The following is a 55,561-nucleotide window of genomic DNA, read 5'->3' on the forward strand; positions in this document are numbered from 1 at the left end:
CAGCTGAGCGACCTGCTATTTGAGCGCTATGACGTTACATCTGGTGAAACTCTGTGTTGGCGTGGAAAGCGTTGACCAGCTGCGGAATTACATTGAACAGCGACAGATTCTGGCGCTGTCCCACGGTTTGAGTGATGAGCAGATCCATACGACCCGTATGGTGCCGACTCGTATTGATGAGCTGCTGGATGGTGGGTCGCTGTACTGGGTGATCAAAGGCAATGTTCAGGTTCGCCAGAAACTGATCGATATCCGTGTTCACAAAGATGATTCCGGCAAGAAGCGTTGTGATCTTGTGATGGAGCCGTATCTGCATCAGACGCAGCTCCAGCCACGCCGCGCGTTTCAGGGTTGGCGCTATCTGAAAGCGTCAGATGCTCCGCCGGATGTGACCGGTCCTATGCTCGACAGCGATCAACTTGCCGAAATGCCAGAGGCCATGCGCCGCGAGCTGCAGGAACTCTGCCTGATTTAATCGTTCCCTTTTTGCGGATTGTATCTGTGAAGGCTGGATGAGATAAACTCTTCAGGCGGCTGTCTGTCTGGGGGGATCATGCTGTGACCGAGCTTATTGCGTCGATTGCCGGGCCATATCTTTTCGTGACAGGCCTTGGTTTCTTTGTTTCCAGCGGTTTTTACCAGCGGATGATTGCTGCCCAATCAGATGCAAATCCGATTCTACTCAATTTATTTGGTGCTGTGCATTTTGTGGTTGGAATGGTTGTGCTTGCCAATCATTTCACAGTGTCCAGCGTGGCTGGTGCGCTCGTAACTCTGGTTGGCGCCGCTGCTGCGCTGAAGGGGGCAAGCCTTATTGTCATTCCTGATTACATGACAAAATCGCAGCAAATGGGGAAGACGGGCGTTCTCGCCACTGGTGCTGTATTTACCGCTACAGGTGCTTATCTCAGCTATGTCGGGTATTTCTAGCAGAGCTCTGGGAGGTTTCAGAGTGGGTGGGCTTCCGGGCAAATGCGTTCACTTGCCCGGAAAGCAATTTTAAACTTCGATGTTATCGATCAGGCGGGTTTCGCCGACTTTGGCGGCGACCAGGATGCGGGAGCCTTTGGCGTCGACCGGGGTGCCCAGATGTTTTGCGTGGCGCAGCTCGAAGTAGTCTGTGGCAAAGCCTGAGAGCTTCAGAACTGCCAGAGCCTTCTTGCGTACTTCAATCCAGTTTTCACCGTTGTGAAGCGCGTTGCGTGCAGTGGTCAGCGTCTGGGAGATGGTGATCGCGGTTTCGCGTTCCTTGTCATCCAGATACTCGTTGCGCGAGGACATGGCGAGGCCGTCGTCTTCACGTATGGTAGGTGCCCCAACGATCTGAGTCGGCAGGTGCAGATCTCTTGCCAGCTGTTTGATCACGCGCAGTTGCTGATAATCTTTTTCACCGAAGACAGCCACATCCGGCAGGACAGCCAGTAGAAGCTTGGCGACCACGGTTGCTACGCCGTTGAAGAAGTGCGGACGGTGATCTGTTTCCAGTCCCAGAGCCGGACCTTCAATCTGAATGGATGTGGCAAAGCCGTTTGGATACATTTCCTTTGCGTTTGGAGCAAAGACGCCAAACACATCATGTTCCGCCAGTTTCTGAAGATCGGAGGCTTCCGTTCTTGGATAGCTTTCGAAATCTTCGCCCGGCGCGAACTGTTTTGGATTCACAAAGATTGAAACAATCACGATGTCTGCCAGTTCCCGGGCCTTTTCGACCAGTGACAGGTGACCTGCGTGCAGAGCCCCCATGGTTGGAACCAGAGCGATTGTTTTGCCTTCTCGTCTCAGAGGTAGTAGTGCAGCCCGCAGGTCGTCTACACCGCGGTATACGTCTGGGAGATTTCTCATAGGCGTCTCCATGTGGGAACACATCCCGTTATTTCTTGGCTTTGCAGCTGTTCTTATCTGTTGTTGGTAATGGGTTTGCCCAGAAACTGTTGAACCCAATTGCAAGCAGAAACTGATATAACCAGTTTTAGCAGATTTTGTGATTATTCTCACTGCACCAATAGTGGGTATTGGTCTTTAGCGAGCGAATTAAATAATCTGTCCCAAGATTTGTTAAGTTGTTGGAATAATATGCCTTCATAACCTTATGTGAAGCGAACACAGGTGTGCCTATGTCAGACAAGCTTTCCAAAAAGACCGGATTTCTGAATAAGCATGCGGAAGACAAAAGCGAACTTTCCAGTTTTCTTGCGGCTGCTAAAGGTGCCGCCGCGGCGCCTGAGGGTAGCGAAAGAGGGCGTTTGATCTTTGCTCTAGACGCCACAATGAGTCGCCAGCCGACCTGGGATCAGGCCTGTCATCTGCAGGAGGAGATGTTCATTGAAGCGGGGAGTGTTGGGTCGCTGGATGTGCAGCTGGTGTTTTTCCGGGGCTATGGAGAGTGCAAGTCTTCGCGCTGGGTGAGTAACTCCAAAGAGCTTGGCCGGATGATGCGCAAGATCCGCGTTCAGGCCGGGCGGACGCAGATTCGCAAAGTGCTGGACCATGCCTTGAGCGAAACGCGCAAGAAGCGGGTTCAGGCGGTGGTTTATATCGGCGACTGCATGGAGGAAAATCCCGATCTGATTTGCGACAAGGCCGGAGAGCTTGGGATGCTTGGGGTGCCGGTGTTCGTCTTTCAGGAAGGGCAGGACATTGTGGCGGAACGGGCCTATCGGGAGATCGCCCGGCTGAGCAATGGTGTCTATCTGAATTTCGATGAAGGATCGGCTGCGAACCTGCGCGGATTGCTGGCTGCGATTGCCACGTTTTCCGCAGGGGGCAGGGAGGCCCTTGAGCGACTTGAGCAATCGGGGCATAAAGGTGCTCAATTCTTGATAGAACACCTCAGGTAGTACATGGGCTATTTGGTCTTAGGAGGATTGGTGCTCGCCATCCTCTATTTCTTCGCAAAGTGGCTGACACAGTCCAACCCTGCGAAGCTTGCAGACACTTTGAAAAAACTGATTGGCGGTCTTTTGCTGCTGGTCTGTGCGTTTCTCGCGGTGACCGGCAAATACGTGGTGGCCGCGCCACTTGCCGTTTTTGCGCTCTCCCTTCTGGGATGGGGATCTGCGCAGAACCTCCGGTTTCCCGGGGGCTTTTCCCTTGGTGGGCTGGGAGGTGCCTCAAAGAGCGCCGGTCAGACTTCCACCATCTCTTCCAAGTTTCTCCATATGGAGCTGGATCATGACAGCAAGAAGCTGGAGGGCAAAGTGCTCGCCGGTACATTTGCTGGCCATGCCCTGAGTTCTCTGCAGGTTGCGGATCTCAGGCAGCTTTGGCGTGAAGTGCAGCCGGATGGGGACAGCGTTGCCCTACTCGAAGCTTACCTCGACAGCAGGCTCTCCAACTGGCGTGTAGACTTCCAGGCGGATTCCACAGCGGGGCAGAGAGACGCGTCGGGCTCGAGCGCTCTGACTGAGAAGGAGGCCTACGAGGTTCTTGGACTTGCGCCGGGAGCCTCCGTGGACGACATCCGCGCCGCTCACCGCCGACTGATTAAACGATTGCACCCCGATAGTGGAGGTTCTGCTTTCCTGGCTTCCAAACTCAACGAGGCGAAGGATAGGCTTCTCAACAGACATTAGACTCACCGTGACTGATACTAGTTACTGATAGACGGCATAGCAGGAGTACTTGGCCTTCTTGAGTTTGGCGCAAGCGTCCCAGGCTGCTGTTTTGGTTTCAAACCCGATGAACCGCGCGCGGTACAGGGTCTGTCTCTTGGATTTGACCGGTTCAGTGTAAATGCGCTTGTTACGCAGGGCGGAGCCTGCCGCAGCGCGCGCACTTTCCAGGATGCGGATTGCCTTATCCTGGCTGTCGGTCGCAGAAATCTGAATGTGCCAGCCAGATGTGTCGATGTCCTCTGGCTTCAGGCTTGCAATCTTGCTCGCAATTGGAGCGGAAGAGGGCGCAGGCGCTGTGGCTGGCTGCTGCAGTTTCGCAGATGCGGAGACTGCAGGGGCGGCCAGAGAGTTGGCAACCAGTTCCTTACGCGGTGCCGGAGCTGGGCTTGAGGCCTGGCTTTCCAGCATTCTTGCGATCGGATCGGTTGGTTTCGAGTTCGGTGTTGTGCCATTTGCGTTGGCATAGGCCAGCAAAGTTGGCTGCTGTGCAGGGCGACCAGTCGCTTTTGCAACAGGAATTGCCGGTGCCACCTTCGGGAACTGATAGCGTGTTGTTGTGCCTGCGTAGAGCATAGGCGCGGTGCGGCGACCACGGGATGCTTTTGGCAGGTACTGGTTGATCAGTTTCACCATCTGCGCATCACGGCTTTTGCCGGTGCGGCCACCCAGAACCACAGCAACGATCTGACGATTGTCGCGCTTTACGTTGGTGACGAGGTTGAAGCCGGAGGCATTGGTGTAGCCGGTTTTGATGCCGTCTACGCCGCGCACACGACCCAGCAGCTTGTTGTGGTTGCCCATACGGCGGCCAGCGTAAGTGTAGGAGCGGGTGTTGAAGTACTTATAATACTTCGGGAAGCGATCCTGAATGGCGCGGCCCAGCAGAGCAAGGTCAGCTGCTGTGGTGACCTGCTTGGAATTTGGCAGGCCATGCGGGTTTCTAAAGGTGGTGTTCCGCATACCAATGGCGCGCGCGGTCTGCGTCATGCGGCGCCCAAAGGCTTTTTCAGAACCAGAGATGTGCTCTGCAATCACAGTCGACGCATCGTTTGCGGACTTGGTGATGAGGGCGTAGATCGCATCCTTCACGCGCAAAGAACCGCCAACTCTCAAGCCAAGCTTGGTTGGTGGGCGACCTGCAGCGTAGCGGGACACTTTCATTTTGGTGTTGAGCGAAACGCGGCCTGCTTCCAACTCTTCAAAGAGCACGTAAAGTGTCATGATCTTTGTGGTGGATGCTGGATAGCGCCGTGCATTGGCGTTGTTGGCGTACAAAACCTTTCCGGTTTTAGCATCAACGACAATACCAGCATATTTGGAATTAGCCTCGGCAACGGATGGAGCTGTAGCGATTGCTACTGAAACGGCAATGATGCCGACAGCTTGTCCAAATGCCTTTTTTAGGCGCCCAAATGGCCCAAATTTACGCAGACCCATGTTCTTTTCGCCCCGTGAGCAATAATGGCGGTTACGCGCTCTGTACTAAAAAAATTCGCTGAGTGCTAGCGGAGGTGTGTTCTGAAAGCCTCAGCCGCTAAAAATGCAGCAGAGGTGGCTCCCCCCGTTCGCGTCATGCCCAGAATGATGCGATTACGGTTACAATTCTGTAAATGCGCAAAGGCAGATTGCAAAAATCTTGTTTTTATCCGTTTTTTGTTTGTGGCTACGCCCCTGTCTTTTCATAATATTGCAGTGCAAAATAAGAGTTGACAAATTTTGTGCAGCGCATAATATCCGTTGCGTAAGTTTTGGAATGTGGCGTTTGCTCCCCAAGAGACAAAACCTAATCATCGAATTACCGGCGCCGCCCAATTGATGAGGGAATTTTCATGGTCACAGGATTTGAGAATATTCAGAAGCTTGGAAAAGATAACATGGACGTAGCTATGCAGAGCTTCGGTGCCTTTTCCAAGGGAATGCAGGCGATCTCTGCTGAGGTTGCGGACTACTCCAAGAAGTCTATGGAAGATAGCAGTGCTGCGATCGAAAAAATGGTAAGCGCGAAGTCTCTCGATAAGGCTATGGAAGCTCAGGCAGATTTTGCCAAGGTGAGCTACGAAAGCATGGTTGGTCAGGCGACAAAGATCGGCGAAATGTACGCTGAAGTCGCTAAAGACGCTTATAAGCCATATGAGAACATGCTCTCTAAAGCTGCCAAGTAATCTACTGGCATAACCGAATATGAAGCCCGGGGCGGATCATCGCTTCGGGCTTTTTGGTTTTTGGGGCGCCTTTAATTTATTGCTCCGGTTGTTTTCATTTTCAGAAAACCTATCTCTCTTCTTCAAGGCCCTCTCAAAACATTGTGATTCAGCTTTGCTCAGTGCTGCGGAATGAATGCCGGTACCCTCAAGGGGCCGGAGATGTTCATCTTACGTTGGGAGCAGGGTTTAACCCTTCGGATAGTCTGGTCATTTTCTCAGCTTAATGGTTTGCTTTTTGCAGTTTGCTCAGGGAATAATCAGTACTAAAATCAATGAGAGACACGCGCTGCTTCTAAATACCCGCAATCCCTTGGATTAGCGGTAGAAATAGGAAAGAGCGCAGGCAGGTTTGAGGCTGGCCTTTGCGTGGGTCGCCTCATACTCTAGAGACAACAGACAGCGATGATGCTGCGGTGAGTGTGTGAATGAAAGACCAGCGACAGGCAATGAGTGTTCTCAGGGGAGATAAACTTATGCTTCCAGTATATAATGAAACACTGTTTGATTTTTCTGGAGTTGTTGGTGTGCCCTATGAAAATGCATATCCCTTGAATTCGCAGGGGGTACGTTTAAATACTATAAAGTCCTCTGCGTTATACATGGAGGGACAAAGAGAACGAATGAGCAGCGATTTCGACCTGGATAATGATGATGATGGCGGGACGATAACCGTTACCAAGCCGAAGCCAAAAACAAAAAGGCCGAGTTTGTATCGAGTTTTGCTGCTGAACGATGATTATACGCCGATGGAGTTTGTGATCCACGTGGTGGAACGGTTCTTTCATTTGGACCGTGAGAGCGCAACGCAGATCATGCTTCATGTCCATCATCATGGCGTAGGGGAGTGTGGAGTCTTCACCTATGAAGTGGCCGAGACAAAGGTCACACAAGTAATGGATTTCGCCCGAAAACACCAACATCCGTTGCAATGTGTAATGGAGAAAAAGTAATAGGGGGCGCCTGTGCCGTCATTTTCTCGCAGTCTGGAGAAAGCTCTCCATCAAGCTTTGGCGTTTGCTAATGAGCGCCATCAGGAATATGCGACCCTGGAGCATCTGCTGCTTTCATTGATTGATGATCAGGATGCTGCTGCGGTGATGCGTGCATGCAATGTGGACCTCGATCAACTGCGAAAAAGCATTGTCGAATATATTGATACTGAACTAGAGAACCTCGTTGTTGACGGGGATGATGATTCAAAACCAACCGCCGGTTTCCAGCGCGTCATTCAGCGTGCTGTTATTCATGTTCAATCTTCCGGACGTGAAGAAGTGACCGGTGCTAACGTTCTTGTTGCCATTTTTGCCGAGCGCGAAAGCCATGCTGCTTACTTCCTGCAAGAGCAGGAAATGACACGGTACGACGCTGTCAACTATATCTCCCATGGTATTGCCAAGCGGGCTGGCTTATCTGAACCACGTCGGGTGCGTGGTGTTGAGGAAGATTCCGATAGTGGCGCTGATCCAAATGTGAGCATGCCACAGCCTCCATCTGGAGGCTCCTCTGAACAAACCAAACGGAAAACAGAAGCTCTTGAAGCTTATTGTCAAAACCTCAATGACAAGGCGTTTTCCGGAAAGATCGATCCGCTGATCGGTCGTGAAAAAGAAATTTCGCGGACCATTCAGATCCTGTGCCGCCGCGCCAAGAACAATCCGCTTTATGTGGGTGATCCGGGCGTTGGTAAAACAGCAATCGCTGAAGGTCTCGCACGCCGCATTGTTGTTGGTGATGTGCCTGAAGTGCTGAAGAGTGCAACAATCTTCGCACTGGACATGGGCTCACTGCTTGCGGGTACCCGTTACCGCGGTGATTTTGAGGAACGTCTGAAACAGGTCGTGAAGGAAATCGAAGATTATCCGGGCGCGATCATGTTCATCGACGAGATCCACACCGTGATTGGTGCGGGTGCGACCTCTGGTGGTGCGATGGATGCATCGAACCTGCTGAAGCCTGCGCTGGCTTCCGGCACGATCCGTTGTATCGGTTCCACCACATATAAAGAATACCGCCAGTTCTTCGAGAAGGACCGTGCGCTGGTGCGTCGCTTCCAGAAAGTGGATGTGAACGAGCCTACCATTCCGGATGCGATTGAAATCCTTAAGGGTTTGAAGCCATACTTTGAGGACTTCCATAACATCAAGTACACCAATGATGCGATCAAGGCGGCTGTTGAGCTGTCCTCCCGCTATCTTGCTGACCGGAAGCTTCCGGATAAAGCGATTGATGTGATTGATGAATCCGGTGCATCGCAGATGTTGCTGCCAGAAGGTAAGCGTCGCAAGACCATTGGCCTGAAGGAAATTGAAGCAACCATCGCGACTATGGCCCGCATCCCGCCGAAGTCTGTTTCCAAGGATGATGCGGAAGTGCTGTCCAACCTGAAGGATAGTCTGAAGCGCGTTGTTTATGGTCAGGACCCTGCGATTGAAGCATTGTCTGCGTCCATCAAACTGGCCCGTGCTGGTTTGCGTGAGCCTGATAAGCCAATCGGTTCTTACCTGTTCTCCGGTCCGACCGGTGTTGGTAAGACAGAGGTTGCGCGTCAGTTGGCGTCTACGCTGGGTGTTGAGCTGGTTCGCTTTGATATGTCCGAGTACATGGAGCGCCATACGGTCTCTCGCCTGATTGGTGCGCCTCCGGGTTACGTGGGCTTTGATCAGGGTGGCTTGTTGACGGACGCTGTTGATCAGCATCCTCATTGCGTGCTGCTGCTGGATGAGATCGAGAAAGCCCATCCGGATCTGTTCAACATTCTGTTGCAGGTGATGGACCACGGTAAGCTGACTGACCACAATGGTAAGTCCGTCGACTTCCGCAATGTGATCCTGATCATGACCACCAATGCTGGTGCGGCTGATCTGGCGAAAGCTCCTATGGGCTTCAACCGCATTGACCGCGATGGCGATGACATGGAAGCGATCAACAAGATGTTCACTCCGGAATTCCGGAACCGTCTTGATGCGATCATTCCGTTCGCCAACCTGGACAACGACGTTATCCATCGTGTGGTCGAGAAGTTTGTTATGCAGCTGGAAGCTCAGCTTGCAGAGCGTAACGTGACCTTTGAACTGACACCTGAAGCCGTGGCCTGGCTCTCTGAGAAGGGCTACGACAGGTTGATGGGTGCACGTCCGCTGGGCCGTGTCATTCAGGAGCACATCAAGAAGCCGTTGGCTGATGAGGTTCTGTTCGGCAAGCTTCAGAAGGGCGGTACTGTTAAAGTCTCCGTTTCTGAGGATCTTGAAGGTCTGCTTCTGGAAAGCGTTGAGGATCGTCCAACACCTAAGGCAAAGGCTGCCAAGAAGAAGCCTGCTGCCAAGGGTAAAGGCAAGTCCGTTGTTCCGAAAACAGGCCGGGGTGCAGATGCCACCAAGCGTGGTGATGTACCGGGTATTCCGATTGCGGATTAAGACAAAGATACTTGAGAAAAAGCCGGAGCATTTGCTCCGGCTTTTTTGTATGGTGGGTCTACGTAGTCTTGTGTAGGCTCTTACCTGCTGCTGATAAGGCTGCGGTTCTACTTCCCCCAAGCTCTCCTGTTTTTGAGAGTGCTCGAGTTCTTAAATGACCAGTTCAGAGATGAATGTTGATGAAGGAGAGGATCCTTCTGAATTTGAGGGAGGTGCCTATTGGTTCCGCCAAGGGGCTAAAGGTGCGTTTTGCCTCCCGACACTTATTTTGATGATGGCCTTTGTTGGCTTCACATCGCTGGCCCGCGAAGTTGGGTTGACGCTTGTTGAAGTGTTGCTGATGAGCCTGCTGATGTGGGCTTTGCCGAGCATTGTTGTTTTGACCGGTGCTATGAGTGCCGGGGCGGGTTTAATACCTGCCGCGATTGCTGTTGCGCTTTCTGCTGTGCGCCTGATGCCGATGACCGTGGCGCTGATGCCTGTTCTGCGAGATGAGAAGCGGACGAAGACATGGCAGATGTTGTTTGTTTCTCACTTTGTGGCGGTGACCGCGTGGGTGTTTGCCATGCGCAATCTGCCAAGCTTGCCGCGTGCAGCGCGTCTGCCATTCTTTGCTGGCTTTGGCTCCACGGTGCATTTTGTGGTGCTGTGTTCGACGGCTCTGTCCTACATGGTGCTTCCCGCTCTTGAAGGGCCGATTGCAGCTGGGCTGGTTTTGCTGACGCCGATCTACTTCATGTTCTCCATGTATCAGGCGTCGCGCACCAGTGGTGATAAGGCAGCGCTGATCCTTGGGCTTATTCTGGGGCCGATCTTCTATCACTTCTTTCCCGGTGCAGATTTGCTGCTGACGGGCTTTGTGGGTGGGACGGTTGCCTTTGTGGGGTGGTTGTTTGCAACGCGGAGGGCTGAGCTGTGAGTGAGATTTACGGCAGCTGGTGGTGGCCTTATGTGATGATCCTTGTTGCAGGCTTTCTGGCGACAGAGTGCTGGCGTTGGATTGGTGTGTTTGCCTCTGGCAAGCTGCGGGAGGATAGTCTGCTGTTTGCGTGGGTGCGGGCCGTGGCAACGGCGCTTATAGCGGGAATTATTGCGCGGTTGGTTCTGTTCCCCGATGGGGTGCTGGGTGATGTGCCGATCTGGCTTCGTCTTGCAGCTGTTGCTGGCGGGGTGGTTGGCTACAAGCTGCTCAATGACCGGCTGATGGCAGGGATTGTCTCGGCTGAATTCGTTCTGATCGGTGGCTGGGCATTTTTGATTTAGCCATTCTTGCTAAGCTTGATCGCACGCATTGCTGGGCCTCGTTTCCCTCCCTAATCTATAGAGGAGAGTTGGGGGCTTGCTATGACCTATATTGCGCTGGGTGAACACAACCTTTGTGACGAGCATATCTGCTGTGCGATTTCGGATAAGAAATGCGCGCAAGGCTATCAGTTGAAGAAGGATTGGCTGGGACAGCAGTTCGCCTCGGGCTATCAGTTCATCAAGCTTGATGAGCGGGCAAAGGTGTTCATCGAGTTCGGGCCTGCAGAGGCTGGCTGGGCGCCTGTGGTCGCTCCACGGCACTTGCTGGTGAATTGCTTCTGGGTTTCCGGCAAGTACAAAGGGCAGGGGCACGGTAAGGCATTGCTTGCAAAGGCGGTGGAGGCTGCTGAGCAAGCTGGCGCTGATGGTTTGGTGACGATTGCCGGTGCTAAGAAGATGCCTTTCCTATCAGACGGCAAATGGTTCAAGCAACAAGGTTTTGAGGTTTGTGACAGCTCTCCTGATGGGATTGAGCTGCTGCGACTTGGTGTTGGTGATGCGGGTGGTTCTGCTTCATTCTCGGAGAATGTTCAGAAGAGTGCAGGGCTGAGCGGGGAGGGGCTTGTTGCTTACTACTCCAACCGCTGTCCGTTCACAGATTATCATGTGACACAGAGCCTGAAAGAGGCGGCTCAGCGACGTGGGTTGCCGCTCAAGATCGTTCATCTGGATACGCTTGAGAAGGCGCAGTCAGCGCCGACGCCTGCCACGATTTTCTCGCTTTACTGGAGTGGAAGATTTGTCACCACAGACCTGGGTGTCTGCATGGATTCACGCTTCGACAAGATCATGCAAAAGGCATTGAATGAGAAAGTGTCTATAGAGGCAGTTTGATTGTTTCAGGTGAATCGAATTTTTGCGAGGCATAAGGATCTGATTCAAGTGTGTGGGCTAGTGCGTTGAAAACAGATTCAAATTTGCTGGTCGGGGAAGGTGGTCATTTCAGGTGAATCGAAATTCCCTCGCGCAATCAGGTGTGAGTGCGCGAGGTTGTTTCAGGTGAAATGATCAGGAATGAGCTGCGACAGCTGCGCGGATTTTCTCCGCGTTTGCTTTGAGCTTCTCGCTGTCTTCCATCTCGCCGGTGTGTGGGCGCAGGGAGATGCCTTCGGTGCGTGGGATGACATGGAAGTGGGTGTGGAATACCATCTGTCCGCCAGCGCCTTCGTTGAACTGGTGAATGGTAATGCCATCTGCATCGAAAGCCTGCTTGAGCACACGTGCCATCTTCTGCGCTGTTTTAGCAACGGCAGTCAGTTCGGCTTCTTCGATATCGAGGATGTTGCGGGAGCCCTTCTTGGGAAGAACCAGCACGTGGCCATCTGCGCGTGGCATGATATCCATGATAACAATGGTGTTTTCGTCTTCATAGACCTTCTCGGAAGGCAGTTCGCCGCGCAAGATCTTAGCGAAGATGTTCTGGTCATCGTAGGACGGGCTAGTCATCTTGATATCCTCTGAAACTATCATTTTACCGGTGTATCCGTTGTGAGCGAAATGGCTCACGGGTCCTTGCCGGTAGTTAATCCGATTCATTGACCAAGATCACTGGAGAATCAATGTGTGGTTTGGGTGGAGTTGTTGAGAACCTGATCGTACTTAAGAAACTGATTCAAGTTTGGAGGGATTCGTGAGTCTCTTCAGAGTCTTGAATCGATGTCTTGAAGTGGGTTCTAGTTGCCCTGTTGGCGGAACGGGCCGTGTTCCGACAGGATTTTCTGTTCATGCAGAACGGCTTGGCGTTCCTGTTCCAGATAGTCTGCGACTGCATTCCTTAATGAAGGGTGTGCAATCCAATGGGCAGAGTAGGTGAGGCTCGGCATGTAGCCACGTGCCAGTTTGTGGCTGCCCTGCGCGCCAGCCTCAACTCGCTGTAAGCCGCGGGACAAGGCGAACTCAATGGCCTGATAATAGCAGATCTCAAAGTGCAGGCAGGGGTGGTTTTCAATGCAGCCCCAGTTGCGGCCATAGAGCGTGTTGCCGCCGATCATGTTGAGTGCGCCCGCAATATAGCGGCCTTCGCGCTTGGCCATGATCAGCAGGGTGTGGTCGGAGAGCCTTTCCCCCAATAACGAGAAGAATTTGCGGTTGAGGTAGGGAGAGCCCCACTTGCGGCTGCCAGTATCCAGATAGAACTCATAGAATGCGTCCCAGTGGCTTTCTGTCAGATCTGGTCCGGTGATCCACTCGACCTCTATATCGTTCTCCAGTGCGGTTTTACGCTCCTTACGGATGCTTTTGCGTTTGCGGGAGGAGAGTGCCACCAGAAACTGCGCAAAATCGCTGTAGCCGTTGTTCTCCCAGTGGAACTGTTGGTCTGTGCGCAGCAGGAAGCCTTCTTTGCCGAGCTCGGTCCATTCCTGCTCTGTGAGAAAGGTGAGATGGGCTGAGGAGCCTTCAATGCGGACCGTCAGTTCTTTCAGGCCCTGTGTGAGGATCTTGATGGTCTCCGGGCGATTGGCCTCCGGTGATATCAGGAGGCGTCGGCCCGGAACGGGTGTGAACGGGATGGAGCACTGCAGTTTGGGGTAGTAGTTTCCGCCTGCGCGATGGAAGGCGTCAGCCCATGCATAATCGAAGACGTACTCGCCCTGACTATGGCTTTTGGCATAGGTCGGGATCGCGGCAATGGGTTTGCCGTCTTGTTCCCACCAGATGTGTTGAGGGATCCAGCCTGCTTCCCACCCAACGCATTTGCTTTCTTCCAGTGCCTGTAAAAAGGCGTGTGAAAGCATAGGGTTAAACTCAGAAACTTGAGAGTTTGATTCAGTTTCCGGGTTTGGGTTGGATTGGATCGTTTCAGGTGAATCGATCCAATCCTGCTGATCATAAAGGATCGGCGATGTGCCGGGATTTGCCAGTGCGTCCCAATCCATGCTGGGGATCTCATCCAGAGAGGAGAGGACTTTCAGAACGGGTGATGGTGGTACTGACAAATCGATAGATCCTAGAGGGGCTCTTTGTCCGGATTGAAGCCTTCGAAAACAATCTGGTCCGCATGCTTGGCAGCATTGATACGGTCTTCTTTGGTTCTGACAGTCCATGTCATCACCGGCAGGCCATAGAACTCACGCAGGAAGCTTGGGCCGTCGGCTGGCAGATCTTTCACGAAGAACGAAACGAAATGCGGGTCAGTGCCAGCCATGTGCACCATCCAGGAAATCTTCTCGATCTCGTGCTCTGTCAGATTCAGGTGATCGTTTTCGCTCAGCGTGGTCATGGAGATGCAGCCACGCGGGATCTGCGGTGCAACATCCTTCATGGTCCGAAGCATTTTCGGGTCGAAGGATTTTATTGCTGCCGGGCCTTTATAATCGCTAAGGATTTTGGCGATGGTTTTAATGAACTCATCCTGACCTTCTGGAAGGTTCAGAGTTTTGATTTCAATAACCAGTGGCACTTTGCCGTCAACCAGCTCAAGCAGTTCCTGCAGGGTCCAGATTGGGTCGTCAGAACCACGCATGGACAGCTTGCGCAGGTCAGACAGGTCGAAGTCGATCACGTTGCCTTCGCCGTGGGTGAGGCGCTCAAGGTTTGGGTCGTGGAACACGATGACCTGACCGTCCTTGGTCTCCTGCAGATCAACCTCAATGGCGAAGTTGTTCTCTACAGCAGCTTTGACCGCGGACGGGGTGTTTTCAAGAATGCCTGCTTCTTTGTTATGGAAGCCGCGGTGAGCGATCGGACGGGCGGTGAGCCAGGAAAGATCTTGCATGGATTTTCGAAACTGCTTCTTCAATAAAAGGAGATGTGTTCTGCGGACAGAGCGGGATTAGTCGGCAATTTCGAAAATTGCTTCGATCTCAACAGCAGCGTTGAATGGCAAGGAGCCTGCGCTGACAGCGGAGCGTGCATGACGGCCAGCATCACCCATGGCTGCAACCATGAAGTCAGATGCGCCGTTGATGACTTTAGGCTGGTCACCGAAGTCGCCGTTGGAGTTGACGAAGCCAACAATTTTGACGAGGCGGACGACTTTGGACAGGTCGCCAGTTGCCGCTTTTGCCTGTGCCAGCAGATTGATTGCGCAAAGGCGTGCAGCTTCCACACCATCTTCAATGCTCAGATCCGCGCCAACCTTGCCGACTTTTGCGATCTTGCCGTCCTGCATTGGTAGCTGGCCAGAGATGAAAAGCTGGTTTACGGTTTTTACGAAAGGCACGTAATTGGCAGCAGGTGCAGCAGCTTCCGGCAGTGTGACGCCAAGCTTTTCTAGGTTTTGCTGGATTGTGTCAGACATTCGGCTTTCCCTCCGGTTCGGAATGTTCTTTTGCAATAAGTGATGCAATTCCACGAAAACTCAAGAGTTTATCTCTTCACGAAGCCGTGGTTTGCAAAGTGATGCGCAGACTCACATTAGAATCACCAGAGTTGCAAGGGTGCATGGAGCGTTGTCTACGTGGGAAACGTGTATCCAATTTGAAAGATTTACCCTAGCTCTGATTTCCTTGGCGGAATGTTTGCGTTGGTACCGGCGTTTATGCACTCTTTGGGAATGGAAGAGAGGCATGCCCACGTGTCTTTTGTTCCGACATGATCGGAGGTTTTATGCTGAAACTACGCTTCAGACACGGGTCGGGGAGGTTCGCTCTTCCCGCAATCGCTGGGTCTTCTCTCTCCCTCTGCTTACTTCTTACTCCCTCCAGTGGCAATGCTGCCGACCTCCAACCTCACCGCGCCGTTTATGATATGAGACTTTCCAGTGCCCAGAGTGGTGCGGATATCGCTGATGTGAACGGACGTATGGTCTATGAGCTTTCCGGCTCAGTCTGTGATGGCTTTAATGTGGATCTGCGATTTGTGGTGATGAGCATTGACGAGGAGGGGGAGGAAACGGTCACTGATCTTCGTAGTACCTACTTCGAGGCGCCGGATAATTCTCAGCTCTCCTTTGCTTATCAGACGTTCATTGGTGATTTTCTGGCGGAGCAGGCACAGGGTAAAGCGGAGCATCAAAGTTCTAAGGTGGATGTGGATCTGAGTGGTCCGGACGGCAAGTCATTGAGCTTTGACGGGGCTATCATGTTCCCTTTGCAACACCTTCACAGCGTGATTGATGGAGCCACTCTCGGAAAGCACTTCATGGTCTCCAAGCTGTATGATGGTAGTGTGACTGGGGAGCAGTTGTTTGAGGCGACCACTGTTGTGGGGCGCAAACTGGCTGATCCACTGGATCAGCGCTCTGATCAGATTTCGCTGCCCAAAGCATTAGGCGCAGCTGATGCGTGGCCGGTTTCCATTGCTTATTTCAACCTGAGTGATGGTGTGCGTGGCGAGCGTGCGCCTGACTATCAGATGCATACGGTTTTGCATGAGAATGGCGTTTCCAGAAGCATGAATCTGAACTACGGCGTGTTTGAGCTGGAAGGTGCCTTGGTAGAGCTTGAGCTGAAGCCGATGATACCTGCAAGCACCTGTGGCAGTTCTGTTGCTTTGGAAGAAGAGGTGAGTGTGCCGTTTGATGGTAGGCTCAAAAAAGAGCAGCTGCGCTGAGGCTATCTCTTGTCCGGCGTTTTGATGGATCTGCCGAGAGAGACGACTGAGCTGTCTTTGAACTTTCCGCGTAAAGCATCCATGGCGCGTTCAGCTTTGGCGCGTTTTCCTGCCTGTTCATCCAGCAGGTCTTCCGGGTCGGCCTGATCGGCAGGGCCCAGATCCCCAATCCCGACACCAATGAGACGGAAGCGCAACTTACCGTCGGCAACGTTATGGAGCAGGTCGTCTGCGGTGCGGAAGATCTTGTCAGCAAGCTGCGTCGGGTCGTGCAGCATACGGGAGCGGGTGATGGTTTTGAAGTCCGCTGTTTTAAGTTTGAGTGTGACGGATCTACCGGACTTCTCCGCTTTTTTTGTGCGGTACGAGACTTTCTCCGTCAGGGCCCACAGGCTCTTGGAGAGCTGGGTAACGTCTGAGATGTCTGTGTTGAACGTGGTCTCTCCGCTGATGCTTTTGGCTCCGCGGTTAGAGGAGACGTTCCGATCGTCCTCGCCTTGGCACAGCTTTGCCAGACGCAGGCCCATGGCGCCGTATTTACGGGCAAGGTCGGTTGGGTCTTTTTGCTGGAGCTGGCCGATGGTTCTGATGCCATCACGTTCCAGTTTTGCCTGAAACACCTTGCCAACGCCCCAAATGACGCTGGTGGGTTGCCTGGCCAGAAACTCTTTCTTCTCCACGTCTCCAATCACCGAGAAGCCGCGGGGCTTGTCGAGGTCTGAGGCGATTTTGGCGAGGAACTTGTTGGGCGCAAGGCCCACAGAGACGGACAGTCTCAGCTCTTTCTGGATCTTAATCGCGAACTGCACGAGCAGTTCTGCTGGTGTCGCGCCGTGGAGTTTTTGTGTGCCGGAGAGGTCTAGGAAGGCTTCGTCGATGGAAAGGGGCTCTACCAGAGGGGTGAGTTTTTCCATCTCTTCGCGGATTTGCCTGCCGACCTGTGAGTAGAGATCCATGCGCGGTTTGATGACGACTGCGTCCGGACAGAGCTCACGCGCTTTGAACATAGGCATGGCGGAGCGAACGCCGTAGATACGGGCAATGTAGCAGGCGGCGGAGACGACACCGCGGTGGCCGCCGCCAACGATGACGGGCCTGTCTGCAAGTTCAGGGTTCTCGCGCTTTTCGACGGAGGCGTAGAATGCATCACAGTCGATGTGGGCGATCTCAAGGCTGTCCAGTTCTGCATGGGCGAGGATGCGCGGGCTGCCGCATTTGGGGCATCGCGTCAGGTCTGCGCGGAATCTGTGTGAGCAGTCCCGGCAGAGTGCTTTGAGAGGTGTGGTGGCCTCAGTCGCCATGAAGTCAGAGCTCCGATCAATTGCAGCTTTCTCGTGGACAGGGCTTTAGCATGAACTACTCGTCAGTCTCCCATGAAATCCGTGCGCCAGCCACATAAAACACAGAGCTGCGCATCTGGTCTTTGTCCCATTCCTCAATGGTCCAGTCCTTTGAGTTCACTGGATCGAAGTTGAGGAAGAACTTGTCTTGCATAAACATGCCGACAATAGGGTGTTTGATGACGGTGTTGGAGATATCGCTTGGTTCTTTCAGATTGAACTCGACGCTCTCTTCCACCTTGATCCGCAATGTGCTGAGCGAGTCTTGCGGAGCTGCTGCCGGGCGCTGGCAGTCGTGGGCGGCAAACTCCAGCGTTACAGCGCCGGGGCCATCTGCTTTTCCTGAAGTGAACAGGGCGCTGCGCAATACGGCCCCGTTTAAATGTCCAAAACGCTCCAGAAAATACTGGAGCGACGTGCTTGAAAGGTGTTCCACGCTTGGGTTCTCTGGGTTGGTAAAAGGTTCACTTGCAGCCTGAGACCTTACTTTACAGCAGCGACCAACAAATTTTCAATAAAGTCGCCGGTTTCTTTCCAGCAATTGCTTTTGAGTGCCACGTTGGGCAGGTCGCTGGATGTTGCGTAGAAGCGTGGATCGGCAATGAAATGCACCAGCTGGACGTGCGGCGTGCTTTTGCCGACTGAAAGGATGTTGGTTGGGCTGTCATCTATAAAGATAACCGGATGATGAGCGCGCTCTGCGCACAGAGCTGCAACTGCACCGCCTTTTGGGCCGTCATTGGTCACAAGCGGGTAGCCCATGCCAAGGCTCTTTAAGAGGTTCTCGCGGGTAGGCTTGTTATGAGTGCCGGGCAGGTTGGTCAGGATGACGATGTCGCAGAGTTTCGATAGACGCTCCAGCTGTTCAGCCGCATGGGGTACTGCTTCCTGTCGGCCGACTTCGCTTTCAAAGAAGTCATGAATGACGGCCATGCAGGCATCATCAGAAAGTTTTTCGCCGGACTGGGTGTAGACCATGTTGGCTTTCAGGCGATAGGCGGTTTCCTTGAAGGATATGCCATTGTCAGCCATGAAGCGTTCAAGGTGTGGGATGAATTGCAGGAGCACTTCGTCCACGTCGCAGATGAGGAGAGGGTGGGCGCGCTTTTCGATCAGGCTGATCTGCTGCAATGTGCTCGCGCTTGCTGTGCTAATGGTGGGCAAAGTAATCAACGCCTCCGGCAAGTTTCAGGTGAGCGGCTGCAATCATCGTTGGGCGAATGCCAGCGCTTTCCGTATAGGCCAGCAAGAGCTGCTCGTCCTGCATTAAAAATTCCAGAACCCCTGCGAGGAAGCCCGGCTCGGCTGCCGCATCGCGAATCTCCTGAGGTCCAATCCCGGCCAAAGACAGGAAGCGGCCGAGCTGTTCCGGGTCGCTGCTGAGAAATGATAGGGCACCAATTGCAATTTCCTGTGCAGTATCTTCGGTCAAACTGCCGGTTTTGCCTAAATTCATTGGTGTTTGCCTTTCTGAAACGAATCCGAATTAACTATGTAGCAGGAAATTTAGTGTGGGACTTGTTCCAATGCCAGTCGCAGGGCGGCTGCACCACACCTTTATTTATGGCTAAACCATTTTTGGGGCAGCATTCTGTGCAGGACTGAACTGATGCAAAAGACCGTGCTGATTGTTGAAGACAACGAACTCAACATGAAGCTGTTTAACGATCTGCTTGAGGCTCATGGCTACGCGACCTTGCAATCTCGCAATGGGATGGAGGCGCTTGAGCTTGCTCGTGCACATAAACCGGATTTGATCCTGATGGATATTCAGTTGCCCGAAGTTTCGGGGCTTGAAGTGACCAAATGGATCAAAGAGGATGATGAGCTGAAGATCATTCCTGTGATCGCGGTAACGGCTTTTGCCATGAAGGGCGATGAGGAGCGCATCCGTCAGGGTGGGTGTGAGGCTTATATCTCCAAGCCAATCTCCGTGGGTAATTTCCTTGAGACCGTTTCAGGCTTCTTGCAGGACACATAAAACAACCGTGATTATTTTTGATTGTGGTTAATTGGTAAATTGTGTTCAGCTAGAAGTTGCAGGTTCGCAAATTATCGGGAAGCAACGCTTTAGTATTCTGCTTGAGATTGTCAGTTTTCACTGGATGAAAGACTCACATCAAAAGTCGTAGGTCTTTGAAACTAGATGAAATCACCGAGTGAGTCTTGCGGGAACTGCAGGGTTTCTGTGTGGTTGCCTCTTGAAAAACGGCGGTTTCTTTCCTTTTGTTGTGTATAGGTCAAGAATCCCCTCCATTTTCAGGAGCGCAATTACCTTAAAGCTTTACTAAAGTCGTAAATGTTGCGATGGTGATATACGATATCATCTGCTTCATGAAATTAATGACTGCAAGATCGCAGTATTGGCTCTTGGTTGATTGAACAAATCCCAGCAATACTGCCAGATAGACTCCCTACGGAGCGCTCAGGTCCGCCGCATCTCCTGGGTCCGTGGGGTTGGCCGGCGAGTAAACGGGTTCTGAGTGGCCTCCTCGTGTCATCCGGTTCTCGCCGGCCACCAATTTTCTTCCCTATCAGCAGAATGAGACATTGCTGTGCAAGCGCATGCTGTGCGCTGGGCTGTGTTCGCCTGCGCGGATGAGATGGTGTGTGGTGAGAGCAAGATGGGTTTTAAGGTGGTGTGATCCGTCATTCAGTCTGGGGCAGTTCGTTATGTGTCAAAGTTTTTGGTAAGGCCAATTCTCTTTGAAATTGAAGCGGAAATGACCGTGTTGACGGGACTATACTCAGTCAAAATCCTCTTGTGTGAGGAAATGTTGTCTACCCCTGACAATTGAGTGGGGTGGCGCACGAGCGCGCGAGCTAGTGGAGTGCTTTTACTTCTGAAAACCACAGTTTTAGGAAGGGTATTCCGCCTGATTATCGGTGCTGTGCATACAAAAAAGGCGCTTGCAAAATGCAAACGCCTTTTTTGAAAATTCAGCTGAAGCCAAGACTTACTTGATCTTGGTTTCTTTGAACTCAACGTGCTTCTTTACGACTGGGTCGTATTTACGCTTCACCATTTTTTCGGTCATGGTGCGGGAGTTCTTTTTGGTCACGTAGAAGTAGCCGGTGTCCGCAGTGGACTGCAGCTTGATCTTAATGGTGGTCGCCTTGGCCATCGCTAAGGATCCTGTCTGTTTTCGGCCTTTTAAAAGTGGCCGGTTGTTTTGTTTGTCCCGGTGGCACCCTCACACCTTCGCTTCGGGGTAGGGTGCGCTTCCGGTGAAACTTTGGGAATTCAGCGCGCACATTACTAATCACAGGGCTAAAGTCAAGATGCATTAGCGGGCTGCGCCCAGTCTTGTCCCCCTTATCAGGCATATAATTACGTATGCGCCCAAGAATCCTGCAAATACCAGTGGTAGTCCATCGGCTCCCCACGTGGAAAGAGCAAGGCCCGTAGAGGCAGGTCCGACTAACTGTCCAATGGAATACATGAGGACAAAGGCCGCATTTGCGGATGCTAGATTAGCGCCGTCAAAGCGTGCCCCCAGATGTGTGAGGCCAACGGTGTAGAGGCCCGCAACCACGCCGCCCCAAACGAAGAGAAGGGCGCAAATGCCATAGAAACTGCCGGATAGCGGGATCATGAGCAGCGCACCAATGACGCCAAACGCACCGCAATAGATGAGCAAGTGGCGGCGGTTCATACGGTCCGATAGCATGCCTAGAGGGATCTGCAGCACCATGTTGCCAGCGGCCATAGCGGAGACGAGCAGGGTGGCTGTTTCTGCTGTCAGGCCGATCTTGAGGCCGAACAGCGGGAGCAGGGAGATGCCGGATTGTTCCACAGCTCCAAAGACAAATCCGGCCAGGGTGGCTGCTGGAGCTATCCACAAAAAGGCGTAGAGCTTTGAAGTTGCTTTGCTTTCGATTCTCGGCGCAGCGTTGAAGCCGACGAGAACAGGCAGGGCAGCAATAATGATGCCGGCGCCTGCCAGAAGGAATGGAAGCGCGCCTGTCGTGCCAGCATAAGCGAGAACCAGAGGGCCTGAGGCGAAGCCGAGCGCAAGCACTGTTGCATAGACGCCCATCAGGAAGCCTCTGTGCTTTGACGGTGCTAATGCGTTGATCCAGAACTCTGAGAGAATGAAGGCGGAGGTGGTTGCGCCATGGAACAGCAGGCGCAGCGGGAACCATGCCCAGAAGTTTTCAAGCACAAAGAAGAAGGGCAGTGAGAAGCCTGCAACCAGTAAGCTGATCAGAAGGGCCTGAGGTGTGCCCAGCTTACGGGCGAGATACGGACCGACTGGGGTGGCGACAATGGAGGCAACGCCGGAGAAGGCGGTGTTGATGCCGATCCAAGTGTCACTGATGCCGCGATACTCAAGCGTGAGTGCCAGAAGAGGAAGGCTTGCGGACAGGGAGAGGCCAACAGCTGTAATCGCTGCGATGGCGGCAATGATGCCGCGGACCTGTCTGGGGGAGAGGGAGCTGGCTAGCGTGCCCGATAACTGAACCATTTACATAACTGCATTCTGAGCTCGATATGAGCAAGTGATTTGCAGCATAATGAGCTCATATGCACTCGCACATCATGCATCAAATCATTTTCATGCGCATATTCCCGAAATCCGAAATCTCTTTTCGGGAATATGCTGTAAATGCTTCTATCAGGAAAAGTGCAAGGCGCAACACATAGTATCACAGTGATATATGTTTGTTGCGCCTCGGGTATTCTGAATTAGATTTCTTCGCGCGCGAAGCCGTCGTTCTTCCAGTAGTAGTATGGAACCGGACCATTCGGGGAAAGCTCAGGGTCTTTCGCCAGTCGGTTCTCCAAGTCTGTCAGAACAGCCAGAGTGATGCGTGGCAGGTCCAGCTCTTTGCATTGCTCGATTGGCAGCCACTGGAGTTCTTCCAGCTCTTCTGTCGGGCCGATGCCTGTTTCCAGCTTGTGTGCGATCTGGTCTGCCCAGACCGCGAAGAAACGTGCGTCAAAGCGACGTGTTCTGCCCGGAGGGGTGATTGCACGTGCCACGAAGCGCAGTGGCTCCAGATCTGGTTGGATGCCCAGCTCGTCAAATGCCTCAAAACCCGGACCAGCAGGTTCGCTGTTGCCCTCGGTTTTGGTGCCAACGAAAAGGCCCGCTTCCTCATAGGTTTCGCGAATGGCGGCAATTGCCAGTGCGCGCAGGCGGCTTTCCGTTTTAATCTGCTTTTTGTCGTAGTTCAGTTTGGCCAGTACGTCTGGATGATAGTCGCGAACATATTTTACGCGGCTGTCTTCGGAATCAACGCGGCCACCTGGGAACACGAACTTACCCGGCATGAACTTGTGCGCCATGTGGCGTTTGCCCATGAGTAGGTGCAGGGAACCATCTTCCTTGCGATCCAGAATAAGCAGTGTGGAGGCGTCTTTCGGCCTCAATGGTTGAGCGCTCGGATCGTTGTTTTCTTCCGCTCGCTCAACTTTGACTTCTTTCGTCAGGTCTTCCGTGGACATTCCTTACCTCTGATTGGCGCGTGTTGGGCCAAAACTAGGTGCTTTGCCTGCAGTTGCAAAGCCATCCATACGTAGTGCCCATTGCAAACCAACCAGAGCGCCCTTGATAGGGCGTAAGAAGGCGAGAGACATGATGAGGGTCAAAGGTAGCCAGACAGCCATGTGAAGCCACATTGGCGGCACGTAGGCCATCTCTACCCACATGGCCAGCGCAACTACGACGTGGCCAACGATAAAGATTGTGAAATAGGGCGGGGCATCATCCGCGCGGTGGTGGTGAAGCTCCTCACCACAGTTGTCGCAGGATTGCTTCACACTCAGGTAGCCGTTGAAGATGGAGCCAACGCCGCAAGAAGGGCATTTGCAGCGCATACCGCGCAGCACCGCTTCTCCGGTATTCCGATCTTGATGGGTATTCATTTATACCTGCCTTTCCCGTCCCGTAAATGCAGGGGAGCGCACGTAAATTACCTACGCTTCCGCTTATTTCCGTCTTTTGACCGGCGTAAACCTTTTGGCTTGCTTTTGTTTCTTGCTTGCCAACCCTTGTGCTTAGCAACCCGTCCCGCTGCCTCGCCCTTGGATTTGCCTTTTGACAACATTTCAAACCGCAAAGCCCCCGCAAATGGGGCGGCTTCTACTAGTTTGACCTGCACAGCATCACCAAGTTGGTAGGTTTCACCAGTTGCTCTGCCCACAAGGGCATGAGCTGATTCTACATATTCGTAGTAATCCATACCAATGGTAGATGCAGGAATGAACCCGTCTGCGCCATTTTGTAGCAGCTTGACGAACATGCCTGATTTAGTCACTCCGGCAATTCGCCCGGAGAATTCCGCACCAATCCGTTCACACAGATAGAGAGCAATCAGGCGGTCTATGGTCTCGCGCTCGGCCAGCATTGCCCGGCGTTCTGCGGCAGAAATCTCAGCTGCGATGGCTGGTAGCTTCTCTTCGATGCCGTAGGGCAGGCCGTCATCTCCAAGGCCGAGGGCACGGATGAGAGCGCGGTGCACTATCAAATCTGCATAACGACGAATAGGAGATGTGAAGTGTGCATAACGTCGAAGGTTCAGGCCGAAGTGGCCGATATTGTCGGCGTTGTACTCTGCCTGTGCCTGTGAGCGCAGCACAACCTCGGACACCATGGTCGCGCTGGCCGTGTCCTTGAACTTGTCGAGGATGTTGTTGAACACCGATGCACGCAGGCCGCCGATGTGAGGTAGCTTGACGTCCAGTGTAGAGAGGAAGTCCCGCAGGTTCTCCAGCTTTTCCGGTGTTGATGCATCATGCACGCGGTAAAGCAGGGCAGACTTGCGTTTTTCCAGCTCTTCAGCGGCTGCCACGTTGGCCTGGATCATGCACTCTTCAATGAGTTTGTGCGCATCCAGACGATCCGGGACGACGATCTGGTCAACGGTGCCATCTTCTTTGAGCAATATGCGGCGTTCCGGGATGTCCAGTTCCAGCGGCTGGCGCTTGTCGCGGCCACGCTTCAGGATTTCATAGGCTGCCCAGAGCGGTTGGAGAACCGGCTCCAGAAGCGGTCCTGTGACGTCGTCTGTTACACCGTCAATGGCTTTTTGGGCCTGCTGATAGGATAGTTTGGCTGCGCTGCGCATGATGACGCGGTGGAACGAGTGAGAGATCTTCTTACCGTTCTTGTCGAAGACCATCCGTGTCGCCATGGAAGGACGGTCTTCTTTCTCGCGCAGGGAGCACAGGTTGTTGGAGATGCGCTCTGGCAGCATCGGGATAACGCGGTCCGGGAAATAGACCGAGTTACCGCGCAGCAGTGCTTCCTTGTCCATCGGAGAGCCCGGTGTCACGTAAGCTGCGACGTCTGCAATGGCGACGTAGACGATACAGCCGCCTTCGTTCTCTGGATTGTCGTCCAGCTGAGCGTAGACCGCATCGTCGTGGTCTTTTGCTGTTGCCGGGTCGATGGTGATCAGAGGGATCGCGCGCCAGTCTTCACGACCTTTGCTGCCGACAGGCTTGATGTTCTCAGATTCTGCGATCACCGCACCCGGGAACTCATTGCGAATGCCGTGTGTGTGGAGCGCAATTTCGGAGACAGCCATTTCCGAGGTGGTGGAGCCGAAGCGTTTGACGATGCGGCCACGCGGTGTGCCGTATCTGCCAACTTTGTGGACCTCCACTTTGACGAGGTCTCCGTCTTCAGAGTCCAGCAGCTCGCGTGGATCCACGTCGATCTCGCGTTGTTTGCGGTCGACTGGTTCCAGTGTCGCGGCTTTGGTTGCCTTGTTGATGCGCAGAATGCCGAGGATGTCGGTGTCGTGGTTTTCAAGGCGTTTCATCACGCGCACGACGTGCTGGGCTTCTGGTGATCCATCCAGATCATCCATCAGCTTTACAAGGGCGCGGTCACCAATACCCGGAACCGGGTTGAATTTGTTTTTGTTCTTTTGCGGCAAGACGAGGACGTTCGGCGGCTCACCATGCTCTTCATCCCAGTTCATCGGAATGCCGAGGAGCTCACCGTCGCCAGTTCTGCCAGTTACTTTTACTACGAAGACAGGAGGAAGGTCGCCTGGACGCAGCATGCGTTTCCGGCGTTTCTCGATGTGACCGCTTTCGGCCAGATCTTTCAGCATTCGCTTGAGGGGGATGCGCGCTGCGCCGACGATGCCAAAATGGCGGGCGATTTCGCGTTTGCCAGCTTTGCCGGGATTGTCGGCAATAAACTTCAGAATGTCTTCGCGGGATGGCATCTCTGCCGGTCCCTTGTGTCTTTTTTCAGCGGCCTTTTTTCGGCTCAATGTATCTCATCCAGTGCAGCTTATGCGCTGCGAAAAGGGGCTCCCGATGATCGGAAGCCCTCGTGTTTCGTTATCCGGAGAGTAACGGGGGGATCTTAACCCTTCTTCGCGTTGATCAGCTCAATTGCCTGTTCGCGGGTTACCGTCTCCGGGTCTGTTCCTTTTGGCAGGGAGACGAACTCCTTGCCCCATTTGATCCGGACACCGAGGCGGCCACTGTCACGCAGCTCCATCGCTCCACCATCCGGATGGTCGCCAAACTCTTTCAGTGCCCCTTTAGGCGCTGCTTTCTTGGCGGTTGTTTTCTTTGCAGCTGCCTTTTTGGCAGGCGCTTTTTTCTTTCCTTTGGTAGCTGCTTTCGCGTTGACAAGCTCAATGGCCTGTTCCAGCGTGACAGCTTCCGGTGCAACATCCTTTGGCAGGGTTGCGTTGATCTTTTCCCACTTCACGTATGGGCCGTAGCGACCGCTGTATACGTTGATGGCGCCGCCATCCGGGTGGTCGCCCAGCTCTTTGAGTGGTTTTGCGGCAGCTCCGCGGCCTCCACCCTTTGCGCGCTTTTCAGCAAGCAGGGTTACGGCGCGGTTGATGCCGACAGAGAAGACTTCGTCCGGGCTATCCAGATTGGCGTAGGTACCATCGTGCAGGACGAACGGACCGAAACGGCCCAAGCCTGCGGAGATGGTTTTGCCATCTTCCGGGTGCGTGCCGACTTCGCGTGGCAGGGAAAGAAGCTGAAGAGCTTTTTCCAGATCCAGATCGGCTGCACTCCAGCCGCGTGGCAAGGAAGAGCGCTTTGGTTTTGCTTCTTCACCCAGCTGTACATATGGGCCAAATCGGCCAGTACGCAAGGAGACTTCCAAACCCGTTTCCGGATCAATGCCCAGAACCTGAGGTCCATCCGCTGCTGCACCTGCATCAGAATCTCCACCAGAGGTGAGCTGACGGGTGTAATCGCAGTGTGGTGGGTTCTCGTTTGGCTCTTTGCCGTCTTTTTTGTCTTTGTTGTAGTTGGAGCAGCCAACAAACGCGCCAAAGCGGGAGACTTTCAAAGACAGGCGACCGGTATCACACTTCGGACACTTGCGTGGATCCGAACCATCTTCCTTATCCGGGAAGACGTGTGCTTTGAGGGTTTCGTTCAAGGCATCCAGCACTTCGGTGTTGGAGCGCTTGATCACCTCATCACAAATTTCGTGGAACGGGTTCCAGAAGTCACGCAAAACGGCTTTCCACTCCAGATCACCGGCTGAAATCTTGTCGAGCTGGTCTTCAAGGCTCGCGGTGAAGTCGTACTCCACATAGCGGTTGAAGAAGTCCTCAAGGAACGCAGTTACCAGACGGCCTTTGTCCTGAGGGATCAGGCGCTTTTTGTCCAGTTCCACGTAGCCGCGATCACGCAGGGTCTGCAGTGTTGCAGCATAGGTGGATGGGCGGCCAATGCCGAGCTCTTCCATCTTCTTCACCAATGTTGCTTCGGTGAAGCGTGGTGGAGGTTCAGTGAAGTGCTGGTTGGCTTCAATGCCTTTGCGACCAAGGCTGTCGCCTCGTGTCATTGGTGGCAGGCGCTTGCTTTCCTCGTCTTCCTCATCATCTTTACCTTCCTGATAAAGGGTGAGGAAGCCGTCGAAGCGAACAACAGAGCCAGATGCGCGCAGGGCAGCTTTCTTGGCGCCGTTTACAGCATCAATATCAACGGTGGTGCGTTCCAGAACGGCAGATTCCATCTGGGAGGCGATGGTACGCTTCCAGATCAGCTCGTAAAGACGTGCGCCGTCTTCGTCGAGGAACTTTGCCATGTCACGTGGGTGACGGGTCAGATCGGTCGGGCGGATCGCTTCGTGCGCTTCCTGAGCGTTTTTCGCTTTGGAAGAGTACATGCGCGGCTTTTCAGGCACATACTCATCGCCATAACGGGAAGCGATAACACCACGGGCGCTCGTAATAGCTTCCTGAGCGATCTGCACACCATCGGTACGCATATAGGTGATCAAGCCGGTTGTTTCACCGCCAATGTTGGCGCCTTCATAAAGCTTCTGCGCAACCTGCATGGTGCGAGCTGCTGCAAAGCCGAGCTTACGGGAAGCTTCCTGCTGAAGGGTAGAGGTGGTGAACGGCGCGTATGGATTGCGGCGCTGTGGCTTACTCTCAACGTTAGAAACCTGGAAGCTTGCCCCATCAAGCATCTGCTTGATTGTAGTGGCTTCCTGTTCGTTCTTAATGTCGAGACGTGTGATCTTCTGGCCGTCAAAGCCAGTCAGGCGTGCCTGAACCGGAGCGTTTTCCGGTGTGTTCAGGTTTGCCAGAATGGACCAGTATTCCTGTGACTGGAATGTTTCGATCTCGTTCTCACGCTGGCACACAAGGCGGAGTGCAACAGATTGCACACGACCTGCGGAGCGGGCGCCCGGCAGCTTGCGCCACAGAACAGGAGAGAGGGTGAAACCTACCAGATAATCCAGTGCGCGACGGGCCAGATAAGCATCGACAAGCGGCTCATCCAGTTCACGCGGATTTTTCATCGCTTCCAGAATGGAACTTTTGGTGATCGCGTTGAAAACCACGCGCTCAATCTTCTTGTCCTTCAGGACGCGTTTCTTTTTTAAAACTTCCAAGACGTGCCAGGAAATGGCTTCCCCTTCGCGGTCGGGGTCAGTTGCGAGAATAAGGCGGTCAGCCTCCTTCACCGCGCTGGCGATTTCCGACAGGCGCTTTTGAGATTTGGAATCCACAGACCAGGACATGGCAAAGTCGTCGTCCGGCAATACGGAGCCGTCCTTCGGAGGCAGATCGCGCACATGGCCGTAGGACGCCAGAACTGTATAGTCCTTGCCCAGATATTTGTTGATGGTCTTGGCTTTCGCCGGTGATTCCACAATGACTACGTTCATTGATTTCCTGGCTTTCGCGTAAATCTCGTCTTGGAATTGATAAATCAAAAACCGTTTTATGAGTCGAACCGACACAATCTCGGATGACTTCGCGGCTGTCAAATGGCCTTTTCAGATCAATTGGTCAAGAGCGGAAAAGCCACTCCCTTAATTTTCCTTGGGTCATATTTTGGTTGTGCTTGATAAAATATACAACCTAAGGTAATTGCATTAATTGCTATAACCCTCAGATAGCAAAGCGCTTTTTGCCATGTGAGGCTTGTGTCATGGTTGCATAAGAAGGTTAAAAAGCTTGCGTAAATACCCGTTGCCGAAAAATGACAGAACAATCGAAACTCACGATGTGGCCGAGTACTGCGCCAAAATGTGTCGTGAATTGAGTGACATGGCGCGAACACACAGGTTGGATCTGCTTGGGTACTTATTGCTGCTTGCGCAGAAGGAAGCTGAAGCGCGGTCTGGCAAAACTTCCGAGGAAGATGAGCCTTCTGAGCTGGCCGATGCAGCTTTAGACGCGGAGTGATCACCCACATTATTATGTGGTGCCTGTGTGGATCATAGAAAGCTTGTTGGGTTTGTGCCGTTCTAGTCGCCCAGCCAGTTCGATTTCCAACAGGATGAGCTGAAGCGTTTGCAAGGAAACGCCTGTGAAACGCAGCAGTTCGTCTTGATCTATGGGTGTTTCGCTTAAGGCATCGATGACTGCTTGCCTGTCCTGTTCGTTGGCGTTGAGCGGGGGAGACGGGCTGTTGGTGTCAGGGCTGTCCAGCTCGGGCCAGTTGATCGTTGGCTCCTCAATGCCTTGATGTAAGGGCAGAGACATGGAGATCTTAGGCTCCATGATATCCAGTACATCATCAACAGACTGAACTAGGGCGGCGCCTTGCTGGATCAGTTTATTTGCGCCCACAGAGCGTGGATCCAAAGGTGAACCGGGGACGGCAAGGATCTCGCGGTTTTGCTCCAAGGCGTAGCGAGCGGTGTGGAGAGAGCCGGATTTTTCAGCGGCTTCAATTAAGATGACACCCAATGACATTCCCGAGATAAGACGATTGCGGCGGGGGAAATCCCGTGCTCGCGGCTGCCAGCTGATGGGCATTTCGGAAATCGCGGCACCATTGGTGGCGATCATGGATGAAAAAAGTTCCAGATTTTCTTTGGGATAGACTGTGTCGATACCGCCAGCGAAGGCTGCGATGGTGCCGGATGACAGTGCGGCATGGTGTGCGGCGCTGTCGATACCGCGGGCGAGACCGGAGATGATCGTGAAGCCTTGAGTTGATAGTTCACCTGCCAGCTGGGTAGCAAACTTGGCTCCAGCGGCGGAGCAGTTGCGGGCGCCGATGATCGCAAGAGTTTTCTGCGTTCCGGTGAGTTCTTGCTGGAGCGGGTCTCGGGCCCGAACAGCCAACAAAGGCGGCGGCGCGTCTATATGTCTGAGGAGAGGTGGGTAGGCTGGCTCGCCTAAAGCAATGAGGCGAGCGCCTATCTTATAAAGAGCAGCCAGTTCTGTTTCGGCTTTGTCCTGTGAAAAAAGGCGATAAGATTTCTTACCACCTCTTCTTGAAAGCTCTGGCAGGGCATCGAGTGCTGCCTGTGCTGAACCGAAATGATTGAGGAGCTCGCGAAAGGTTCTTGGACCTACATTTTCGGAGCGTATGAGACGAAGCCACGCGAGCCGTTGGGTGTCACTTAAGTGTGGTGCCCGGCTTTTGGTGGCTGTCTCCATTCAACTCATCCCTTGGAACCGATCTTGCTTTCCTTGCCTTTCAGCAGGCGGGCAATGTTCTCGTGATGTTTTGCCCATAGCAATATGCTGAGTATTCCCATCATTTGCGCAATTTGCCATTGATCGAAAGCCAGCAGAATAAAGGGAGTGACAAGGCTTGCCACCAGTGCTGACAGGGATGAGAACTTGGTGATGTAGGCGGTGGCGATCCAAATGGCGATGAAGATAACGCCAACGGGCCAGAAGATGCCAAGCAGAATGCCGATATACGTTGCAACGCCTTTGCCACCTTTGAACTTCAGCCAAACTGGGAAAAGGTGGCCGAGAAATGCGCCGAGACCTGCGATCAGGGCTGCATCATTGCCCATGTAAAGGCTGATGAGAATAACGGCGAATGTGCCTTTGAGGGCGTCGCAAAGCAGGGTGAGGGCAGCCAGTTTTTTGCTGCCAGTGCGCAGCACGTTGGTGGTGCCGATGTTGCCGGAACCGATGTTCCGGATGTCGCCGTGACCTGCCATTTTTGTGAAGAGTAGGCCAAACGGAATGGAGCCTAGTAAATAGCCAAAGGCCAATGCAGCCAGATAGTAGGGTAAATCAAGGGACCAGCTGATTGGATCAGGCACGGGTGTTCTCCAGTTGTTGCATTAAAGCAGTGTGCCTTGCCGGTTGGCTGAGCACACTGCTTTAAACTTTCTTGCGTAACGCGGGATCTGTACTGGTGCCTTTGAGGCTGTTCAGAAGAGCGCGTTAAATTGCGTCATGATCTAGGATGCCGCCTGCAACAATGGTTGTCAAAACCCGGCCTGTTAAAGTTTCATCCTCGAAAGGCGTGTTCTTTGAACGGGACCGAATTTTCTCTTTTTCTACAATCCATGGCTTTTGCGGATCGAAGATGATCAGGTCCGCTGGTGTGCCTTTGGAAAGGCGACCGGCAGGAAGACCAAGACGGTCCGCTGGATTGCAGGTCATTGTTGCAAGCAGTTTGGAGAGTGAAATGTCACCGTTCAGGACGAGGCGCATTCCCGCTCCAAGCATTGTTTCCAGCCCTAAAGCACCATCTTCGGCTTCTGCAAAGGGGTGACGCTTAGTTTCCACATCTTGTGGGTTGTGATCGGACATAATGATGTCGATTGTGCCGTTTGCCAGCGCCTCGACCATGGCCTGACGATCATCTTCCGTACGCAGTGGCGGCGACATTTTATGGAAGGTCCGGTATGGGCCGATGTCGTTTTCGTTGAGCGTCAGGTGGTTGATGGAGATGCCTGCCGTTACGTTCAGGCCTTCGTTCTTGGCTTTCTGGATAGCTTCTGCACTTTGTGGGCAGGAGATCAGGCGGGCGTGATATTTGCCCTTAGCCATGGCAACGAGGCGCATGTCGCGTTCGATTGCGACGAACTCGGCCTCTCTTGGAATGCCGCCCAGACCTAGCCATGAAGCGCGCAAGCCTGCGTTCATGACGCCGGAGCCTGCCAGGTCCTTGTCCTGCGCCTGATGCACCACCAGCGCGTCAAAATCGCGGGCATAGGTCAGCAGGCGGACCAGAACAGAGGAGTTGGTGATTGGCAGTCTGTCGTTGGAAAAGGCGATGGCGCCTGCTTCCTTGAGCAGACCCAGCTCGCTCATGTCCTTGCCAGCCAGTCCCTTTGTGAGGGCGGCCATTGGGTGGACGTTGACGATGGCGGTGTCGCGGGCGCGGCGGAGCATGAAGTCCACCAGAGCCGGGTCATCAATCACCGGGTCCGTGTTTGGGCTGGTGAGGATTGTTGTTACACCACCAATGGCCGCGGCGCGGCTAGCGCTTTCCAGCGTTTCGCGGTGTTCTGCGCCGGGTTCACCAACGCTGACGCCCATGTCGATGAGACCGGGGGCAACGACGGCGCCGTTACAGTCAATGGTTTTTGCGCCTTCCGGAGCGCCCTGATTGAGGGCATCTGCACCGGCGGCGGCGATGTTCCCGTCCTGAACGAACACTGCACCGGCTTCGTCAACACCGTTGGCGGGGTCAATGATGCGGGCGTTTGTCAGGACCAGCGGGTTCACATTCTTGATCATGCGCTTGTCCTTCTTACACGTTGTCAGGGAGGTTTTGAGCGAGAGCTTCAAGCACTGCCATGCGTATGGCAACACCCATCTCCACCTGCTCGCGGATCAGGCTTTGCGGGCCATCTGCAATTTCGGCGGCGATCTCCACCCCGCGGTTCATTGGACCGGGGTGCATGACCAGAGCATCAGGCTTTGCATAGGAGAGCTTTTCTGCGTCCAGACCGTGGTAACGGAAATACTCACGAACAGATGGTACAAAGGCGCCGCTCATACGTTCGCGTTGCAAACGCAGCATCATGACGATGTCACAGCCCTTCAGTCCTTCGCGCATGTCTGTGAATACTTCTACGCCCATACTATGAATACCAGAGGGCAGTAGTGTAGAGGGAGCTATGACACGCACGCGGGCTCCCATATTGGAGAGAAGGATGATGTTGGAGCGCGCGACGCGGGAATGGCGGATGTCGCCGCAAATGGCTACTGTCAGACCACCGAGGGTTCCTTTGTGGCGGCGGATGGTCAAGGCATCCAGCAGAGCCTGAGTTGGGTGTTCGTGAGGGCCGTCACCGGCGTTGACGACCGCGCAACCGACTTTGCGGGCCAGCAGGTGAACTGCACCTGCGGCGTGGTGGCGAACAACCAGCAAGTCAGGACGCATTGCGTTCAGGGTTGCAGCCGTGTCGATCAGGGTTTCCCCTTTCTTCACCGATGAGGTGGAGACCGACATGTTCATCACATCCGCGCCCAGACGCTTGCCTGCAAGCTCAAAAGAAGATTGGGTGCGGGTGGAAGCCTCAAAGAAGAGGTTGATTTGCGTTCGCCCACGCAGAACAGCTTTCTGCTTTTCTACCTGTCTGGAGACTTCGACGGCTTCGTCGGCAAGGTCCAACAGGTAATTAATGTGGGGAGGCTGCAATCCCTCGATACCGAGGAGATGGCGATGCGGGAACGCTGAGGATCGATGTGTGATATTCTTGCTCATCGAAGACCCTTCTATAGGCAGAAACACCGAGTTCGTAAAGAGCTCAACGGATGTATAGTTTTTATTGTGCAAATCGCAGTTGCAACGTGCGCGGTAACCTATCAAAATCGCTGGGGCAACTCGCGGGAGGAAAAATGGATAAAGTTTCACAAGCCACTATGACGACAGGGGTGATCAATCAGGCCCCGCCATATTGTGGGTACAACCTTGCCGAGAGTGATCCAATTCTCCTTGCTGATTTGGGTGGTACAGGGTCCAACGATTCTGCACGCGAAGAGCTTATCAAGTTTGGTGAGCAGTGTGGAGCCGCAGATGCACTGGATCTGGGCAGATTGGCAAATGTTAATGAACCGGTGCTTAAAACACACGATCCATATGGCCGCCGCCTTGATGTTGTCGAGTTCCACCCATCCTACCATGCGCTGATGCGCCGCTCGTTTGAAGCTGGCCTGCACAGTGCGTCCGTCGAGTCCATGGAGCCCGGTGGAGACCGTGCGTTTTATAACCGCGCCCGCAAGTATTTCGTGATGAGCCAGGTGGAAGGCGGGCATCTTTGTCCGGTGACCATGACCAATGCCTCTGCTATGGCTCTGACACAGGCTCCTGAGCTTGCCAAAGTCTGGAATGAGCGCATATTAAGCCGCAAGTATGACCAGCGCTTCCGTCCTGCCAGCCAGAAGATGGGCGTCAGCCTTGGCATGGGCATGACCGAGAAGCAGGGTGGTTCTGACCTTCGCCAGATTATCACCCGCGCGGAAAAGGTTTCCGACGATACTTACGTGATCAACGGCCACAAATGGTTCTTCTCCGCACCTATGTGTGATGCGTTCCTCGTGCTGGCGAAGCTGGAAGAAGGGCCGTCCTGTTTCCTCGTACCGCGTATTCTTGAAAGCGGTGAAGTGAATGGGCTGGACTTCCAGCGTCTGAAGAACAAGCTTGGCAACAAGTCCAACGCGTCTTCTGAGGTTGAGTTCAATAATGCTGTTGGCTTCCTTGTTGGTGAAGCGGGTAAGGGCATCAAGACCATCCTTAAGATGGTGACGCCGACCCGTGTTGACTGCTGTATTGGTTCAGCTGCGCTTATGCGTGCGGCGATTTCCAGAGCGGTTCATCACACCTCCAACCGCAGTGCGTTTGGTGCGCGTTTGATTGAGAAGCCTTTGATGCAGCGTGTTCTGGCGGATATGTCTTTGGACATGGCGGCCAGTGAGGCACTTGCGCTCAAGCTGGCGCATTGCATGGATCAGGAAGGTGAGGACAGTCAGGCAGCTGACTTCCTGCGGATCATCACACCAGCGGCCAAGTACTGGATCTGTAAGAGCGCAGAGAACGTTGCTGCAGAGGCGATGGAATGTCTGGGTGGTAATGGCTACGTGGAAGACCACGATATGGCCCGTATCTACCGTGAAGCACCAGTGAACAGCATTTGGGAAGGTTCCGGAAACATCATGGCGCTGGATCTGCTGCGGGCAATGCACCGTACACCAGACAGCTTCATGAACGTTCTGGGTATGCTGGAAGCGGATCTTGGTCCTGCAGGCAAGGTTTCTGTTGAAGTGCTGCAGGCTGCTGCGCGGACTTGTCTGGAAGACGAAGGCGGTGCACGTTTGCTGACTGAACAGCTGGCGATTACGGCTGCTGCTGCTGCGCTGAAGGAGGTTGCTCCTGCAGCTATCGCCAATGCGTTTATCGAAACCCGCATGGCAGGCCAGTGGCGTTCAAGCTATGGCATGTTGGATGCGCGTTATGACGCGATGGGTATTCTGGAGTGGCTTTATCCAATCAAGTAAGCCACGACCAGTAACCACGCTGGAATAGTGATTGCGGCGGCGACTGTCTGAAGGGTCAGAATTTCGGCCATCAGTTTAGCATCGCCGCCCATTTTTTTTGCCAGAACATAACTCGCGCCCGCTGCTGGAACAGAGAAGACCAGCGTAACGATGGTTGCTGAGATTTCGTCCAGTCCAAGTGTGAGCGCAAAGCTTAAGGCAATGCCGGGGGCTAGTACGTTGCGCAGCAAGAGTGCGGATGTGAGCGCTGGGCCGGGACGACGCAGAGCGCCCAGATCCAATGCGGCGCCAACACACAGCACTGCAATCGGTAGAGCAGCACTTCCCAGAAATGTCAGGTAATTGGCGATCACTTCAGGGATCTGACCACCTGAGGCGTTGATCAATCCACCTGCTGCTACGCTGATGATGAAGGGGTTCTTGATCAGCTCTCTTGCCAGCAATTTTGGGGAGGGTGCAGAGCCACCTGCATAGATGGACAGGATCAGCACGCAGAGCAGGTTAGCAGCCGGGATCATAATCGCCATGATCACAGCGACCAGTGCCACACCTTCATCCCCAAAGCTGTTGGCCGCAATCGCCATGGCGACGAACCCGTTCCAACGCACGACGCCCTGAAAGATTGAGGTGAAGCGTGGACCTGAGATTTCGAACTTTTGCTTCAGGACTGGCTGCAGTACGAGGCAGAGCACTGCCAGTATTGAGAAGGTTCCCAGTACCGAGATGGTGATCTCGATGACCGGCATCGCTGAAAAGTCGGAGGTTCCCACGTTGATCAGGATGATGGCGGGGAACAGAACCCAGTAAGCCAGATCTTCCATGCCACTCCAGCGCTCTCTTGGAATGAGATTGCGATGGCGGAGGAACCATCCTGTGGCTGTGAGGAGCAGGACAGAGATGATGGCTGACAGGGCAGAAAACATGCGTGTGCTTTTCAGGCTGTTGCTCAGACGAAAACTGTCCTTGCAAGTGGATGGAGAAAAAGCGCGTTGATGCGCGTATCCGTCTATTCACGTAGCCTGAAAAAAGCAGAGTGGTAAAGCGCAGGGCGCCTTAAATTTTCTCAAGTGTTGTTGGCGCGGGAGCTCACTCTTCGTCGAAGAGCGAGGTGCCGCCATAGTTTACGCGGTCGAGGAAACCTTGCAGGATGTATGTGGCGGCCATCTTGTCGACGAGCTCGGCGCGGCGGGCGCGGGAGCGGTCGGCTTCGATGAGCGTTCGTGTAACGGCTGCTGTTGAGAGGCGCTCGTCCCAGTATGTGATTGGGATTTCTGTCTTCTGAGCGAGGTTGCGTACGAAGGCGCGGGTTGCCTGACAGCGTGGGCCTTCGGTGCCATCCATGTTGAGGGGGAGGCCGATGACAAGGCCGAATACACCGTGCTCATGACAAAGATCGAGCAGACGCTCCACGTCTTGCGTGAACTTCTTGCGCTTGATGGTTTCCAGCGGCGATGCGATCTGACGACCGGAATCGGTGAGGGCAAGGCCGATGGTTTTGGTGCCAAGGTCAATGCCGATCAGGCGATCATCGTCGTAAAGCGCGTCGCAGAAATCTTCGAGAGATAGTGAAGGATCATTTGCCATGGCGGCGGGTTAGCACGGCTTGCGAGCAACGCCAAGCGGGTAATCCATATTTTTCTCGGGGACATGCTGTTTCCAGAAGAACTGATGGGCAGCTGTTCTGGTAAAGGTATGGACACAAGAACATTGAGCAGGTGGAGACAGGAGTGATACAGGTGCAGTTTGAAGCAGGATGGCAGGGTATTTTAGCTCCAGAAATGGAGAAACCATACTTTCAGAAGCTTCAGGCCTTTCTAGATGCGGAAGCTGCTGCAGGCAAAACGATCTATCCTCCTGTTGCGGACTGTTATGCAGCCTTTGAGGCGGCTGCGCTGCGTGATGTGCGTGTCGTTATTCTTGGGCAAGATCCTTATCACGGAGAAGGGCAGGCGCATGGGCTTTCCTTTTCGGTTCGCAAAGGCGTTAAGCTGCCTCCGTCTCTTCGCAACATCTACAAGGAGCTGGAGAGCGATCTCGGGTTTGCTCCGGCCTCTCATGGCTGTCTGACCCATTGGGCAGAGCAAGGTGTGTTGTTGTTGAACACGTCTTTGAGTGTGGAGGAGGCTAAGGCTGGATCTCATGCCAAGAAAGGATGGGCGCCGTTCACAGATGCTGCGATCAAGGGCCTTTCAGAAACACGGGAGCATCTGGTGTTTATCCTGTGGGGGGCGCATGCGCAGAAGAAACTGGAGCTGATTGATGAGAGCAGGCATCTGGTTTTGATGAGTGCGCATCCATCTCCACTTTCTGCCCGACGCGGCTTCTTTGGTTCAGCTCCCTTTTCTAAAACCAATGCATATTTGCGGAAACATGGTCTTAAAGAGATCGACTGGCAGATCTCTTAGAGGCATTGGTCGGTGTTTTGCCTTTGATCAGTTACATTTAAGGGTTGTGTAACCAAATCCCTACTAGTCTAGATAATATTTTAGTCATCATGGAGGGCGCCGGTTTTTGGCGTACCGCATAGGGGGATTGGTAGTATGGATTTACAGTTTCTGGGCCATTCTGCTTTCAAGGTTCACATTCCCGGGGCAACATTGCTGATTGACCCGTTCTTGTCTGGCAATCCGAGTTTTCCTGAAGGGATGACCGTTGAGCAGGCCAGTGAAGGTGTGGACCACGTTCTCTTGACCCACGGCCATGATGACCATGTGGGCGATACCATCGATATTCTGAAAGCCACCGGTGCAACGCTGACTGCAAACTGGGAAATTTGCATGTGGGCGCAGGATAAGGGGATTGAGAAGATCAATCCCATGAACCACGGCGGCTGCGTGAACATGGGGCCATTCGGCGTTGCGCTGACCAATGCGGTGCACAGTTCGGCTTGCTCTTTTGACACTGAAGGCAGCATTGCGGATGTGTATCTGGGGAACCCAGCAGGTGTGGTGGTGATGGCTGAGGATGAGCCAACACTGTTACATATGGGGGATACGGATATCTTCTCCGATATGGAGCTGATCAACGAAATTTACCGGCCTCAGATCGGTATCGTGCCGATTGGCGATCGCTTCACCATGGGTGGCCGGACAGCTTCTATGGCCTGTCAGCGTTACTTTGAGTTCCAGACCATTATTCCTTGCCACTATGGCACTTTCCCAATCCTCGATCAGAGCGCGGATCAGTTTACCGAATGCATGGGAGATGATGCGTTTCGTGTGGCTGAGTTGAAGCCGGGTGAAACGGTGACGGTGAACAACAATGTGACAGCGTCCTGACCGGACACGCACTGCTTAAACAAGAAAAGGCCTCAGCGTGAACTGAGGCCTTTTGAGTTTGAAAGGGACACATTCCGCGTTTTTTTGCTTTCACCGCGGGGTCACGCTTTGTTGGGGGCACGCGTGACTGGAATGGGCCTTCAAGGGAGCTTGGGTTGGGTTCGCTTAAAGGTCAGCTTCTGGCGTGTGAATGATCGTTGGCCAGTTTTCATTTGCCCGGGCGATGGAAGCGTTCGGGTCTTTGAGGAAGTGACGCTGGGCACCTGCATGGGCATTCAGGTAAAGTTTGCCGTCAACGATCTTCCACTGCTCTGGCTGGATCGGAATTTTCACTCCGAAGCTCACACCAGTTGCACACCAGCCACCGTACTGAGGCGCGTACTTAGCCGGATCCTTTTTAAACTTGTCGAGGTTTTCTGCAGATGAGAACAGCCAGGTCACATCCTGGTACTGTGTGGAGTACTCTTTTTTGCCTGCAACTGGCTTGCCTTCAGTGAAGTAAGCAACAGGGTCTGTTCCCTTGATTGCATAACCTTCTTCGACGAAGTTGGTAATTTCATCGGCCATTGCCGTCATCGGAACAGTTACAATTGCTGACAGGGCAAGTCCAACTGCAAGAACTGAAGATTTGATCGGCATGGGCAACTCCTTCGGGCTGATATGTAAAGCCAAGTCTGGCCTGTTTGGTTTACCAGGTGCTTATGGGGAGGCACCTGTTTTTATCTATGTCTTGAATTCAATATGCGGGAATGGCGGGAGGAAGGCCAATAACGCTTCATCACCGTTTTGCGAACTGGTTGTGAGACCGTGGATTACTCGCTGCAAGGCATGTGCAGAACGGGATAACTTGCTGGAGGTGCTGAGTAATTTTGTGAGGTGGGCTTCTTTAGGGAGCCGCTTCCCAAAACGAAAGAAAGCCACAGAAGATCTGCGGCTTTCTCTAGGGCTCAACGCATATGCTGCCATGAGAATTGGGGAGATATCGGAATAGGCGCTAGGCATCGCCTACCTGCAGCATATGCGCTGATGGAAACTTAGAGTTTGTCTGCAGGAATGTCGCGGATATCAACCCAGTTCGCATCTGCATTGGTGATGGTTTCGATTGTGCGGGACTGCATGCGCTTCACAGCACCATCGTGAGCGTTGAGGTAGAGCTTGCCGTCAACGATGTCCCAGAGCTCTGGCTTGGTTTCAAGCTTGCTGCCGAAGGATGCGCCAACTGCACACCAGCCGCCGTACTGAGGAGCGAACTTAACCGGGTCAGCAACGAACTTGTCGCGGTTTTCAGCGCTGGAGAATTTCCAGGTTACGCCGTCGTACTGCGCGGTGAATTCTGCTTTACCCTGAACAGGCTTGTTTTCAGTGAAGTATGCAACTGGATCGGTGCCGCCAATTGCGTAGCCACCAGAGGTGTAAGTGGAGATTTCATCAGCGAATGCGCCGAATGTGCTTGCGGACAGGGCAGCGCCTGCAATGGCTGCTGCAACAGCGATGGATTTGATTTTCATTATATTACCCTCAATGAAACAATGAATTTCGCCGTACAAACAAAGCAAGGTCAGGAAGAATGCTGTGTTTGGTCGACAACCTCGGCCCGCGGAAATTGCCCGTTCTTGCGAGGTGCAATCTTATTGCCTCAGGAGGGTGTACAAGTGCCAATCAAGTGTCTTCACCAAGAGGAGAGCGGCTTTTACTTTTTATGATCGGCTTGTAACGCTCTGAATTAACTCTGTAATTTCACGTAGTGTTGGTTTTCTTCCACGGACGAGGCTGGTGAAAAACACAAAACCGAGCAGTTGGTCGATGCTCGTCTCCATAGATGCAGTGGTGTTCCAGTAGACAAATATCTGTCTGAAGTGGGTGCGCTGTTCGCCTTCAATCAGGGTAAGTTCCTCCGCTAACGAAGGTTCTGCCAATAAGGTGAGCCATGCGGTGCCCAAAGGTGTGTCATGGAGAGCTGTCAGCATGCCAGTGACTGCTTCCAGCAGATCGTTCTGAAACGAAGACATGCCCGGATAGACTGGCGGCACTTGCCGGAACCCGTAGCGCATGGCTTCAAGCGCTAATGCTGCCTTGTTGGGCCAGCGACGGTAGAGGGCCTGCTTTGATGTGCCGGTTAGCTCTGCAATCTGCTGTGTAGAGGTGCCGTGATAGCCGTTATCTGCCAGAGTGTTGAGGGTTGTGCTGAGGATCTGGCGTGTGAGCTCTGTATTTTGCGGTCGGCCTCGCTTGGTGGTTTGTTCTGGCATCAGGAGAACCTTTCCACGTATTCAGAGGGCGTAATGCCGAAGTTGCGTTGGAAGGCACGGCGCAGGTTTTGTATGTGACCGAAGCCGGAAAGGTGAGCTGCCTGTTTGATGGAGCTTCGTTTGAGCAAAGCTGTTCTGGCAAGGTCCAGGCGCAAGCGCTCCACAAACTGGGCCGGAGTTGCTCCTATATCTTCTTTCAGGCGGCGATGCAGGGTGCGGGTGGAGACGCCGGCAGATTGTGCCATTTTCTCGATCGTCCAGTCAGCTTCCGGTTCGGACAAGATGATTTCTGAGAGCTTAGCGATGTTGGACTGTCCGGCGGCTTGCAAGGAGAGGGCGGAAGAGAACTGAGCCTGTCCGCCATTGCGGCGCAGATAGACCACCAGTTCCTGTGCCGTTTTCAGTGAGATAGCTGAGCCGAGGTCTTGTTCTATAAGATGCAGAGTCAGGTCGATGCCCGCTGTGACACCTGCTGAGGTATAGATGTTGCCGGAGTTGACGAAGAGCTGATTGAGCTGCCAGTCCACATTCGGAAACTCAGATTGTGCCGTAGACGCACGGCTCCAATGGGTGCTGGCTTGTTTGCCTTCCAGAATGCCGGAGTCTGCCAGAATGAGTGCGCCCGAACAGATAGAGATGATGCGCTCTCCATTTGTTCTTGCTGCAGCTTTTTTAAGCAGTGGGCGGAGGGGGCCGCTGCCCAGCTCTTTATCAATGCGGCCACCGGGGATGAGGAGGTCTGCGTCTGGGTTCCAATCGGCAAACGTTCCATCAACTGCAATCTTGATCCCAGGCTGTGTTTCTATAGGCTGTCCGTCAGCGGAAAGAATCCTGAGTTTATAATTGGGTCGATAACTGTCCGCCGTCCAGAAAGCCTGCATAGGGCCCGCCAGATCCAGAAGGTTGATACCGTGATACACGAGTGCATCAATATGACGATGTTGCTCAAGTTGCGTGTTTGGCATGATTTGAAGCTTGAATGTCCTAACTGCCAATTGTTGTAGGCGGTATTGTCAAGGCCGTCAAAGTTTCTTCGAGGAATTACTATGGGACTTTCAGAGATGGCGGAGCAGGGGGAAACGTACAGAGCCCGCAATTTTCCGCTCATTTTGATTGCAACGGCAATCCTTTCCATGCAGATGCCAATTCTGATTGCGATCAGCGCGCTTGCTGGATCTTATCTTGCGCCGCATCCCACCATGGCGACTGTGCCGCTGGCGCTGCAGATGTTTGGCAACTTCCTGTTTGCCACACCAATTTCGCTGTTTATGGGGCGCTATGGTCGGCAGAAAGGCATCTTGCTGGGGGTAGGCTTGAGCATTGTTGGCTCGTTGCTATGTGTTTATGCGCTCTATGCCAATCAGTTCGTTGTTTTGCTGGCTGGGCATGTTCTGCTGGGTATTGCGACCGCGGCTTATACCTTCATGCGTTTTGCTGCCTCTGATAGTGCTAGCGAAAAATGGAAGCCCATGGCGATTTCCCTGAGCATGTCAATGGGGCTGCTCTCAGCTTTGTTGGGGCCAAGCCTAGTTGGTGTTGTGAAGGATGTCGGCGGCGTTATTCCGTTTGTTGGCAGTTATCTGGCCTTGGCGGGTGTTGCCGTGGTTGGTGCGTTGCCCGTTTTGGGTCTACGTTTGCCGCCGGTCTTGAAAAACTCTGGTCAAAGCAAAGGGTTTGTGGAGTCCCTGAAAGTGCTGCGCAGACCTGCGGTTTGGAGTGCTACGGCCTGCGCCGGGCTATCCTTTGGCTTTATGACCATGCAGATGTCTCCTACACCGCTTGCCATGGAGTACTGCGGTTTCTCCGTTGGGCAATCCAGTGATGTGATCCGCTGGCATCTGGTGGCCATGTTCGGGCCGAGTTTTGTGACTGGCTATATCATCCGCCGGATCGGAACGACCTCCGTGATGGTGTTAGGTCTGTTGATGTTGGCGGCAGCTGGCGTGATTGGTGCGCTCAGTGTTGAACTGTGGGCGTTCTATGTGGCCTTGATCTTGCTTGGTATTGGCTGGAACTTCGGGTTTATTGGGGCAACGTCTCGCCTGGTTGAAGTTGTGGCACCGGAAGATGCGCCGCTTGCGCAAGGAGCCAATGACTCTGTGGTGGCATTGGTCTCCGCGATCTCTGCGCTTTCAACGGGTATCTTGTACAGCACTGTTGGCTGGGCAGGCCTTTCACTCTCAGCCCTTCCGCTGTTATTGGCACTGGCCTTGTGGCTTGTGGTTGCTGGTGTTCGCGGCAGGCAGTTTGAGTATGCTTCCTGATAATCGGTACTAATTGGTTCCGTAATGATGAGAATATGAGGGATGAACAGCAGGGCAGTGATTGTTCTGCTGTTTTTTTGTGTTTATAGCTCTTTGCCAGAGTTCGAGGTGGGCAGTCTTTTGCCCCCGTAATTTCGGAGTGAAACATGTCGGTTGATCTGAACACCGTAAAACGTGTTGCCGGGCTGGCTCGCATCAAGGTTGATGACGAGCAGGCAGAGAAAATGACTGGTGAGCTGAATGCGATCCTTGGTTTCGTTGAGCAGCTGGACGAAGTGAACATTGAGGGCGTTGAGCCAATGACCTCTGTTGTTGAGCAGTCCATGAAAAAGCGCGCAGATGGCCAGACCGATGGCGGTTATGCGGACAAGGTTGTTTCCAACGCACCGGTACATGAAGACAACTTCTTCACCGTGCCTAAAGTTGTTGAATAAGCGCCCGATTTCACAAGGATAATGACTGTGACTGATCTTACCAAACTGACCATCGCAGAGGCGCGCGACAAGCTTGCTGCCCGTGATTTTACCGCAACTGAACTGACTGAGAGCTATCTCGGTGCTATCGAGTCCGGCAATGAGGCGCTGAATGCGTATGTTGCTGTGACTGGCGATATTGCCCGTGAGCAGGCTAAAGCGTCCGACGCAAAAATCGCTGCTGGCGAAGCGCGTCCGCTGGAAGGTATTCCTCTCGGCATTAAAGACCTTTACGCGACCAAAGGTGTTCACACTCAGGCGTGTTCTCATATTCTTGATGGCTTCAAGCCTGAGTATGAGTCCACTGTTACGCAGAACCTGTTTGATGACGGTGCTGTGATGCTGGGTAAGCTGAACATGGATGAGTTCGCGATGGGCTCTTCCAACGAGACCTCCTTTTACGGCAATGTTGTGAACCCTTGGCGCCGCAATGGCACTGAGACTGCTCTGGTTCCTGGTGGTTCTTCTGGTGGTTCCGCTTCTGCGGTTGCTGCGCACCTTTGTGCAGCGGCAACAGCTTCTGACACCGGTGGTTCCATTCGTCAGCCTGCAGCACTGACCGGTACTGTTGGCATCAAGCCAACCTATGGCCGTTGCTCACGCTGGGGCATGGTTGCGTTTGCGTCTTCCCTTGATCAGGCTGGTCCAATTGGCCGTACTGTGCGTGACAACGCGATCCTGCTGAAGTCCATGGCTTCTGTAGATGCAAAAGACACCACTTCTGTTGATGCGCCAGTGCCGAACTACGAAGAGTTCGTTGGCAAATCCATCAAGGGCATGAAGATCGGTATCCCTAAAGAGTACCACATGGATGGTATTCCAGCGGAGATTGAGGCGCTCTGGCAGCAGGGCATTGCATGGCTGAAAGAAGCTGGCGCTGAAATCGTCGAGATTTCTCTGCCGCACACCAAGTACGCTCTGCCTGCTTACTACATCGTGGCTCCAGCGGAAGCTTCTTCCAACCTAGCGCGTTACGATGGTGTTCGCTACGGTCTGCGTGTGCCGGGCAACGACATTGTAGAGATGTATGAGAACACTCGTGCAGCTGGCTTCGGTGATGAAGTGAAGCGCCGCGTGATGATCGGCACCTACGTTCTGTCCGCGGGTTACTACGACGCGTACTACCTGAAAGCGCAGAAGGTTCGTACCCTGATCAAGCAGGACTTTGACAATGCATGGGCGGACGGTGTGGATGCTATCCTGACACCAACCACCCCAGATGCAGCGTTTGCACCGGGCGAGATCACTGATCCAGTGACCATGTACATGAATGACGTGTTCACCGTGACTGCGAACATGGCTGGCGTACCAGGCATGTCCATCCCAGCTGGCCTCAACAAAGACGGTCTGCCACTGGGCCTGCAGCTGATCGGTAAACCATTCGACGAAGGCACCCTGTTCCAGGTTGGCGAAGTCATCGAACAGGCCGCTGGCCGCTTCGAGCCTTCCGCCAACTGGTGGAGCAAATAAGCCTCAACGACTTGCGGTTATGAAATGAGAAAGGCCTCGGAGAGATCCGGGGCCTTTTTTGTTGGTATTTGGAGACACAATTATGGATGCTAGATTAGTGGCTTGGTCTGATAAAGACACTCACTTTTAAACCGTCTTTAACCCCTGATAAGTCGCTCTCCAATCTTACTGCGTTGATAATCAAATCCTCAGGGTCGTAGACAAAGCAAATGAGGTGCTCGCAATCCTGATGAGTATTGTACCTTCCAATATCAACCAGTAGCTCTTCTCCAATTTTCTTATCTTTCAATGTGTCTCTTGTCTTTTTTACTTCAATGACGGTTTTTTCGTCCTTGAGAAGGAAGTCCATTCTTGCGGAGCCACCTGCATAACTAGGTGTCCATTCCTCTTTCCTTATATCTTTGTAAAAAAGCTTAAGGAGAGCGTATAGTGTATCTTGCACATCATATTCGTCATCGATTTTGATGGTTGCGCGACTGTTGTGCCGACGCCTTAATTGACGAGCGAACTTGTGGAAGCCGTTAAGCAGTATCTCAATCGGGTCTTGTACCGAATTTTTGGGAGTAGCTGTTGAGCTTAGAGACTCAGTATCTTCCCAAAATTCTACAATTTCATCAACGAATGCTGTAAGAGTGCTAGCCGTGTGTTCCAGCCCACTCTTTCTAGACTTTGTCCAATTAGATGAGTTATCTCCAGAGATTATCACCATTGGAGTGTAACTAATACTTTCAAACTGACTCAGATGACTATCGGTATCAGAAAATATCTTTTTGATGAGCACCTTAGTCGTATGTTGCCATGTTTTAAATTTGTCACTTTGATATGACTTGATCAAATTTTGTGCAGTGTCAATTTTTTCATTAAGTTTTGTGATCGCGAGCTGCTTGTCCATTCCAGTGCCTTGCGAGAAAATTTATTAGACTGCAACTTATAAATGTGTAGGGCTAATTGCAATCTCCGGCCTCGCAATCATCAGCCAAACAATCCCTAATATCGCAATGAATGCTGGGAAGCCGCAGGCGAACCAGATGCGGTAGAGGGTGTGATAGCGGGGCGGTAAGGCGGTGTCGGTCTCGACTGCTGCTGCGGCGAGGTTTCTGAGTTGGATTTGTATCCAGACCACAGGCAACCAGAATGCGCCGATAAAAATGTAAAGTGCCAGTGAGAGCATGATCCAGCCTTCGGTTAATGGCCAGCCAACGTCTCTTGCCAGCAGATATCCGGTGATGGGTTGAACGATCACAGCTGTGGCCGTGAAGAGCGTGTCGGCGATAACGACCGTTCCCGCCGTGTGCGCGATTGCGGCGGCGTTCAGCGTTCTGGCAGCGATTACCATGAAGAACGCAATGCCTGCTCCAGTTCCGATGAGGACACATGCGCCGATGATATGCAGGAACTTGAGGAACTCGTAGGTCATCTTTCCTCCAGCAGCAGAATGGGGAAGAGGGCAAGGATCATGGCGGGGATCGTTTTCACATAGGGGCCAAGCGGATCAGCCCAGAGGTCCGTTGCCCAGATAGTTCCAGCGCCCAGATAGCCGAGTGTCACAGCAATCATGCCGAGGCAGGCGAGGCGTGTGTGTTTGCGGAAGAGGATCAAGGTGCCGAGGGTGATATCAGCCAGGCTGCCGCCTAAGACAAAAAGCAGGCTGAGCGTTGGTGGGAAGCTTCTTTCAAGCAGGACACTTTGAGCTTCTTTGAGTTGGATGGCTCCGATAACTCCGGAGGCAAGCCAGAACAAAGAGAGGCAGGCGATGGTGAGTGGGAGCAGGAGATAGAGTCTTGCGAACCAGCGCTCCTGAGTGGTGTCGGGGAGATCGGCAAGTGTTTCCTTAAGTGATTTGCAAGTGAAGCCGCCTGCATTTTTCCAAATTGATGTGTCGGCGAGAATGCCTTCTCGTAGTGTTTCAATGGAGGTACTGCGCAGTGGAGAGCGCCAGCCAAGGTGGCCGAGTATGTCCGCCAGTTTGCTTGTTACTGTCAAAGGCCAGTTTGGGGTTGTTACGGCGTAGCGCCATTCCGGGAAGCCTTGCCAGCTTCTTATTGCTTTTGTGAGTTGCCAGAAGCTTTGTGGTGTTTCTTCTGCGAGGTCCGCCGTTGTGCCTTCGGGTATGTTGCCAAGGGCGCATTGGGTGACGGCTTTGGCCAGGTCATCCAATGAGATGCATTGGATCTGGCTATCGGGAAACACTTTAAAGCCAATCAGCGGCATTGCACTTGCGGCTCGCAGGAGGGCCGTGCCTCCGTAGGCTTGTGGGCCTATGACGAGAGCAGGGCGCAGAATGAATGCGTGGGAGAGATGCTTTCGGATAAAAGCATCCCCTTTTGCTTTGGTGCGAAAGAAATGAGTAGAGGCCTCAAGACTTACACCCGCAGCGGAGATTTGGATGAAGCGTTTATCCGTGTCTTTTAACGCCTCACAGATCCGCTTGATCGCCTGAACATGGATTGCCTCCAGATTGTCTTTCGCAGAATCCTGAAGAGCGCCGGAGGCGTTGATGATGATGTTTGCACTCTGGAAAATCTCTTGCCACTCTTCGGTGGTGGCTTTGGTGATGTCGAGGATGTGCCACGGGATGTCCGGGAAGGTTTGACGCGCCGCAGATCGTGAACGGCCAACGCCAGTGACGTGAAACCCTGCTGCTTGAAGGTGTTTGACGCAGGCTGCGCCGATGAAGCCGTAGGCGCCGAGGACGACTGCTGATTTTCGGGTGGTCATGAAAGAACTTTAAGTAAACGAAAAAGAGACTCACACACTACACGGTCAACCTAGCACGAGCATTTGCAGCGCGCTTACATCTAATTTGTCAACTGAGTTGACAGAATCAGTATTGGGTGGTTTGGTGAGGATATGGATGAGCAGGCGTTCGAGTGATGTCTTCGACTGGCTCAGCCGTAATTTGGAGGCGTGAATGAGTGTTTGGAGTGCGGTTGGGCTTGTGGTTCTGGTGCTTGTGGTGGGGCTTGGCTACACCGCGCAGCGTTTGATGCGTTTGCAGGGGCCGATCCAGGGTGAGGTGATTGATAAGGTGCAGCGGGATCAGGCGGCGTTGTTGGTGCTGGATATGCAGGAAGACTTCACCCAAAATACCAAGGCGCGGCAGTGGCCAGCCTCATTCGTTGAGGAGCGGATTGAGCGGATCAACAGGTTGGCGGCAGAGGCGCAGGCTCGGGGTGAGGCTGTGATCACCACGCGGCTTATTTATGAAGGGGGCTACACCAACTTCCTGATTGGTTTGCTTGGTGAAGGGCTGGGTACCAAAGGTTCAGATGGATTGGCGTTGGACGAGCGGCTTAGTTTTCAGCCGGATGCGGATACTGTGAAGAGTGTGGGGGATGCGTTTGCCAGTGAGGAGCTGGTTGCGTTTCTTGAAAAGCATAATGTGGGGAGACTGAAGATTGCCGGGCTTGATGGGTGTTACTGTGTGAAGAGCACGGCACTTGGGGCGCTGGGCCGTGGGTATGTTGTGGAGCTGGTGGAAGATGCTGTGCTTTCTATTGATCCGAAGGCCTGGGAAGGCTGCCGGACAGAGCTGGCTGAGAAGGGTGTGCAGCTGGTGAAGTCGGTGGAGCTTGCTGAGGTCCACTGACACAGTTTTCAGAGATATGCTGTAGGTCTCTGATTTATCTTCAGTGTGCCTGTTGCACATTATTAACATGCGCACTACATGTGCTCTGGAAAAGTCTGCGTCTCGCGCAGGCTTTTTTGTTTGCCTGTCCAAGCGGCAAGTCCGGTTGTGGATGAATGCGGATGGGCAGAATGCTGGTATATTATGCTGCCTACTAGATATTGGGTGTTTTGCCGTTTCAAGACATAGTGCCTCAAAATATACACATTTGCCTTGGGGATTAATGCGGGAAAGGCTGTGGGTATATTGTTTAGATTGCTGCGTAATGTGCTATGGGTCTGTCTCCCAACAATAAAAGAGCAAACAGGAATAGCATGGCAGACGTTGAGTGCATCGTAATCGGTGCAGGAGTTGTAGGCTTGAGCGCGGCATATGAACTTGCGCGCAGGGGACGGGAAGTTATTGTGCTGGAACAGCATGAGATCATCGGCTCCGAAATCAGTGCCCGTAACTCCGAAGTTGTCCATGCCGGGATTTACTATCCAAAAGATTCATTGAAATCAAAGGTTTGTGTGCAGGGTAAGGAGATGCTCTATTCCTTCTGTGAGGAATATGGCGTGCCTTATAAGCGCGTTGGCAAGCTGATTGTGGCGACTGATGAAAGTCAGGTTTCCATGTTGGATGGCATTCGCGCACGTGCTGCTGCCAATGGTGTTGAAGATCTTTTGATGCTCAATGAAGCGCAGGCGCGGGGCTTTGAGCCGCATCTTGCGTGTAAGGGCGCCCTGTTTTCTCCTTCCACAGGCATTGTGGATAGTCATGCGTACATGATGGCCCTTCAGGGTGGATTAGAAGCGCATGGCGGGCTTGTTGTTGTTGGGACAGAAGTCACTCAGATTGAAACTGGTATGCGTCCAAGTGAGCTGATGGGTGCTGACATTCTGGTGGAAGAAGATCTGGAAGCGGCTGGTGAGCATCTGGATGAGGACGACCACGAAGAGTTTGCTGCCAAGAACTTCAAAGGCGATGGCTTTACCGTTGTCATGAAGGATGGCTATGCGATCACCTGCCACGAGCTGGTTATTGCGGCGGGTCTACATTCCAACAAGATGCTCTCCAAGCTGGCGGGGCATATGCGCCGTGAAGTGCCAAAGCTCTACTACGCCAAAGGCAATTACTTCAGTCTGCCGGGCGATGCGCCGTTCTCTCATCTAATCTACCCAGTGCCGGAGCCGGGCGGACTTGGCGTCCATCTGACGCTCGATATGGGCAATCAGGCGCGGTTTGGGCCTGATGTGGAGTGGATCGATGAGATCGACTATGAGGTGAACGAAGCGCGCAGTGAGCGGTTCTATTCTGAAATCCGCAAGTACTACCCGGATCTGGCGGATGGCAGTTTGCAGGCAGACTATTCCGGCATTCGGCCAAAGCTGGTGCCAGCGGGTGCGGAAGCGGCTGACTTTGCGATCTGGGGTGAAGAGACCCACGGTATTCCGGGTCTGCTGGCTTACATGGGTATTGAAAGCCCGGGTCTGACCAGTTCTCTGGCTCTGGGTTCCATGGGCGCTGATCGTCTGATCGGCGCGTAATCCATTCCTTATAATCCTCTCGAAAATGCTAGGGAAATGTAGGCGTTCCCTGCCTTAAGCTGCTCTTTTGATGTGTGGAAGAGCAGGTGCCCCATGAAGCTGAGCCGTCGAGACTTTGTGAAAACCAGCGCGAGCGGCGGGCTTGCGGCCGGTGCGGCGACATTCATTGCGGGAAATGCCGGGGCGCAACAATCACAGCCCGTTCTCCCTCCTGCTTCCGTTCCTCCTGAAACCGGCTGCGCCAAGTCTCTGCTTGGGGCAGGTGTTGCCAAACCAGATTACACGCTGGTCGTGGATGAAAAGCCCTATTCGCAATATGGGGTTGATCTGCAGGGCATGCTGGTTGGGGGAATATGGCCGGGAACACCCATCCGCTACACAGAAGGGGACATGTTCCGGGTGCTCATCAACAACCGGATGACCCAGCCAACCTGCATTCATTGGCATGGTATTTTGCTGCCATCTCTACAGGATGGTGTGCCTGAGATTGCCCAATTGCCGATTGAGGCCGGAACCTCGCAGTACTATGAGTTCCCGTTGGTTCAGCAGGGCAGCTACTATTATCATTCTCACCTTGGTGTGCAGGAGCAGTATGGGCTTCTTGGTCCGCTTATCATTGATCCCAAGGACAATCCGTATTCCTATGATTATGATGAAGCTTTGATGTTCAGCGATATCCCTCCGGCAGAGGGGAAGGAGATCATTGAAGAGCTCCGAAGCGGACGACATCGGCCCGAGATCAAGGATGCCTATGAACCACCAAACACCAAAGACTTTGATATTGATGTTGTAAATGTTGGCTACACCTTGAATGGGCAGCCAAATTCCAATCCCTGGACGCTGACAGTCAAAAAAGGCTCACGGTTGCGGCTGCGATTGATCAACTCTTCCGGCAGCACGTTTTTCCGCATTTCCATTGATGGGTTGAAGTTTTCTGTCATCGAGGTGGATGGCAACCGGGTAAAGCCCATTGAAGGACAGAATGTGATTGTGCCTACCTCTGCGCGCTATGATGTGCTGGTTGATGTGCCAGACAGTGGCAGCTACACGATCCATGCCGCAGCTTTAGGTGATGATAAGCAGTGCCTTGGCGTCATTCACACTGATGATGCGCAGGTATCTGTGAATGACAAGCGACCCACATTTGATGGTGTGACGGTTGATTTCCGGAGTTTGCAATCGCTCAATCCATCCGGTTTCGGGCGCAAGGTGGACCGGGTTTATGATGTGCTTCTTTCCGGCAAGATGAAGAAGTACGAGTGGATGATGAACAACCATTACTGGCCGGAGCCTTTTGCAGGGCCTCATCCGGAAAAGACATATCTGGACATACAGCAGGGAGAAGTGGTTCAGCTGCGCATGATCAACCGCTCGCCGATGTCTCACCCGATGCATTTGCACGGCCATACCTTCCGCGTGCTTGGTAGCGCAGATGATGATTTTGCCCCGATTATGGATACGGTCTGGGTGCCGAAGGGCGAGACGGTGACTATTGAGTTTTTGGCCAACAATCCCGGCATGTGGGCGTACCACTGTCACAACATCTGGCACCTCGCCGTCGGCATGATGCAGCCGGTGCGCTACGTGGTGGATGAACGCGAGTTGCTGAGGCAATAGCCTGCGGTTTTTAATGGGCTAAAGCTTTGGATGTGTTCACGCTTTTACTGATTTCAGCCGCGCATCACCATGTTTGCTGCGTCTTCCTTTTGCCCGAAGTTTCGGGGAAAGGAAGAAATAATGAAAATCGGAAAGTTTATGAGTGTCTGTTTGCTGACTCTGGGAGTTGCTCTGCCGAGTGCGCAGGCTGATATTTATTGGGCCGCTGAACCTGATAAGCTTGTTGGCAATGCTACCTTGAACTCGCGATCAAGTTTTACCGGTCCAACCGTTCGGCAAGTGTTGAGCGAGTCCTACAATACCAACATTCAACGTGCTTATCGCAATGCGGAAGGAACTGACGGTTTGTACCTGCGCCTGCGTGATGAGAACGGCGTGTGGCATCCCGGCGGAACCCCATCTGCAACCCATATTACCGTCGAGCTGTGGGATCGGGGATGGTATCAAGCTACCTGTCATGTTTATCCATTTCGCGAAAAGAAGGATCGCAGGTTCTTTTTCACGACTTGCTGATGGCCAAGCTCATCTGTGGAAGTGAGTGCCAGCCCTTGTAGTGCGTAACTGCGGGGCCGGTTGGTTAGAATGGTGCAATCTCATCTCCCAGCCACTGTAGGAAGTCTTTGATCGCTGCTTCATCGCGTTTGCAGTAGGACCATTTCAGGTGCTTCTGGGCTGTGATGAAGCCAGCCTGCTTGAGGATGTCCAGATGCCTGCTGGCTGTGGGTTGGGCAACACCTAAAGCTTCGGCAATCAATGTCATGCACACGCCAAACTCAACCGGATCAGCAGATTGCTGATGGCTGAAGTGTTTTTGAGGCTCTGTGAGGAGGCGCAGAACTTTCAGTCTCGGCTCGCTGGAGATGGCCTTTATTTGTATTGCTCTTTCCATTTAGGTATTCATATAGTCATTTAGCTAAATGTCAATGTGAGTCGTGTTATGCTTGAACTTCCATATACCTCCATCATCAATGGGAATGCCGTGCGCTGGGGCAAAATGGGTGACGGGCCGCCGTTGGTGGCTGTTCACGGAACACCATTTTCATCTCAGGTCTGGCGCAGGATTGTGCCCCATATCATGGACCGCAGAACGGTCTACTATTTTGATCTGGTCGGTTACGGTCTTTCTGAAATGCGTGAAGGACAGGATGTTTCTCTGGGTGTGCAGAATAAGGTGTTGGCAGCTCTGTTTGACGAGTGGGAGCTGACACGCCCTGATGTGCTGGCGCATGATTTTGGCGGAGCAACGGTTTTGCGAGCCTATTATCTGGAGGGTTTGCGTTATGGTTCTTTGACAATTTTCGATGCTGTTGCGCTGGCTCCATGGGGCTCGCCGTTGGTTCAGCATGTTCGCAAGCATACAGCCGCCTTTGCCGAGATGCCGGAGTATATGCATAAGGCGATGTTGCGCGCTTACTTGCAAACTGCCGCACATAATGAGCTTTCTGAAGAGGCATTGGAGATCTATAGCGCGCCGTGGATTGGCCCGGTTGGGCAGCCCGCGTTTTACCGGCAGATTGCGCAGATGGATCAGGCCTATACGGATGAGGTTGAGCCGCTTTATGGGCCGCTGGATTGTCCGGTTTCAGTTCTCTGGGGTGCGTGTGATAAGTGGATTCCTCCTGAAAAAGGGGAGGTGCTTGCGCAGTCCTTATCTGGTCAAGCGTGTCAGTTGATCTCTGAGGCAGGGCATCTGGTTCAGGAAGATCGGCCTGAAGCAATTGTTGCTGCGGTTTTGAAGCAGATCTCTGATCATGCCAGATAGCGAGATGTGAAAGTTTACCCCGCAGCCTGATGCTGCGGGGTGGTTTTGTCAGCGATTGTCGAGCTGGCTGCGGACGCGGGAGAGGCCCAGTTTGGTGATCCGGTATGGACGGCCTCCTTTGGAGGAGATCAGGCGCCGGTACTTCAGTTTTCTGAAGATGTGTTCAGAAAGGCCGGCGTAATACCATCCGTCGCGGGTGATGCAGTTCATTTCTTCCAGAGTGCCGTCGTCGTCGCGGCGCAATTCAATGCAGCCGCCTTGTGCCAGCACATGCAAAATGCGCTGTTCAGCTTTCGAAATATCCATTGATGTCTTTGAGTTTTGAAGATGCACTTATCTCGTCTGCCCGCTCATGCGGTCAGTGAGGTTGGTTTCTTTGTGCATGCCCTGTCTATCTTCGACAGGGCTTTACCGGGACTCTTGTCGAGCTCGCATCAAAACTCCATTGATTGATGGCTGCCTTATAGGCAAGGGGGTGCAGTGATGCAAGAGAGGTGGCAGGGCATGCTGCGCAGAGTTGAGCGAGTGTTGCAGATTTGCGCATGTGTGGGTGTTATCGGGCGGTTTTGCCGGTCTGAAGCTATGCAGTGGTGCATTTTCGGGGATGCGCTCTAAGTCTATTGCGTAGTTCCTTGCAGAATGTGCTAGGGGAACTACGTAGCGCATATGTGGCGGTTCACAGATACCGCCGTCCTGATCTGAATGAGACTTAGATGACTGATGATATCTCCGTAATCCTGCTCTGGCCGGGGCTTTTAAATCCGTTTGCGATCCTGATCGCCGCTTATATGGGTTACTATTCCAATCAGAGAGCGAAGATCTTCATTGCCGGATTTGCTGCTGCTGCGCTGAGCCTGTTTTTGGAAGGTGCGATCAAATTGGTGGGGATTCCGATGCCGTGGAACCCGGAGGTTGGTCCGCTGGCGCTGTTTCCGTTCCGCTTTGCAACGGGCCTGATTGTAAGTGCTATTGCTATGAAAATCGGGGCACGCCGTCGCCGTGCAAAGTGATGGGCGAGGGCGCTGACTTCAGCGTGGGTCAAGCTTGGTGCGCCTGAAGATGTCTTTCTACAGGCTTCTCCCCGAAATTTAGGCACTCTGCGCAAAAAACGGGCGAAGATTCACTTGCCATTGCGGGGTTGATGGCCTACCCAACACCATTGAGAAATTAGGTGGTCTTCGTGGCCGTGCATTTGCGTGGCCGATTTTTTACGCGAAGACTTTAACGAACACAGGATATTGATCGCATGACGCTTGTCGATACGCGGACGCCAGACCCGAAGAAATTCATTAAGGGTGCAACAGGCGACTGGGAAATCGTAATCGGCATGGAGGTTCACGCTCAGGTGACCTCTGAGGCCAAGCTTTTCTCGGGCGCTTCCACCAGCTTTGGCAGCGATCCGAATAATAATGTGAGCTTGGTTGATGCAGCGATGCCGGGCATGCTGCCAGTGATCAACGAAGAGTGTGTGCGTCAGGCGATCCGTACCGGTCTTGGCCTGAAAGCAGAGATCAACCTGAAGTCCGTTTTTGACCGCAAAAACTACTTCTACCCGGATCTGCCACAGGGCTACCAGATCTCCCAGTTCAAACAGCCGATCGTTGGTGAAGGCACCATCCATCTGGACATGAAGGACGGGGAACAGGTTGAAGTGGGCGTTGAGCGTCTGCACTTGGAGCAGGATGCGGGTAAATCCCTGCATGACCAGCACCCAACCATGTCTTTCGTGGATCTGAACCGTTCGGGCGTGGCGCTGATGGAAATCGTTTCCAAGCCGGACATTCGCTCTGCTGACGAAGCAAAAGCGTACCTGACCAAGCTGCGCACCATTCTGCGTTACCTCGGCACTTGTGACGGCAACATGGACCAGGGTTCCATGCGTGCGGACGTGAACGTTTCTGTTCGCAAGCCGGGCGGTGAGTTCGGTACGCGCTGTGAGATCAAGAACGTGAACTCCATCCGTTTTGTTGGTCAGGCGATTGAATATGAAGCCCGTCGTCAGATCGGCATTCTGGAAGATGGTGGCGAGATCGATCAGGAAACACGCCTGTTTGATAGCGTGAAGGGTGAGACCCGCTCCATGCGTTCTAAAGAAGAAGCGCATGATTACCGCTACTTCCCAGATCCAGATCTGCTGCCGCTTGAGTTCTCTCAGGAGCTGGTTGATGAAATGGCTGCGAACCTGCCAGAGCTGCCGGATGAGAAGAAGGCGCGTTACATCAACGAGTTTGGTCTGACACCATACGACGCTG

General features: G+C 53.3%; 57 protein-coding genes (1 of these 57 only partly in view). 26 read left to right on the forward strand and 31 right to left on the reverse strand.

All coding sequences use genetic code 11. The features are described from left to right. Window positions 1-28 precede the first annotated feature (28 nt). Both AC3CB2_RS22425 and AC3CB2_RS22430 read left to right on the forward strand, forming a co-directional pair. A complete protein-coding gene (locus tag AC3CB2_RS22425; protein WP_054784793.1) occupies window positions 29-475 on the forward strand; it encodes a DUF1489 family protein in 447 nt (148 codons plus the stop codon). A gap of 83 nt (window positions 476-558) precedes the next feature. Next, complete coding sequence (locus tag AC3CB2_RS22430) at window positions 559-930, forward strand: hypothetical protein (RefSeq protein ID WP_352936531.1); 372 nt, start codon at window positions 559-561, stop codon at window positions 928-930. 69 nt (window positions 931-999) lie between these two features. Here the strand turns inward: AC3CB2_RS22430 and panC are convergent, their stop codons facing one another. Beyond that, window positions 1,000-1,842 (reverse strand): pantoate--beta-alanine ligase, encoded by an 843-nt coding sequence (panC, locus tag AC3CB2_RS22435; RefSeq protein ID WP_352936533.1) that lies wholly within the window; start codon window positions 1,840-1,842, stop codon window positions 1,000-1,002. Between the two features lie 272 nt (window positions 1,843-2,114). Here panC and AC3CB2_RS22440 point away from each other — a divergent pair, with 272 nt between their 5' ends. After that, the gene (locus tag AC3CB2_RS22440; protein WP_352936535.1) at window positions 2,115-2,837 is read left to right on the forward strand and encodes a vWA domain-containing protein; all 723 of its coding nucleotides are present in this window, start codon (window positions 2,115-2,117) and stop codon (window positions 2,835-2,837) included. A gap of 30 nt (window positions 2,838-2,867) precedes the next feature. Then, a complete protein-coding gene (locus AC3CB2_RS22445; protein ID WP_128647443.1) occupies window positions 2,868-3,572 on the forward strand; it encodes a DnaJ domain-containing protein in 705 nt (234 codons plus the stop codon). A 21-nt stretch (window positions 3,573-3,593) separates the two neighbouring features. Here AC3CB2_RS22445 and AC3CB2_RS22450 read toward each other — a convergent pair whose 3' ends face one another. After that, window positions 3,594-5,051, reverse strand: coding sequence for a serine hydrolase (locus tag AC3CB2_RS22450; RefSeq protein WP_352936537.1), 1,458 nt, complete (start codon window positions 5,049-5,051; stop codon window positions 3,594-3,596). A gap of 392 nt (window positions 5,052-5,443) precedes the next feature. Between AC3CB2_RS22450 and AC3CB2_RS22455 the strand changes: the two genes are divergently transcribed. The 6 genes from AC3CB2_RS22455 (at window position 5,444) to AC3CB2_RS22480 (ending at window position 11,370) form a co-directional block, all read left to right on the forward strand. Next, on the forward strand, window positions 5,444-5,776 hold the full coding sequence (locus AC3CB2_RS22455) for a phasin family protein (protein ID WP_008552981.1): 333 nt from the start codon (window positions 5,444-5,446) through the stop codon (window positions 5,774-5,776). A gap of 662 nt (window positions 5,777-6,438) precedes the next feature. Next, window positions 6,439-6,768 (forward strand): ATP-dependent Clp protease adapter ClpS, encoded by a 330-nt coding sequence (gene clpS / locus AC3CB2_RS22460; RefSeq protein WP_008553008.1) that lies wholly within the window; start codon window positions 6,439-6,441, stop codon window positions 6,766-6,768. Window positions 6,769-6,780: 12 nt separating this feature from the next. Then, entirely contained in the window at window positions 6,781-9,231 is a 2,451-nt protein-coding gene (gene clpA, locus AC3CB2_RS22465) for an ATP-dependent Clp protease ATP-binding subunit ClpA (protein ID WP_083416733.1), read from the forward strand. Between the two features lie 154 nt (window positions 9,232-9,385). Continuing rightward, window positions 9,386-10,150, forward strand: a complete 765-nt coding sequence (locus AC3CB2_RS22470) for an AzlC family ABC transporter permease (RefSeq protein WP_014286252.1) — start codon at window positions 9,386-9,388, stop codon at window positions 10,148-10,150. Continuing rightward, complete coding sequence (locus AC3CB2_RS22475; RefSeq protein ID WP_014286251.1) at window positions 10,147-10,494, forward strand: AzlD domain-containing protein; 348 nt, start codon at window positions 10,147-10,149, stop codon at window positions 10,492-10,494. The genes AC3CB2_RS22470 and AC3CB2_RS22475 overlap by 4 nt, the downstream gene beginning before the upstream one ends. 81 nt (window positions 10,495-10,575) lie before the next feature. After that, window positions 10,576-11,370 carry a GNAT family N-acetyltransferase gene (locus AC3CB2_RS22480; protein WP_352936540.1) on the forward strand — a complete coding sequence of 265 codons (795 nt, stop codon included), beginning with the start codon at window positions 10,576-10,578 and terminating at the stop codon, window positions 11,368-11,370. 174 nt (window positions 11,371-11,544) lie between these two features. On the opposite strand, the gene AC3CB2_RS22485 is transcribed toward AC3CB2_RS22480, so the two are convergent. From AC3CB2_RS22485 to AC3CB2_RS22500, 4 genes are all read right to left on the reverse strand, one after another. Further along, window positions 11,545-11,982: an HIT family protein gene (locus AC3CB2_RS22485; RefSeq protein WP_075698882.1), complete on the reverse strand. Its 438-nt coding sequence runs from the start codon at window positions 11,980-11,982 to the stop codon at window positions 11,545-11,547. A 227-nt stretch (window positions 11,983-12,209) separates the two neighbouring features. Next, window positions 12,210-13,412 (reverse strand): GNAT family N-acetyltransferase, encoded by a 1,203-nt coding sequence (locus AC3CB2_RS22490; RefSeq protein WP_352936619.1) that lies wholly within the window; start codon window positions 13,410-13,412, stop codon window positions 12,210-12,212. A gap of 71 nt (window positions 13,413-13,483) precedes the next feature. Next, entirely contained in the window at window positions 13,484-14,251 is a 768-nt protein-coding gene (locus AC3CB2_RS22495) for a glycerophosphodiester phosphodiesterase family protein (RefSeq protein ID WP_352936542.1), read from the reverse strand. A 57-nt stretch (window positions 14,252-14,308) separates the two neighbouring features. Continuing rightward, entirely contained in the window at window positions 14,309-14,776 is a 468-nt protein-coding gene (locus AC3CB2_RS22500; RefSeq protein WP_352936544.1) for a RidA family protein, read from the reverse strand. 308 nt (window positions 14,777-15,084) lie between these two features. Between AC3CB2_RS22500 and AC3CB2_RS22505 the strand changes: the two genes are divergently transcribed. Then, window positions 15,085-16,029, forward strand: coding sequence for an EipB family protein (locus AC3CB2_RS22505; RefSeq protein WP_352936546.1), 945 nt, complete (start codon window positions 15,085-15,087; stop codon window positions 16,027-16,029). Between the two features lie 2 nt (window positions 16,030-16,031). Here the strand turns inward: AC3CB2_RS22505 and AC3CB2_RS22510 are convergent, their stop codons facing one another. From AC3CB2_RS22510 to AC3CB2_RS22525, 4 genes are all read right to left on the reverse strand, one after another. Next, entirely contained in the window at window positions 16,032-17,330 is a 1,299-nt protein-coding gene (locus tag AC3CB2_RS22510) for a DNA polymerase IV (protein WP_352936548.1), read from the reverse strand. A 55-nt stretch (window positions 17,331-17,385) separates the two neighbouring features. Then, on the reverse strand, window positions 17,386-17,736 hold the full coding sequence (locus AC3CB2_RS22515; protein WP_352936550.1) for a hypothetical protein: 351 nt from the start codon (window positions 17,734-17,736) through the stop codon (window positions 17,386-17,388). A 116-nt stretch (window positions 17,737-17,852) separates the two neighbouring features. After that, on the reverse strand, window positions 17,853-18,533 hold the full coding sequence (locus tag AC3CB2_RS22520) for a hypothetical protein (protein ID WP_352936552.1): 681 nt from the start codon (window positions 18,531-18,533) through the stop codon (window positions 17,853-17,855). Continuing rightward, window positions 18,520-18,825, reverse strand: a complete 306-nt coding sequence (locus AC3CB2_RS22525) for a DUF3572 domain-containing protein (protein ID WP_014286240.1) — start codon at window positions 18,823-18,825, stop codon at window positions 18,520-18,522. Before AC3CB2_RS22525 ends, AC3CB2_RS22520 begins: the two co-directional genes overlap by 14 nt. Window positions 18,826-18,978: 153 nt before the next feature. Here AC3CB2_RS22525 and AC3CB2_RS22530 point away from each other — a divergent pair, with 153 nt between their 5' ends. Next, window positions 18,979-19,350: a response regulator gene (locus AC3CB2_RS22530; protein ID WP_008552987.1), complete on the forward strand. Its 372-nt coding sequence runs from the start codon at window positions 18,979-18,981 to the stop codon at window positions 19,348-19,350. 976 nt (window positions 19,351-20,326) lie between these two features. Here AC3CB2_RS22530 and rpmG read toward each other — a convergent pair. The 6 genes from rpmG to topA form a co-directional block, all read right to left on the reverse strand. Further along, complete coding sequence (gene rpmG / locus AC3CB2_RS22535; protein ID WP_008552972.1) at window positions 20,327-20,494, reverse strand: 50S ribosomal protein L33; 168 nt, start codon at window positions 20,492-20,494, stop codon at window positions 20,327-20,329. Window positions 20,495-20,656: 162 nt separating this feature from the next. Then, on the reverse strand, window positions 20,657-21,838 hold the full coding sequence (locus AC3CB2_RS22540) for an MFS transporter (protein ID WP_014286238.1): 1,182 nt from the start codon (window positions 21,836-21,838) through the stop codon (window positions 20,657-20,659). A gap of 221 nt (window positions 21,839-22,059) precedes the next feature. After that, window positions 22,060-22,821: an NUDIX hydrolase gene (locus tag AC3CB2_RS22545; protein ID WP_083416736.1), complete on the reverse strand. Its 762-nt coding sequence runs from the start codon at window positions 22,819-22,821 to the stop codon at window positions 22,060-22,062. 3 nt (window positions 22,822-22,824) lie between these two features. Next, window positions 22,825-23,241 (reverse strand): DUF983 domain-containing protein, encoded by a 417-nt coding sequence (locus tag AC3CB2_RS22550; RefSeq protein WP_008552989.1) that lies wholly within the window; start codon window positions 23,239-23,241, stop codon window positions 22,825-22,827. Window positions 23,242-23,288: 47 nt separating this feature from the next. After that, window positions 23,289-25,556 (reverse strand): ribonuclease R, encoded by a 2,268-nt coding sequence (rnr, locus tag AC3CB2_RS22555; protein ID WP_014286235.1) that lies wholly within the window; start codon window positions 25,554-25,556, stop codon window positions 23,289-23,291. 143 nt (window positions 25,557-25,699) lie between these two features. Further along, entirely contained in the window at window positions 25,700-28,495 is a 2,796-nt protein-coding gene (gene topA / locus AC3CB2_RS22560; protein WP_352936556.1) for a type I DNA topoisomerase, read from the reverse strand. Window positions 28,496-28,787: 292 nt separating this feature from the next. On the opposite strand from topA, the gene AC3CB2_RS22565 reads away from it, so the two are divergent. Beyond that, window positions 28,788-29,018, forward strand: a complete 231-nt coding sequence (locus tag AC3CB2_RS22565; RefSeq protein ID WP_352936558.1) for a hypothetical protein — start codon at window positions 28,788-28,790, stop codon at window positions 29,016-29,018. Between the two features lie 12 nt (window positions 29,019-29,030). On the opposite strand, the gene dprA is transcribed toward AC3CB2_RS22565, so the two are convergent. The 4 genes from dprA to AC3CB2_RS22585 all read right to left on the reverse strand — a co-directional run bounded on the left by dprA (window position 29,031) and on the right by AC3CB2_RS22585 (window position 33,249). Further along, window positions 29,031-30,224, reverse strand: coding sequence for a DNA-processing protein DprA (gene dprA, locus AC3CB2_RS22570; protein WP_352936560.1), 1,194 nt, complete (start codon window positions 30,222-30,224; stop codon window positions 29,031-29,033). 5 nt (window positions 30,225-30,229) lie between these two features. After that, window positions 30,230-30,847: a glycerol-3-phosphate 1-O-acyltransferase PlsY gene (plsY, locus tag AC3CB2_RS22575; protein WP_352936562.1), complete on the reverse strand. Its 618-nt coding sequence runs from the start codon at window positions 30,845-30,847 to the stop codon at window positions 30,230-30,232. Between the two features lie 124 nt (window positions 30,848-30,971). Further along, window positions 30,972-32,276 carry a dihydroorotase gene (locus AC3CB2_RS22580; RefSeq protein WP_352936564.1) on the reverse strand — a complete coding sequence of 435 codons (1,305 nt, stop codon included), beginning with the start codon at window positions 32,274-32,276 and terminating at the stop codon, window positions 30,972-30,974. Window positions 32,277-32,289: 13 nt separating this feature from the next. Beyond that, the gene (locus tag AC3CB2_RS22585; protein ID WP_037038224.1) at window positions 32,290-33,249 is read right to left on the reverse strand and encodes an aspartate carbamoyltransferase catalytic subunit; all 960 of its coding nucleotides are present in this window, start codon (window positions 33,247-33,249) and stop codon (window positions 32,290-32,292) included. Window positions 33,250-33,383: 134 nt separating this feature from the next. Between AC3CB2_RS22585 and AC3CB2_RS22590 the strand changes: the two genes are divergently transcribed. After that, entirely contained in the window at window positions 33,384-35,039 is a 1,656-nt protein-coding gene (locus tag AC3CB2_RS22590) for an acyl-CoA dehydrogenase family protein (RefSeq protein ID WP_352936566.1), read from the forward strand. On the opposite strand, the gene AC3CB2_RS22595 is transcribed toward AC3CB2_RS22590, so the two are convergent. Both AC3CB2_RS22595 and ruvX read right to left on the reverse strand, forming a co-directional pair. Continuing rightward, on the reverse strand, window positions 35,024-35,962 hold the full coding sequence (locus tag AC3CB2_RS22595; protein WP_008552979.1) for an AEC family transporter: 939 nt from the start codon (window positions 35,960-35,962) through the stop codon (window positions 35,024-35,026). The two genes, AC3CB2_RS22590 and AC3CB2_RS22595, sit on opposite strands and share 16 nt — an antisense overlap. Window positions 35,963-36,125: 163 nt before the next feature. Next, on the reverse strand, window positions 36,126-36,623 hold the full coding sequence (gene ruvX / locus AC3CB2_RS22600) for a Holliday junction resolvase RuvX (RefSeq protein ID WP_008552975.1): 498 nt from the start codon (window positions 36,621-36,623) through the stop codon (window positions 36,126-36,128). A 143-nt stretch (window positions 36,624-36,766) separates the two neighbouring features. Here ruvX and ung point away from each other — a divergent pair, with 143 nt between their 5' ends. Further along, the gene (gene ung / locus AC3CB2_RS22605) at window positions 36,767-37,444 is read left to right on the forward strand and encodes a uracil-DNA glycosylase (RefSeq protein WP_352936569.1); all 678 of its coding nucleotides are present in this window, start codon (window positions 36,767-36,769) and stop codon (window positions 37,442-37,444) included. A gap of 135 nt (window positions 37,445-37,579) precedes the next feature. Beyond that, window positions 37,580-38,317 carry a metal-dependent hydrolase gene (locus tag AC3CB2_RS22610; RefSeq protein ID WP_352936570.1) on the forward strand — a complete coding sequence of 246 codons (738 nt, stop codon included), beginning with the start codon at window positions 37,580-37,582 and terminating at the stop codon, window positions 38,315-38,317. Window positions 38,318-38,482: 165 nt separating this feature from the next. On the opposite strand, the gene AC3CB2_RS22615 is transcribed toward AC3CB2_RS22610, so the two are convergent. The 4 genes from AC3CB2_RS22615 to AC3CB2_RS22630 all read right to left on the reverse strand — a co-directional run bounded on the left by AC3CB2_RS22615 (window position 38,483) and on the right by AC3CB2_RS22630 (window position 41,531). Continuing rightward, window positions 38,483-38,956, reverse strand: coding sequence for a YHS domain-containing (seleno)protein (locus AC3CB2_RS22615; RefSeq protein ID WP_008552977.1), 474 nt, complete (start codon window positions 38,954-38,956; stop codon window positions 38,483-38,485). A gap of 395 nt (window positions 38,957-39,351) precedes the next feature. Further along, the gene (locus tag AC3CB2_RS22620; protein WP_352936572.1) at window positions 39,352-39,825 is read right to left on the reverse strand and encodes a YHS domain-containing (seleno)protein; all 474 of its coding nucleotides are present in this window, start codon (window positions 39,823-39,825) and stop codon (window positions 39,352-39,354) included. A gap of 189 nt (window positions 39,826-40,014) precedes the next feature. Further along, entirely contained in the window at window positions 40,015-40,566 is a 552-nt protein-coding gene (locus AC3CB2_RS22625; protein WP_352936574.1) for a TetR/AcrR family transcriptional regulator, read from the reverse strand. Then, window positions 40,566-41,531: a GlxA family transcriptional regulator gene (locus AC3CB2_RS22630; protein ID WP_352936576.1), complete on the reverse strand. Its 966-nt coding sequence runs from the start codon at window positions 41,529-41,531 to the stop codon at window positions 40,566-40,568. Before AC3CB2_RS22630 ends, AC3CB2_RS22625 begins: the two co-directional genes overlap by 1 nt. 81 nt (window positions 41,532-41,612) lie before the next feature. On the opposite strand from AC3CB2_RS22630, the gene AC3CB2_RS22635 reads away from it, so the two are divergent. From AC3CB2_RS22635 to gatA, 3 genes are all read left to right on the forward strand, one after another. After that, window positions 41,613-42,830, forward strand: coding sequence for an MFS transporter (locus AC3CB2_RS22635; protein ID WP_352936578.1), 1,218 nt, complete (start codon window positions 41,613-41,615; stop codon window positions 42,828-42,830). Window positions 42,831-42,976: 146 nt separating this feature from the next. Next, window positions 42,977-43,264 carry an Asp-tRNA(Asn)/Glu-tRNA(Gln) amidotransferase subunit GatC gene (gatC, locus tag AC3CB2_RS22640; protein WP_008552959.1) on the forward strand — a complete coding sequence of 96 codons (288 nt, stop codon included), beginning with the start codon at window positions 42,977-42,979 and terminating at the stop codon, window positions 43,262-43,264. A gap of 27 nt (window positions 43,265-43,291) precedes the next feature. After that, the gene (gene gatA, locus AC3CB2_RS22645) at window positions 43,292-44,773 is read left to right on the forward strand and encodes an Asp-tRNA(Asn)/Glu-tRNA(Gln) amidotransferase subunit GatA (RefSeq protein WP_086003622.1); all 1,482 of its coding nucleotides are present in this window, start codon (window positions 43,292-43,294) and stop codon (window positions 44,771-44,773) included. A 94-nt stretch (window positions 44,774-44,867) separates the two neighbouring features. Here gatA and AC3CB2_RS22650 read toward each other — a convergent pair whose 3' ends face one another. The 3 genes from AC3CB2_RS22650 to AC3CB2_RS22660 are packed head-to-tail and all read right to left on the reverse strand — an operon-like array spanning window position 44,868 to window position 47,491. Beyond that, window positions 44,868-45,665 carry a PD-(D/E)XK nuclease domain-containing protein gene (locus tag AC3CB2_RS22650; RefSeq protein WP_352936580.1) on the reverse strand — a complete coding sequence of 266 codons (798 nt, stop codon included), beginning with the start codon at window positions 45,663-45,665 and terminating at the stop codon, window positions 44,868-44,870. 36 nt (window positions 45,666-45,701) lie between these two features. Then, window positions 45,702-46,190 (reverse strand): DUF2269 family protein, encoded by a 489-nt coding sequence (locus AC3CB2_RS22655; RefSeq protein WP_352936582.1) that lies wholly within the window; start codon window positions 46,188-46,190, stop codon window positions 45,702-45,704. Then, window positions 46,187-47,491 (reverse strand): SDR family oxidoreductase, encoded by a 1,305-nt coding sequence (locus AC3CB2_RS22660; RefSeq protein ID WP_352936584.1) that lies wholly within the window; start codon window positions 47,489-47,491, stop codon window positions 46,187-46,189. Before AC3CB2_RS22660 ends, AC3CB2_RS22655 begins: the two co-directional genes overlap by 4 nt. A 193-nt stretch (window positions 47,492-47,684) precedes the next feature. Here AC3CB2_RS22660 and AC3CB2_RS22665 point away from each other — a divergent pair, with 193 nt between their 5' ends. The 4 genes from AC3CB2_RS22665 to AC3CB2_RS22680 all read left to right on the forward strand — a co-directional run bounded on the left by AC3CB2_RS22665 (window position 47,685) and on the right by AC3CB2_RS22680 (window position 52,060). Beyond that, window positions 47,685-48,362 carry a cysteine hydrolase family protein gene (locus AC3CB2_RS22665; RefSeq protein WP_352936586.1) on the forward strand — a complete coding sequence of 226 codons (678 nt, stop codon included), beginning with the start codon at window positions 47,685-47,687 and terminating at the stop codon, window positions 48,360-48,362. Window positions 48,363-48,715: 353 nt separating this feature from the next. Further along, window positions 48,716-49,930 carry an NAD(P)/FAD-dependent oxidoreductase gene (locus tag AC3CB2_RS22670; RefSeq protein WP_352936588.1) on the forward strand — a complete coding sequence of 405 codons (1,215 nt, stop codon included), beginning with the start codon at window positions 48,716-48,718 and terminating at the stop codon, window positions 49,928-49,930. Between the two features lie 93 nt (window positions 49,931-50,023). Further along, window positions 50,024-51,547, forward strand: coding sequence for a multicopper oxidase family protein (locus AC3CB2_RS22675; protein ID WP_352936590.1), 1,524 nt, complete (start codon window positions 50,024-50,026; stop codon window positions 51,545-51,547). A gap of 120 nt (window positions 51,548-51,667) precedes the next feature. Then, window positions 51,668-52,060, forward strand: coding sequence for a hypothetical protein (locus AC3CB2_RS22680; protein WP_352936592.1), 393 nt, complete (start codon window positions 51,668-51,670; stop codon window positions 52,058-52,060). Window positions 52,061-52,124: 64 nt separating this feature from the next. On the opposite strand, the gene AC3CB2_RS22685 is transcribed toward AC3CB2_RS22680, so the two are convergent. Further along, window positions 52,125-52,436 carry an ArsR/SmtB family transcription factor gene (locus AC3CB2_RS22685; RefSeq protein ID WP_352936594.1) on the reverse strand — a complete coding sequence of 104 codons (312 nt, stop codon included), beginning with the start codon at window positions 52,434-52,436 and terminating at the stop codon, window positions 52,125-52,127. 48 nt (window positions 52,437-52,484) lie between these two features. Between AC3CB2_RS22685 and AC3CB2_RS22690 the strand changes: the two genes are divergently transcribed. Beyond that, the gene (locus AC3CB2_RS22690) at window positions 52,485-53,309 is read left to right on the forward strand and encodes an alpha/beta fold hydrolase (protein ID WP_352936596.1); all 825 of its coding nucleotides are present in this window, start codon (window positions 52,485-52,487) and stop codon (window positions 53,307-53,309) included. A 48-nt stretch (window positions 53,310-53,357) separates the two neighbouring features. Here the strand turns inward: AC3CB2_RS22690 and AC3CB2_RS22695 are convergent, their stop codons facing one another. Then, a complete protein-coding gene (locus tag AC3CB2_RS22695) occupies window positions 53,358-53,615 on the reverse strand; it encodes a YjhX family toxin (RefSeq protein WP_014286212.1) in 258 nt (85 codons plus the stop codon). 407 nt (window positions 53,616-54,022) lie between these two features. Here AC3CB2_RS22695 and AC3CB2_RS22700 point away from each other — a divergent pair, with 407 nt between their 5' ends. Then, on the forward strand, window positions 54,023-54,319 hold the full coding sequence (locus AC3CB2_RS22700; RefSeq protein WP_008552962.1) for a hypothetical protein: 297 nt from the start codon (window positions 54,023-54,025) through the stop codon (window positions 54,317-54,319). A 236-nt stretch (window positions 54,320-54,555) separates the two neighbouring features. Further along, window positions 54,556-55,561, forward strand: the 5' portion of a protein-coding gene (gene gatB / locus AC3CB2_RS22705) for an Asp-tRNA(Asn)/Glu-tRNA(Gln) amidotransferase subunit GatB (RefSeq protein ID WP_352936598.1). Its footprint extends 479 nt past the window's final position; only the first 1,006 of its 1,485 coding nucleotides appear in the window; its start codon is at window positions 54,556-54,558; the stop codon falls past the right edge of the window.

The organism is Pseudovibrio sp. SCP20 (assembly GCF_057774105.1).

Coding starts and splice junctions, on each gene's coding strand:
- AC3CB2_RS22425 (WP_054784793.1), top strand. CDS start 29: ATGACGTTACATCTGGTGAAACTCTGTGTTGGCGTGGAAAGCGTTGAC.
- panC (WP_352936533.1), bottom strand. CDS start 1,842: ATGAGAAATCTCCCAGACGTATACCGCGGTGTAGACGACCTGCGGGCT.
- AC3CB2_RS22440 (WP_352936535.1), top strand. CDS start 2,115: ATGTCAGACAAGCTTTCCAAAAAGACCGGATTTCTGAATAAGCATGCG.
- AC3CB2_RS22450 (WP_352936537.1), bottom strand. CDS start 5,051: ATGGGTCTGCGTAAATTTGGGCCATTTGGGCGCCTAAAAAAGGCATTT.
- AC3CB2_RS22455 (WP_008552981.1), top strand. CDS start 5,444: ATGGTCACAGGATTTGAGAATATTCAGAAGCTTGGAAAAGATAACATG.
- clpS (WP_008553008.1), top strand. CDS start 6,439: ATGAGCAGCGATTTCGACCTGGATAATGATGATGATGGCGGGACGATA.
- AC3CB2_RS22470 (WP_014286252.1), top strand. CDS start 9,386: ATGACCAGTTCAGAGATGAATGTTGATGAAGGAGAGGATCCTTCTGAA.
- AC3CB2_RS22480 (WP_352936540.1), top strand. CDS start 10,576: ATGACCTATATTGCGCTGGGTGAACACAACCTTTGTGACGAGCATATC.
- AC3CB2_RS22485 (WP_075698882.1), bottom strand. CDS start 11,982: ATGACTAGCCCGTCCTACGATGACCAGAACATCTTCGCTAAGATCTTG.
- AC3CB2_RS22490 (WP_352936619.1), bottom strand. CDS start 13,412: ATGGATTGGGACGCACTGGCAAATCCCGGCACATCGCCGATCCTTTAT.
- AC3CB2_RS22495 (WP_352936542.1), bottom strand. CDS start 14,251: ATGCAAGATCTTTCCTGGCTCACCGCCCGTCCGATCGCTCACCGCGGC.
- AC3CB2_RS22500 (WP_352936544.1), bottom strand. CDS start 14,776: ATGTCTGACACAATCCAGCAAAACCTAGAAAAGCTTGGCGTCACACTG.
- AC3CB2_RS22505 (WP_352936546.1), top strand. CDS start 15,085: ATGCTGAAACTACGCTTCAGACACGGGTCGGGGAGGTTCGCTCTTCCC.
- AC3CB2_RS22510 (WP_352936548.1), bottom strand. CDS start 17,330: ATGGCGACTGAGGCCACCACACCTCTCAAAGCACTCTGCCGGGACTGC.
- AC3CB2_RS22525 (WP_014286240.1), bottom strand. CDS start 18,825: ATGAATTTAGGCAAAACCGGCAGTTTGACCGAAGATACTGCACAGGAA.
- AC3CB2_RS22530 (WP_008552987.1), top strand. CDS start 18,979: ATGCAAAAGACCGTGCTGATTGTTGAAGACAACGAACTCAACATGAAG.
- rpmG (WP_008552972.1), bottom strand. CDS start 20,494: ATGGCCAAGGCGACCACCATTAAGATCAAGCTGCAGTCCACTGCGGAC.
- AC3CB2_RS22540 (WP_014286238.1), bottom strand. CDS start 21,838: ATGGTTCAGTTATCGGGCACGCTAGCCAGCTCCCTCTCCCCCAGACAG.
- AC3CB2_RS22545 (WP_083416736.1), bottom strand. CDS start 22,821: ATGTCCACGGAAGACCTGACGAAAGAAGTCAAAGTTGAGCGAGCGGAA.
- AC3CB2_RS22550 (WP_008552989.1), bottom strand. CDS start 23,241: ATGAATACCCATCAAGATCGGAATACCGGAGAAGCGGTGCTGCGCGGT.
- rnr (WP_014286235.1), bottom strand. CDS start 25,556: ATGCCATCCCGCGAAGACATTCTGAAGTTTATTGCCGACAATCCCGGC.
- topA (WP_352936556.1), bottom strand. CDS start 28,495: ATGAACGTAGTCATTGTGGAATCACCGGCGAAAGCCAAGACCATCAAC.
- dprA (WP_352936560.1), bottom strand. CDS start 30,224: ATGGAGACAGCCACCAAAAGCCGGGCACCACACTTAAGTGACACCCAA.
- AC3CB2_RS22580 (WP_352936564.1), bottom strand. CDS start 32,276: ATGATCAAGAATGTGAACCCGCTGGTCCTGACAAACGCCCGCATCATT.
- AC3CB2_RS22585 (WP_037038224.1), bottom strand. CDS start 33,249: ATGAGCAAGAATATCACACATCGATCCTCAGCGTTCCCGCATCGCCAT.
- AC3CB2_RS22590 (WP_352936566.1), top strand. CDS start 33,384: ATGGATAAAGTTTCACAAGCCACTATGACGACAGGGGTGATCAATCAG.
- AC3CB2_RS22595 (WP_008552979.1), bottom strand. CDS start 35,962: ATGTTTTCTGCCCTGTCAGCCATCATCTCTGTCCTGCTCCTCACAGCC.
- ruvX (WP_008552975.1), bottom strand. CDS start 36,623: ATGGCAAATGATCCTTCACTATCTCTCGAAGATTTCTGCGACGCGCTT.
- AC3CB2_RS22610 (WP_352936570.1), top strand. CDS start 37,580: ATGGATTTACAGTTTCTGGGCCATTCTGCTTTCAAGGTTCACATTCCC.
- AC3CB2_RS22615 (WP_008552977.1), bottom strand. CDS start 38,956: ATGCCGATCAAATCTTCAGTTCTTGCAGTTGGACTTGCCCTGTCAGCA.
- AC3CB2_RS22620 (WP_352936572.1), bottom strand. CDS start 39,825: ATGAAAATCAAATCCATCGCTGTTGCAGCAGCCATTGCAGGCGCTGCC.
- AC3CB2_RS22625 (WP_352936574.1), bottom strand. CDS start 40,566: ATGCCAGAACAAACCACCAAGCGAGGCCGACCGCAAAATACAGAGCTC.
- AC3CB2_RS22630 (WP_352936576.1), bottom strand. CDS start 41,531: ATGCCAAACACGCAACTTGAGCAACATCGTCATATTGATGCACTCGTG.
- AC3CB2_RS22635 (WP_352936578.1), top strand. CDS start 41,613: ATGGGACTTTCAGAGATGGCGGAGCAGGGGGAAACGTACAGAGCCCGC.
- gatC (WP_008552959.1), top strand. CDS start 42,977: ATGTCGGTTGATCTGAACACCGTAAAACGTGTTGCCGGGCTGGCTCGC.
- AC3CB2_RS22650 (WP_352936580.1), bottom strand. CDS start 45,665: ATGGACAAGCAGCTCGCGATCACAAAACTTAATGAAAAAATTGACACT.
- AC3CB2_RS22655 (WP_352936582.1), bottom strand. CDS start 46,190: ATGACCTACGAGTTCCTCAAGTTCCTGCATATCATCGGCGCATGTGTC.
- AC3CB2_RS22660 (WP_352936584.1), bottom strand. CDS start 47,491: ATGACCACCCGAAAATCAGCAGTCGTCCTCGGCGCCTACGGCTTCATC.
- AC3CB2_RS22665 (WP_352936586.1), top strand. CDS start 47,685: ATGAGTGTTTGGAGTGCGGTTGGGCTTGTGGTTCTGGTGCTTGTGGTG.
- AC3CB2_RS22670 (WP_352936588.1), top strand. CDS start 48,716: ATGGCAGACGTTGAGTGCATCGTAATCGGTGCAGGAGTTGTAGGCTTG.
- AC3CB2_RS22675 (WP_352936590.1), top strand. CDS start 50,024: ATGAAGCTGAGCCGTCGAGACTTTGTGAAAACCAGCGCGAGCGGCGGG.
- AC3CB2_RS22680 (WP_352936592.1), top strand. CDS start 51,668: ATGAAAATCGGAAAGTTTATGAGTGTCTGTTTGCTGACTCTGGGAGTT.
- AC3CB2_RS22685 (WP_352936594.1), bottom strand. CDS start 52,436: ATGGAAAGAGCAATACAAATAAAGGCCATCTCCAGCGAGCCGAGACTG.
- AC3CB2_RS22690 (WP_352936596.1), top strand. CDS start 52,485: ATGCTTGAACTTCCATATACCTCCATCATCAATGGGAATGCCGTGCGC.
- AC3CB2_RS22695 (WP_014286212.1), bottom strand. CDS start 53,615: ATGGATATTTCGAAAGCTGAACAGCGCATTTTGCATGTGCTGGCACAA.
- AC3CB2_RS22700 (WP_008552962.1), top strand. CDS start 54,023: ATGACTGATGATATCTCCGTAATCCTGCTCTGGCCGGGGCTTTTAAAT.